The 56,881-nt window shown below is 64.6% G+C and carries 57 protein-coding genes, 1 tRNA gene and 1 pseudogene (2 of these 59 only partly in view); 25 read left to right on the plus strand and 34 right to left on the minus strand.

The window, feature by feature from the left end; translation table 11 throughout:
* Window positions 1-458, plus strand: the 3' portion of a protein-coding gene (locus tag LKE06_RS19515) for a TetR/AcrR family transcriptional regulator (protein WP_228000744.1). Its footprint begins 127 nt before the window's first position; only the last 458 of its 585 coding nucleotides appear in the window; the start codon falls outside the window, past its left edge; it ends in the stop codon at window positions 456-458.
* 34 nt (window positions 459-492) lie between these two features.
* Here LKE06_RS19515 and LKE06_RS19520 read toward each other — a convergent pair whose 3' ends face one another.
* A complete protein-coding gene (locus tag LKE06_RS19520; protein ID WP_228000745.1) occupies window positions 493-789 on the minus strand; it encodes a hypothetical protein in 297 nt (98 codons plus the stop codon).
* A 25-nt stretch (window positions 790-814) separates the two neighbouring features.
* Here LKE06_RS19520 and LKE06_RS19525 point away from each other — a divergent pair, with 25 nt between their 5' ends.
* From LKE06_RS19525 to LKE06_RS19545, 5 genes and pseudogenes are all read left to right on the plus strand, one after another.
* The gene (locus LKE06_RS19525; protein WP_228000746.1) at window positions 815-2,071 is read left to right on the plus strand and encodes a saccharopine dehydrogenase family protein; all 1,257 of its coding nucleotides are present in this window, start codon (window positions 815-817) and stop codon (window positions 2,069-2,071) included.
* A 154-nt stretch (window positions 2,072-2,225) separates the two neighbouring features.
* Window positions 2,226-2,327: pseudogene (locus LKE06_RS33270) on the plus strand (ATP dependent DNA ligase); the annotation flags it as partial.
* A gap of 264 nt (window positions 2,328-2,591) precedes the next feature.
* Window positions 2,592-2,870, plus strand: coding sequence for a hypothetical protein (locus LKE06_RS19535; RefSeq protein ID WP_228000748.1), 279 nt, complete (start codon window positions 2,592-2,594; stop codon window positions 2,868-2,870).
* 246 nt (window positions 2,871-3,116) lie between these two features.
* Window positions 3,117-3,515: a GFA family protein gene (locus LKE06_RS19540; protein WP_228000749.1), complete on the plus strand. Its 399-nt coding sequence runs from the start codon at window positions 3,117-3,119 to the stop codon at window positions 3,513-3,515.
* Window positions 3,516-3,804: 289 nt separating this feature from the next.
* A complete protein-coding gene (locus LKE06_RS19545) occupies window positions 3,805-4,194 on the plus strand; it encodes a hypothetical protein (RefSeq protein ID WP_228000750.1) in 390 nt (129 codons plus the stop codon).
* Between the two features lie 294 nt (window positions 4,195-4,488).
* Here LKE06_RS19545 and LKE06_RS19550 read toward each other — a convergent pair whose 3' ends face one another.
* The 4 genes from LKE06_RS19550 to LKE06_RS32945 form a co-directional block, all read right to left on the minus strand.
* Window positions 4,489-4,683: a hypothetical protein gene (locus LKE06_RS19550; RefSeq protein ID WP_228000751.1), complete on the minus strand. Its 195-nt coding sequence runs from the start codon at window positions 4,681-4,683 to the stop codon at window positions 4,489-4,491.
* Window positions 4,684-4,950: 267 nt separating this feature from the next.
* Window positions 4,951-5,658 (minus strand): DUF6461 domain-containing protein, encoded by a 708-nt coding sequence (locus tag LKE06_RS19555; protein WP_228000752.1) that lies wholly within the window; start codon window positions 5,656-5,658, stop codon window positions 4,951-4,953.
* A 399-nt stretch (window positions 5,659-6,057) separates the two neighbouring features.
* The gene (locus tag LKE06_RS19560) at window positions 6,058-7,731 is read right to left on the minus strand and encodes a tyrosine-type recombinase/integrase (protein WP_228000753.1); all 1,674 of its coding nucleotides are present in this window, start codon (window positions 7,729-7,731) and stop codon (window positions 6,058-6,060) included.
* A 277-nt stretch (window positions 7,732-8,008) separates the two neighbouring features.
* On the minus strand, window positions 8,009-9,214 hold the full coding sequence (locus LKE06_RS32945; protein WP_228000754.1) for a tyrosine-type recombinase/integrase: 1,206 nt from the start codon (window positions 9,212-9,214) through the stop codon (window positions 8,009-8,011).
* 733 nt (window positions 9,215-9,947) lie between these two features.
* Here LKE06_RS32945 and LKE06_RS19575 point away from each other — a divergent pair.
* The 6 genes from LKE06_RS19575 (at window position 9,948) to LKE06_RS19600 (ending at window position 15,364) form a co-directional block, all read left to right on the plus strand.
* Window positions 9,948-10,166: a ferredoxin gene (locus LKE06_RS19575; protein ID WP_228000755.1), complete on the plus strand. Its 219-nt coding sequence runs from the start codon at window positions 9,948-9,950 to the stop codon at window positions 10,164-10,166.
* The gene (locus LKE06_RS19580) at window positions 10,163-11,554 is read left to right on the plus strand and encodes an NAD(P)/FAD-dependent oxidoreductase (protein ID WP_228000756.1); all 1,392 of its coding nucleotides are present in this window, start codon (window positions 10,163-10,165) and stop codon (window positions 11,552-11,554) included. Before LKE06_RS19575 ends, LKE06_RS19580 begins: the two co-directional genes overlap by 4 nt.
* Before the next feature lie 30 nt (window positions 11,555-11,584).
* Window positions 11,585-12,856, plus strand: a complete 1,272-nt coding sequence (locus LKE06_RS19585) for a cytochrome P450 (RefSeq protein ID WP_228000757.1) — start codon at window positions 11,585-11,587, stop codon at window positions 12,854-12,856.
* A gap of 234 nt (window positions 12,857-13,090) precedes the next feature.
* A complete protein-coding gene (locus LKE06_RS19590; RefSeq protein WP_228000758.1) occupies window positions 13,091-14,032 on the plus strand; it encodes an alpha/beta hydrolase in 942 nt (313 codons plus the stop codon).
* Between the two features lie 32 nt (window positions 14,033-14,064).
* Window positions 14,065-14,523 (plus strand): GbsR/MarR family transcriptional regulator, encoded by a 459-nt coding sequence (locus LKE06_RS19595; protein ID WP_228000759.1) that lies wholly within the window; start codon window positions 14,065-14,067, stop codon window positions 14,521-14,523.
* Between the two features lie 10 nt (window positions 14,524-14,533).
* Window positions 14,534-15,364 carry a class I SAM-dependent methyltransferase gene (locus tag LKE06_RS19600; RefSeq protein ID WP_228000760.1) on the plus strand — a complete coding sequence of 277 codons (831 nt, stop codon included), beginning with the start codon at window positions 14,534-14,536 and terminating at the stop codon, window positions 15,362-15,364.
* A gap of 628 nt (window positions 15,365-15,992) precedes the next feature.
* Here the strand turns inward: LKE06_RS19600 and LKE06_RS19605 are convergent.
* From LKE06_RS19605 to LKE06_RS19615, 3 genes are all read right to left on the minus strand, one after another.
* Window positions 15,993-16,445 (minus strand): universal stress protein, encoded by a 453-nt coding sequence (locus tag LKE06_RS19605; RefSeq protein ID WP_228000761.1) that lies wholly within the window; start codon window positions 16,443-16,445, stop codon window positions 15,993-15,995.
* A gap of 325 nt (window positions 16,446-16,770) precedes the next feature.
* Window positions 16,771-17,187, minus strand: a complete 417-nt coding sequence (locus LKE06_RS19610) for a DoxX family protein (protein WP_228000762.1) — start codon at window positions 17,185-17,187, stop codon at window positions 16,771-16,773.
* A complete protein-coding gene (locus tag LKE06_RS19615) occupies window positions 17,175-18,038 on the minus strand; it encodes an AraC family transcriptional regulator (protein WP_228000763.1) in 864 nt (287 codons plus the stop codon). The genes LKE06_RS19610 and LKE06_RS19615 overlap by 13 nt, the downstream gene beginning before the upstream one ends.
* Window positions 18,039-18,090: 52 nt before the next feature.
* Here LKE06_RS19615 and LKE06_RS19620 point away from each other — a divergent pair, with 52 nt between their 5' ends.
* Window positions 18,091-18,561, plus strand: a complete 471-nt coding sequence (locus tag LKE06_RS19620; RefSeq protein WP_228000764.1) for a VOC family protein — start codon at window positions 18,091-18,093, stop codon at window positions 18,559-18,561.
* A 29-nt stretch (window positions 18,562-18,590) separates the two neighbouring features.
* On the opposite strand, the gene uvrB is transcribed toward LKE06_RS19620, so the two are convergent.
* Entirely contained in the window at window positions 18,591-20,762 is a 2,172-nt protein-coding gene (uvrB, locus tag LKE06_RS19625; protein WP_228000765.1) for an excinuclease ABC subunit UvrB, read from the minus strand.
* Between the two features lie 233 nt (window positions 20,763-20,995).
* Here uvrB and LKE06_RS19630 point away from each other — a divergent pair, with 233 nt between their 5' ends.
* Together LKE06_RS19630 and LKE06_RS19635 are read left to right on the plus strand one after the other, a co-directional pair.
* Entirely contained in the window at window positions 20,996-21,643 is a 648-nt protein-coding gene (locus tag LKE06_RS19630; protein ID WP_228000766.1) for a ribonuclease FAU-1 family protein, read from the plus strand.
* A 58-nt stretch (window positions 21,644-21,701) separates the two neighbouring features.
* Complete coding sequence (locus tag LKE06_RS19635) at window positions 21,702-22,226, plus strand: ribonuclease FAU-1 family protein (protein WP_228000767.1); 525 nt, start codon at window positions 21,702-21,704, stop codon at window positions 22,224-22,226.
* Window positions 22,227-22,247: 21 nt separating this feature from the next.
* Here the strand turns inward: LKE06_RS19635 and coaE are convergent, their stop codons facing one another.
* A complete protein-coding gene (coaE, locus tag LKE06_RS19640) occupies window positions 22,248-23,456 on the minus strand; it encodes a dephospho-CoA kinase (RefSeq protein WP_228000768.1) in 1,209 nt (402 codons plus the stop codon).
* A 304-nt stretch (window positions 23,457-23,760) separates the two neighbouring features.
* Between coaE and LKE06_RS19645 the strand changes: the two genes are divergently transcribed.
* On the plus strand, window positions 23,761-23,973 hold the full coding sequence (locus LKE06_RS19645; RefSeq protein ID WP_228000985.1) for a hypothetical protein: 213 nt from the start codon (window positions 23,761-23,763) through the stop codon (window positions 23,971-23,973).
* Between the two features lie 51 nt (window positions 23,974-24,024).
* On the opposite strand, the gene LKE06_RS19650 is transcribed toward LKE06_RS19645, so the two are convergent.
* From LKE06_RS19650 to rpsA, 3 genes are all read right to left on the minus strand, one after another.
* Window positions 24,025-25,563, minus strand: a complete 1,539-nt coding sequence (locus LKE06_RS19650; RefSeq protein ID WP_228000769.1) for a phospholipase C — start codon at window positions 25,561-25,563, stop codon at window positions 24,025-24,027.
* A gap of 358 nt (window positions 25,564-25,921) precedes the next feature.
* A complete protein-coding gene (locus LKE06_RS19655; RefSeq protein ID WP_228000770.1) occupies window positions 25,922-26,872 on the minus strand; it encodes an AEC family transporter in 951 nt (316 codons plus the stop codon).
* A 90-nt stretch (window positions 26,873-26,962) separates the two neighbouring features.
* Window positions 26,963-28,429 carry a 30S ribosomal protein S1 gene (gene rpsA, locus LKE06_RS19660; RefSeq protein ID WP_228000771.1) on the minus strand — a complete coding sequence of 489 codons (1,467 nt, stop codon included), beginning with the start codon at window positions 28,427-28,429 and terminating at the stop codon, window positions 26,963-26,965.
* Between the two features lie 280 nt (window positions 28,430-28,709).
* Between rpsA and LKE06_RS19665 the strand changes: the two genes are divergently transcribed.
* A complete protein-coding gene (locus tag LKE06_RS19665; RefSeq protein WP_228000772.1) occupies window positions 28,710-29,564 on the plus strand; it encodes a class I SAM-dependent methyltransferase in 855 nt (284 codons plus the stop codon).
* Between the two features lie 74 nt (window positions 29,565-29,638).
* On the opposite strand, the gene LKE06_RS19670 is transcribed toward LKE06_RS19665, so the two are convergent.
* From LKE06_RS19670 to LKE06_RS19685, 4 genes are all read right to left on the minus strand, one after another.
* On the minus strand, window positions 29,639-29,842 hold the full coding sequence (locus LKE06_RS19670) for a cold-shock protein (RefSeq protein WP_228000773.1): 204 nt from the start codon (window positions 29,840-29,842) through the stop codon (window positions 29,639-29,641).
* Between the two features lie 96 nt (window positions 29,843-29,938).
* Window positions 29,939-30,097 carry a type II toxin-antitoxin system antitoxin gene (locus LKE06_RS19675; RefSeq protein ID WP_228000774.1) on the minus strand — a complete coding sequence of 53 codons (159 nt, stop codon included), beginning with the start codon at window positions 30,095-30,097 and terminating at the stop codon, window positions 29,939-29,941.
* A gap of 9 nt (window positions 30,098-30,106) precedes the next feature.
* Window positions 30,107-30,991, minus strand: coding sequence for an SPFH domain-containing protein (locus LKE06_RS19680; RefSeq protein ID WP_228000775.1), 885 nt, complete (start codon window positions 30,989-30,991; stop codon window positions 30,107-30,109).
* 165 nt (window positions 30,992-31,156) lie between these two features.
* Window positions 31,157-32,524: an FAD-binding oxidoreductase gene (locus tag LKE06_RS19685; RefSeq protein ID WP_228000776.1), complete on the minus strand. Its 1,368-nt coding sequence runs from the start codon at window positions 32,522-32,524 to the stop codon at window positions 31,157-31,159.
* A 71-nt stretch (window positions 32,525-32,595) separates the two neighbouring features.
* Between LKE06_RS19685 and LKE06_RS19690 the strand changes: the two genes are divergently transcribed.
* Window positions 32,596-33,525 carry a LysR family transcriptional regulator gene (locus LKE06_RS19690; RefSeq protein WP_228000777.1) on the plus strand — a complete coding sequence of 310 codons (930 nt, stop codon included), beginning with the start codon at window positions 32,596-32,598 and terminating at the stop codon, window positions 33,523-33,525.
* Window positions 33,526-33,670: 145 nt separating this feature from the next.
* Here LKE06_RS19690 and LKE06_RS19695 read toward each other — a convergent pair whose 3' ends face one another.
* From LKE06_RS19695 to LKE06_RS19710, 4 genes are all read right to left on the minus strand, one after another.
* Window positions 33,671-34,468, minus strand: a complete 798-nt coding sequence (locus LKE06_RS19695; protein ID WP_305082808.1) for an amino acid ABC transporter ATP-binding protein — start codon at window positions 34,466-34,468, stop codon at window positions 33,671-33,673.
* Window positions 34,465-35,421, minus strand: coding sequence for an amino acid ABC transporter permease (locus tag LKE06_RS19700; RefSeq protein WP_228000778.1), 957 nt, complete (start codon window positions 35,419-35,421; stop codon window positions 34,465-34,467). Before LKE06_RS19700 ends, LKE06_RS19695 begins: the two co-directional genes overlap by 4 nt.
* Window positions 35,422-35,424: 3 nt before the next feature.
* The gene (locus LKE06_RS19705) at window positions 35,425-36,285 is read right to left on the minus strand and encodes an ABC transporter substrate-binding protein (RefSeq protein WP_228000961.1); all 861 of its coding nucleotides are present in this window, start codon (window positions 36,283-36,285) and stop codon (window positions 35,425-35,427) included.
* Window positions 36,286-36,563: 278 nt separating this feature from the next.
* The gene (locus LKE06_RS19710) at window positions 36,564-37,661 is read right to left on the minus strand and encodes an isocitrate/isopropylmalate dehydrogenase family protein (RefSeq protein WP_228000779.1); all 1,098 of its coding nucleotides are present in this window, start codon (window positions 37,659-37,661) and stop codon (window positions 36,564-36,566) included.
* A gap of 78 nt (window positions 37,662-37,739) precedes the next feature.
* Between LKE06_RS19710 and LKE06_RS19715 the strand changes: the two genes are divergently transcribed.
* On the plus strand, window positions 37,740-38,261 hold the full coding sequence (locus LKE06_RS19715; protein ID WP_228000780.1) for a 2'-5' RNA ligase family protein: 522 nt from the start codon (window positions 37,740-37,742) through the stop codon (window positions 38,259-38,261).
* A 50-nt stretch (window positions 38,262-38,311) separates the two neighbouring features.
* Window positions 38,312-38,686 (plus strand): thioredoxin, encoded by a 375-nt coding sequence (gene trxA, locus LKE06_RS19720; RefSeq protein WP_228000781.1) that lies wholly within the window; start codon window positions 38,312-38,314, stop codon window positions 38,684-38,686.
* 52 nt (window positions 38,687-38,738) lie between these two features.
* Here the strand turns inward: trxA and LKE06_RS19725 are convergent, their stop codons facing one another.
* Window positions 38,739-39,173 (minus strand): 2-isopropylmalate synthase, encoded by a 435-nt coding sequence (locus tag LKE06_RS19725; RefSeq protein WP_228000782.1) that lies wholly within the window; start codon window positions 39,171-39,173, stop codon window positions 38,739-38,741.
* Window positions 39,174-39,256: 83 nt separating this feature from the next.
* Entirely contained in the window at window positions 39,257-39,391 is a 135-nt protein-coding gene (locus LKE06_RS32645) for a hypothetical protein (RefSeq protein WP_255649453.1), read from the minus strand.
* Between the two features lie 393 nt (window positions 39,392-39,784).
* Between LKE06_RS32645 and LKE06_RS33465 the strand changes: the two genes are divergently transcribed.
* Entirely contained in the window at window positions 39,785-40,078 is a 294-nt protein-coding gene (locus tag LKE06_RS33465) for a DUF7373 family lipoprotein (protein ID WP_443678137.1), read from the plus strand.
* 266 nt (window positions 40,079-40,344) lie between these two features.
* Window positions 40,345-40,689: a DUF7373 family lipoprotein gene (locus LKE06_RS19730; RefSeq protein ID WP_228000783.1), complete on the plus strand. Its 345-nt coding sequence runs from the start codon at window positions 40,345-40,347 to the stop codon at window positions 40,687-40,689.
* A 10-nt stretch (window positions 40,690-40,699) separates the two neighbouring features.
* Here LKE06_RS19730 and polA read toward each other — a convergent pair whose 3' ends face one another.
* From polA to LKE06_RS19775, 9 genes are all read right to left on the minus strand, one after another.
* Window positions 40,700-43,444 (minus strand): DNA polymerase I, encoded by a 2,745-nt coding sequence (gene polA / locus LKE06_RS19735; protein WP_228000784.1) that lies wholly within the window; start codon window positions 43,442-43,444, stop codon window positions 40,700-40,702.
* A 78-nt stretch (window positions 43,445-43,522) separates the two neighbouring features.
* Entirely contained in the window at window positions 43,523-44,512 is a 990-nt protein-coding gene (locus LKE06_RS19740; RefSeq protein ID WP_228000785.1) for a neutral zinc metallopeptidase, read from the minus strand.
* Between the two features lie 120 nt (window positions 44,513-44,632).
* Window positions 44,633-46,309 carry a DUF885 domain-containing protein gene (locus LKE06_RS19745; RefSeq protein WP_228000786.1) on the minus strand — a complete coding sequence of 559 codons (1,677 nt, stop codon included), beginning with the start codon at window positions 46,307-46,309 and terminating at the stop codon, window positions 44,633-44,635.
* A gap of 26 nt (window positions 46,310-46,335) precedes the next feature.
* Window positions 46,336-47,097 (minus strand): ABC transporter ATP-binding protein, encoded by a 762-nt coding sequence (locus LKE06_RS19750; RefSeq protein ID WP_228000787.1) that lies wholly within the window; start codon window positions 47,095-47,097, stop codon window positions 46,336-46,338.
* A 4-nt stretch (window positions 47,098-47,101) separates the two neighbouring features.
* A complete protein-coding gene (locus LKE06_RS19755; RefSeq protein ID WP_228000788.1) occupies window positions 47,102-48,100 on the minus strand; it encodes an ABC transporter ATP-binding protein in 999 nt (332 codons plus the stop codon).
* Window positions 48,097-49,491 (minus strand): branched-chain amino acid ABC transporter permease, encoded by a 1,395-nt coding sequence (locus tag LKE06_RS19760; RefSeq protein WP_228000789.1) that lies wholly within the window; start codon window positions 49,489-49,491, stop codon window positions 48,097-48,099. The genes LKE06_RS19755 and LKE06_RS19760 overlap by 4 nt, the downstream gene beginning before the upstream one ends.
* Window positions 49,488-50,525: a branched-chain amino acid ABC transporter permease gene (locus LKE06_RS19765; protein ID WP_228000790.1), complete on the minus strand. Its 1,038-nt coding sequence runs from the start codon at window positions 50,523-50,525 to the stop codon at window positions 49,488-49,490. The genes LKE06_RS19760 and LKE06_RS19765 overlap by 4 nt, the downstream gene beginning before the upstream one ends.
* An 89-nt stretch (window positions 50,526-50,614) precedes the next feature.
* Entirely contained in the window at window positions 50,615-51,856 is a 1,242-nt protein-coding gene (locus tag LKE06_RS19770; protein WP_372477392.1) for a branched-chain amino acid ABC transporter substrate-binding protein, read from the minus strand.
* A 241-nt stretch (window positions 51,857-52,097) separates the two neighbouring features.
* Entirely contained in the window at window positions 52,098-52,715 is a 618-nt protein-coding gene (locus LKE06_RS19775) for an ANTAR domain-containing response regulator (RefSeq protein WP_228000791.1), read from the minus strand.
* 223 nt (window positions 52,716-52,938) lie between these two features.
* On the opposite strand from LKE06_RS19775, the gene LKE06_RS19780 reads away from it, so the two are divergent.
* The 3 genes from LKE06_RS19780 (at window position 52,939) to LKE06_RS19795 (ending at window position 54,843) form a co-directional block, all read left to right on the plus strand.
* Window positions 52,939-53,025 (plus strand) — tRNA-Leu (locus LKE06_RS19780).
* 690 nt (window positions 53,026-53,715) lie between these two features.
* Entirely contained in the window at window positions 53,716-54,336 is a 621-nt protein-coding gene (locus tag LKE06_RS19790) for an arsenate reductase/protein-tyrosine-phosphatase family protein (protein ID WP_228000792.1), read from the plus strand.
* Window positions 54,337-54,417: 81 nt separating this feature from the next.
* Window positions 54,418-54,843: a hypothetical protein gene (locus LKE06_RS19795; RefSeq protein ID WP_228000793.1), complete on the plus strand. Its 426-nt coding sequence runs from the start codon at window positions 54,418-54,420 to the stop codon at window positions 54,841-54,843.
* Window positions 54,844-54,864: 21 nt separating this feature from the next.
* Here LKE06_RS19795 and LKE06_RS19800 read toward each other — a convergent pair whose 3' ends face one another.
* Both LKE06_RS19800 and pyk read right to left on the minus strand, forming a co-directional pair.
* Entirely contained in the window at window positions 54,865-55,776 is a 912-nt protein-coding gene (locus LKE06_RS19800; protein WP_228000794.1) for an acyl-CoA thioesterase, read from the minus strand.
* Window positions 55,777-56,881, minus strand: partial view of a pyruvate kinase gene (gene pyk, locus LKE06_RS19805; RefSeq protein ID WP_228000795.1) — the 3' portion only. It continues 314 nt past the right edge of the window; only the last 1,105 of its 1,419 coding nucleotides appear in the window; its start codon lies off the right edge, out of view; its stop codon occupies window positions 55,777-55,779.

Here is a 56,881-nt window from a genome sequence, read left to right on the forward strand (position 1 = left end):
CGATCAACTACCACTTCGGCTCCAAGGAAGCGCTGCTCAACCTCGCGCTGTTCCAGCTCAACGGCGACTGGGGCGACATGATGTTCGGCGCGATCGCCGATGCGTCGATCGCGTCACCGGTCGAGCGGTGGCGGCGGGTCATCGACTCGGTCCGCGCCAACCCCGATCTGTGGTCGGTGAACTTCGAATCCGTCGCACTCGCCGCCGGCAACGAGGAGATCCGTAGCGCACTCGCCGACCGCGGCCACAAGGCCCGGATCGGACTGGCCCGCGCCTTCGCCGGCCTGGAGGAAGGCCGTGACAGCGACGCGGCGATCCACGCGGCCGGCTCGCACTATTACTCGCTACTGATCGGCGTCGCCTTGCAATGGCTCACCGATCCCGCCACCGCACCCTCCGCCGAGGAAATCGTCGACCCCGAGCCGCAGCGCCGGGCCGCCGTCTCAGAGCGCGAGTGATACTTTCCGCACCACCGCTACCGCCCCGAACCGGTTACTGCACCGTCTGCCTCACCCCACGCAGCAGCGGTGTCGTGACGATGAATCCGCAGCCCGGTCTCGGGGGACCCTCGTCTCGGTCGTTCTCGGCACGATCGCGGCGGCGACCACCGTCGTGCCCTACAGCATCGTCAAGACCGGGTGGTCCATGGCGGATGTTTCCCGCGATCGTCGCCGGCGGTTTGTCGATCGCGCTCATCGCTACCGCCTCGACGACCTTGCGCGCCACCCGTGATCGGCCGCCCGCCGCCCTCACGACGCCGTGACCCGAGCCACCCCGACCGGTGGCCACTCTCCACATCGAAAGCAGGTTCACTATGACCGAGAATCGCGAGCTGGACCTCGTACTGTTCGGCGCGACCGGTTTCGTCGGGCAGACAACAGCGCAGTATCTGACACAGGCCGCGCCCGAAGGCGCGCGTATCGCGCTGGCGGGGCGGTCGCCGAGAAAATTGAGTGCGCTGCGCGACCGGCTGGGACCAGCCGCAGTGCAGTGGGAACTCATCACAGCCGACGCAGATGACACCAGCGCGCTCGGTGCGCTCGCCGCCCGGACCACCGCCGTGCTCACCACTGTCGGCCCGTATCAGCGGTACGGGTTACCGTTGCTGGCCGCGTGTGCCGAGCAGGGCACCCACTACGCCGATCTCACCGGCGAGTCGATATTCACCCGCACCGCGATCGACCGCTACCACGAGCTGGCGGTCGCCACCGGTGCGAAGATCGTGACCTCGTGCGGATTCGATTCGATCCCCTCCGATCTGAGCGTTTACCTGCTGCATCGGGCCGCCGCCGCGGACAACGCCGGCGAGCTGGGGACGACGACCTTGATAGCGACCATGAAGGGCGGTGTCAGCGGTGGAACGGTGGATTCCGCGCGCGCGATGTGGGAGACGATCGCCGTGGACTCCGCCGCGCGCACGGCAATCACGGATCCGTACTCGCTGAGTCCCGACCGAGCGCGCGAACCCCGCGTCGGCCCGTCCGACCACGCCTTCGCACGCGCGAAGACCATCGCCCCGGATCTGGAAGGCTGGGTCACCACATTCGTTATGGCGCCGCACAATACGAAGATCGTCCGACGCAGCAACGGGCTGCTCGGGTGGGCTTACGGGCCGGACTTCCGCTACCGGGAGGTCCTGGACGCGGGCGCCTCGCCCACCGCCCCGCTGATCGCGGGCGCCACCGCGGCAGCCGTGGTAGCCGGTATGGGCGCGGTGGCGATGCTGTCCAGATCGAGCTCCGGACGCCGGTTGCTCGATCGCGTGCTGCCCGCACCGGGCACCGGACCGGACGAAAAGGCGCGCGCCACAGGATGGTTCCGTACCGCCACCTACACCCGGACTTCCGCGGGCACACAGTATCTCGCCACGTTCGCCGGGGACGGCGATCCCGGGTATCAAGCGACCGCGGTCATGCTCGCCGAAAGCGGCCTGTGCCTGGCTTTCGACAGGCACAGGATCCCCGATCGCGCCGGAGTTCTCACACCGGCCACCGCCATGGGCGACACGCTCGCCACACGGCTGCGCACGGCCGGGATGACAATCGAGACAGCGGCCATAACCAGCGGCTGAACCGCGGCGACGATACACCAGCGCTACGAGCACAGGCCTGTCGTGCGGGGGCGCTGACCTGCCCCAGTTCGACCAGACGGGCCGCCCTGGATGACCTCCAGGCCACGCTGCAACGCAAAACACCCACCGTCCAGGCCGATGCCCCGGACGCGATCTTCGTCCGGCCCGAGCAGGTGAGGTGTCCTTCACCGAGTGGACCAGCGACGGACGACTCCGGCACCCATCGTGGCGAGGGCTCAGACCGGACAAGTCGCCGCAGGGAAATTTCTCGGGAACCATATGGCCGAAATGCCTGTCAGGATGCTCTGTAATGTCGCGACCCGCGCAGCCGGAGCGGGCCGCGCGGGTCTTCGGAAGATCAACGGGCAGAGGTCATCTCACGTCGGCAACACACCATATTGCCGAGTTGAGTGCATTCTGACCTACTCGATGTGGACTGATGCCGGATCTGGTGTATCGCCGGGTTGTATCGCAGCTGGCGAGGGCTGCGGCATACTCTCCGCCCCAATACGCTTCGGCCATGCCCAAGATCAGATTCAACAACCCGCACACGGACAAGCTGTTCATGATTTGTCTCGAGCCATGGGCTGAGGAGTACTGGCTGCGCCCGGGAGATGCGTTCACCGTCGAGTTCGATGAAAGCGATCGCGCAGAACAGATGATCGGTGACGCCGACTTCGACGTGTCCTGGTACGACTTCGGAATCTTGGTGTGGACAGCATCGGGCAAAGACGTCACTGTGCTCGATCGGTCGGGGACCCGCCTCGACCACGGCCACCAGCAGCCCAACGCTGACTGAACTCCCGCAACCCGCCTGGCCGGGCTGCACGCTCATGCCGCAGGGCGGGCCTTCCGGAACGCGGTATCCGCCAATCAGCAGCGCGACAACCTGTTCCACTTCTGCCCGGCTATCGGAGTCCACGACTGGCAACTTCGCGGTCCCTCCACGGTGGCGAACGACAGCGTGACAGAGTGGCGGTGCCTGCCCGGAGCCGTTGACGGCGAGGAGCTTTCGGAGCCGTGGACCGAAACGCGTGGGTCTCGGATGAACGACGCATGGTGCTTAACGACAAGGAGCGATGTGAACGGCGGATGTCTTTGCGGCTATATTCGGTTTTCCGCGCCCGGCGACCCGGACTTCCCGCATCTGTGCTCTTGTGGGCACTGCCAGCGGCTTTCGGGTGCGCCGGTGATGTCGTGGGTGTCTTTTCCGGAAGAAAGTTTCGAGTGGATCGGTCCGGGTGGAGAGCCGACCTGGTTCGAGACGTTCCCGCAGATCTGCCGGGGTTTCTGTCCGAAGTGCGGTTCTTCGGTTGCGTCCAAGGGGGATGAAGCCGGCTTGGTGGGCGTCACGATCACAGCCCTGGATGATCACGGCAACATGGTGCCGGTCAAGCAGAGCTTTGCTCACAATGCAGTTTCGTGGCTGCCCCCGCTTGGATGACCTGGCGCTCCGTGCGGGACGGACACGCTTGTGCCCGTCCCGCGCGGCTGTCCCCTAGGCGCGTACTCGCCGCCCAACCAGGTCAGCTTCGATCTCGGCCAGCCGCGGCAACATCTTCGGATTGATGTTGAGCATCGGGCATCGGATGCAGGCTTCTCTGAACTAACTGACCATGCCCATCCCGGCGTCTCCCGAACGCACGCTCATGCCGATGAGCGGACGCCGGTCAAGGATCGGTTTGCGTAGCATTCTCGGCGATGATGGGAGTGGGATGTCGGAGGTTGTGAACTTGACGGCGGTTGATTCCGCGGGCGTGCTCTGGCCGGTCGTGCTTCGTCTGGGTGAGCCGTCGGTGGCGCGGGTGGAGTTGGTGGGTCACGGCGCGTTCGGGTCGGTTGATGATGACTACCTGAGCTGCCTGCTCGCTGTCCGCGAGTATCTGGAGGGGCGGGGCCAGCTGTTGTGCTGTCAGGGCGCTCGGCCGGACGTGTGGCCGTCGGGCATGTTGCGGCAGTTCGACAATGGTCGGCGGGCATACGTTCTCGACCATGATCGGCGAGGTGCGGAGCTCGAGGTGGTGGACATGTTCGCTCCGGCACCGGCCGAGATGGTCGTGAGCGTGTTGGAGCAGGGCAAGGCCGTGTTCGCGTTGAACGGCTTGCCTTGGCGAGGAGAGTAGCTGCTCCCTCGCCGCCGGAGGGTTGGCGAGAGCAGCAGAAACGTCCTGTCTTGCCGCTGGTCGCGCTGACCGGACCGGCCAGCGATTGGCGGTCAAAGACCTACTGGCCGTGGCCATCCGGGGCCGGCGGACAGATGCACAGTCCGAAGATCAACGGCCCGAGGCTATCTCGGGCCGTTGGCGTCCGCGTGGAACGTCCGAGAATGCCGAATAGCGCGTTACCCAGAGAAAGTGCAGCAGGTCGAAATCCCGCCCGATGCGGGCGGCGTGGCGATCCAAGACGAGTGACAATGTCTACCCGGTGAAGCGGGCCGCCCCCGGGAGAGTGACGCTCCCGAACCCCTCTATGACCACGGCGGACTGCCCTGTCCGGGCATCCTCGGCGAATTCCTGCCAAGTGGTCGGCACAGCAGAGTCGATGACAGGTTCCTCCAAGTTGACGTCGTACGCGTCTTCGTCCGCTGTCGGGTCCACCTGTTCATCAGCCAATTCGACCACTCCTTTTCGCTCATCAGTCGTTGACGGAACCGATGATAGAACACGTTTTCGATCCGTTTCAGGGTTGACAGTGGACCTCGGGCACCGGTGACGAGTCGGCCTCAGGCTCCGCACTGCCCGTGGCCTGTGCCGGGACCGTTCGAGAAAGACATCCGATAATGCCGCATAGCGCGCTCACCCGACGGTCGTTGAGGTGGATGTCGAGCGGACCGAGATGCGTTCTACGACTTCACCGGTCGTACCAGCAAGCGCACCGGGTCAAGCGGTGGTGTGGTCGGGAGGTGACCATCGGTAGGCGATAGGTCCGATGAGCAGGGGCTGGTCCAGCATGTCTGCCGTGAACGACACTCCAGTGACCTTCGCCGCCAGGGCGAAGGCTCTCGGCACGCCGGTGCTGACGCTGATGTGCCAGGCGTCGGAGTCGCGCTCGTCTTCATCGACGTCATAAATAGGGTCATCGTCGGTCATGTCCAGCTCCATGCCCAGCTCGCGCATGTAGTCGTTGAGCCGGTCGGGGGCGCAACCCCAACGGTCATGCGGGTACCACAGTCGGTGGCCGGTCACGATCGTCCCGTCGATCGCGTACTCGAGGCTGTGCTCGGCGTAGCCGTGGATGGTGATCGCCAGGACCTCACAGTCTCGCGATAGTTCCGCCAGCGCCGTGCGGTCAGTCATCCACCACCCGACCGGTTCGATGGCCATGCTCCATGCACCGGCCCGAAACACGCCCACGTGACCGCCTCCGTGCCCGCCGCCAGTCTTGCCGAGGAACTCGACCATCCTGTCGTTGAGCTCTTCGAAGTCCGACTCCTGGCCGGAGTCGTCGCCTTTGCTGAAGCGGCGCACCACCTCCGACGGGTCAAGGTTTCGGAAGAAGCCGACGCTGAAGACCTCACCCAGCGGGTCCGCTTGGCTCTCGGATGCGTTGAGCCACTGAAATGGGGCCAGGGGATCAGTTGTCGCCATATGGGTCATGGTGGCAGACCCCACCGACAACCATTCGATCGTCTGGAACGCCTGATCGACCCACTGTCCTCAGCGCGGACTTCCCGTGGCTCCGTTGACATCCGACAGGCTCACCGGGCCGGTCCGCGAGGGTCAGCAGATCACCGGACTTGCTACCACTGGCGACCATTCTTGCCGCGCGGGCGAGGTGGCCCTCGGCACCGAGCACGCCGGATCGACATCCGGGACCGCCCGAAAGCACTGAAATGCCGCGGAGCGCGCGATCCTGAGAGCCGCAGCGCTGGCCGACGAACGCACTGATCTGCCGAATATCGCGCGGTTCGAAACGGCCACAGTCTTTCGAGGCCGATCGAGGTGTGCCGAACCACGCCGAGGTTTTACTCGGCAATGGTCGGGATCTCACGGGGTAGAAGCTCGTCCGGAGATGGGCCCGAACATAGGGATGCCGAGCTCGGTTCCTGTCGCCGTTCGCCTGAGCGTGGCGTCTATCTGGGCGAGCTTGCCCTTGACGCCGGCGTAGCTGACTTGGAGACCCTCAACTTCGCCAAGCCAGCCTTCGCGTTTGGCTTCGATGATGCGGGCTTCGAGATTGTCGTGGATCTCTTCGAGCCTGGCCCGTTGGGCCGGGTCCGGTCTCAGGAGCGAACAACGAACACATGCGTGTTCATGAATGCACGGCGTGGAAAACGCTCGCGCACAGGTCCCGACCGACACCTTCCGCTTCTCGAAATGTGACAGGAACGCATCCCACTCTTCGTCGGTCGGCGTGCGGTACTCTTCGCCCGGCCGGACCGACCGGCGCCGCGCGATGAAAGCTCGGTGCGCCTCAATCGTTTCCGCAGGGTAGACGGCCTTGTAGCCCATGGTCGTATCTATGCTCTTGTGCCCGCAAATGACCTGCGCGATATGCGGTGGCAGGCCGTTCATGATGGCGTCGGTGACGAAGATCCTGCGGAAGTCGTGAGGGCTGACGGTCAGCGGGTCGCCGTTCGGGTCGGTGAGCCGGGTTGCGGCGAGGGCGTTGATGAGCAGCTTGCGGATCGCGGTCGGGGTGTAAGCCCGGCGTTCGTTGCCGATTCCGCGCTGGAACAGCACTGGCATGGGAGGGTTCCAGATTCTCTCCCTGACGTCGTAGGAAACGATCAGCGGGATGGATCCGTCCGAGTTGCGTAAGCGCTGCACGATGGTACTGAGTATGTCGGCCAGCTCGGGGCTGACCAGGAGCAGGCGCTCGGTGTCGGTCTTGGATGGTGCAATCTGCAGCAGCGGGACGAGTTCGCCTGTGCCGGGCAGCCGATATTCGGTGATGCTGTGGTGAGACAGTTCGAGTAGTTCCTCGCAGCGGATGCCGGTCAGGCGCAGGACCTCGATGGTGGCGAACGCCCAGAACGCTTCCTCTTCTTCGTAGGACAGGTTGCGCCGCTTGCCAGTCGTGACCTCCTCGGCCCAGACGAATCGCCCGATCGCGTTGGGAACAAAAGCTTTTCGCAGTTTCCCGTGCGTCCCGTCGATGATCGCCCCGGGTTCTGCCGTTTGTGCTGCGGCCAGTAGCCCGGCCGCTGCGAGACGTCGGTCGTTGACGGTGGCCACGAGGACAGGCAGGACCGGCAGCCGTTCGCGGGTCCGCTGGTCCATTCGAGCCTTGCGGTGCTTGCGCTCCTTGGCCTTCTGAATTTCGGCGTTGGTGATCGGGCAGGGCGCGACCCATGGTCCCCAGCGGGCCGGGTCCTCGACGGCCCAGTGCGCGATGTCGAGGTAGAGGGCCCGCACTCGCATCAGTTCGTCTTTCAGGTTCAGCCGCGGCACCGGCACTTTGATCCGCTCGCCAGTGCTGCTGATCGTGGTGCGTTCGACAGTGGCGAGGCTGCCTTTCCAGTCGCGCATCACCTCCGTCGGGATCTGCAGGGTGTCGATGCCGGGAGACATTGCCTCGATGCGGGCCCAGAACAGGCCAGCCAGCGTCCTCGAGACCGCGTCGATGCTGGCGAAGTCCAGAGACGGCTGTCGTTCACGCAGGTAGCCGATGAGCAGATCGCGGATCGGTCGGCACTGGATGCGATAGCGGTCGACCAACTGAAATCGCGGGCCTCGGCTCGGGTCGCGCGGTCCCAGCCGACATCGACCGCCTGTAGAAACCGCCACCACCGCAGCAGGTCCATCCCATACGAACGCAACGTTGTCGCCGACCGCCCCGCCGCGAGCAACTCTCGCAAGAACACTGCCACCGGCTCGACGACAACCCCGTTGCCCGCGTGATCGAATCCGAGGAGAACAGCCCTCCGGCCCCGGCGCTGGATATGTCAGTGGGCGACGGCGACGGGAGGTCGCGGGAATGACGGCGATCGATTCTTCAGACACCGAATACCGCCTTGAAATCGGCCGGGTCGTAGCCGACCGGAATCGAGGCTTCCGGTTTCGGCCGTGCGAAGTGCGATTGCATGGTGTCGAACATGTCCTCGACTCGAACCACCGTGTAGATGCCCAACGTTGCCAAGCTCGCGTGGCGCGGGATCCGTTGGACCTCAGTGTCTTTCATGTTCGGGTCGTTGACCATCCGGATTGCGGCGGTGTGCCGCAGATCGTGCCAGGTCCAGTTCGTGCCCAGCCGGTCGTTAGCCCGCTGCAAGATGCGCCTCAGCGCCGAATAGGTCAGAGGCCGTGACTCTCCGCGCAACGTCCGAAACACCGGTTGACCAGGCTCCGGCAGGCCAGCTTGTTCCAAGTACGCGGCCAAATAGGAGAAAGCCTTCGGGTCGGCCGGGATGTCTTCCCGGGCCCGGCTGCCCTTCGAGATCACCCAGACCCGAAGACCACCCCAGTCGACGTCGTCCATCCCGACACCGAGCAGCTCGCTTGCCCGCGCGGCGCTCGAGACATAGAACATCAGCAACGCTCGGTCCCGGTCGTTTCGCATCGCATCGAACAACTCGTCCCAAAGAGCATCTGGGATCGATCTCGGCTGAGCCTTCGGCACCCGCTGACGCAGACGTGCCCGGCGCACAATAGGTTTCGGCGCCAGCGGGTTCAGATGGGCGAGGGCCTGACGACGTTCGGAAGACTCCGGAACCGGATTGATCACGGGCCCGCGGCCGAAGTGAGCGTGGTAGGCATACAGACCCCAGATCACCGACAGGCAGTGGTTGATCGTCCGCGGCGCGTACCCCTTTTTCAACATCTGCTTCCCAGTTCGGGGGTTGACCGTCCCCGCCGTCGCCGCGCCTGGCCGGCGGCGGTGGCGTTGTGGGTTCGAGGCGCTGCGCAGCCAGCCGACCATCAGCGACACTTCCGCCTCGGTCGCACGGTTCCACTCGATCTCGAGCAGCCACAACATCCTGAACCAGCGCAACAAGTCGTAGCCGTAGCTCTTGCAGGTCAGAGGGCTGACATCGCTCAGCGCGAGGTCTTGTAGGTATTGGACCACCGGCTGCACTGGCGCCCCGTGCTGGTCCAGCAACACGTAGGGAGGGGATTGTCCCGGGCCGGCAACCACCGAGCCGATCTGAGGGAGTCTGACCAAACCATTCATCAGGGAACTGCGAAGTTCGTTCTCTGCCACACCAACTCCTTCGTTAAGGACAAGGACTTGGTGCAGTCAACAGGTCAAAGATCATCAGCTGCCGAGAGCAGAGGTCGGCAAATCACCGAACGTTCGCGTCGTGGACGTCGACGCACACTTCCGCATCTACGACGTTGCATATCCCGCTCGACACCGCCGACGCACCGGCAATCGAGCCATCACTAAGGTCGACGCCGTTGACACTTATAAGGACGTACGCGCAGTAAGCACAGGGTGTCGGCTTCCGTGGGAACCGGGTGTCCTGGCCGCGCCGCGCAAAGACCGGATTTGGCGACACACCGTGTACGCCGGGATTTTCGATACACGCAAGGTGCGCGAGGTTCTCCAGGAGCGCTGCGCACACCCGAATCCGAGCATGATCTCGATGGCCGGGTCAAAGGCTCGAGCGCGCTAGCCGACGGCTGCGTGCCGTCGTCGGATCTTGCCTGTATTCCGGATTGAACCGAGGTGTCGGGATCGGTGTGGGCGGCCGTCGCAGTGGCTCGGTAGACGAGAGGCTCGATATAGCGGGTGGTTTTCGGCGGGCGAACGACCACACCATCGACGCCATGCTGGGAAGATATTCAGTGAGGTGCCCACCCGGCATTCGCAATTCGGGGCGTGATCATCTTCCGGGAGACCACGTCAACCTTGCGGGCGTACGAGCTTTCCAGCCCGCAGCGGTTCAGCGGGAATGGCCACATCGGAACAGGTCCGAATGAGGAGCTGCGGGATGCGCATTGTGGTTGATTTGAATCGGTGTCAGGGGTACGCGCAGTGCGTTCCGCTGGCGCCGGATGTGCTCGAACTGCTGGGTGAGGAGGCGCTGGCCTACGACCCCAACCCTGATGACTCGCAGCGCCAGCGGGTGTTGCGGGCGGCGGCGGCGTGCCCGGTACAGGCGATCCTGGTGGAGACCTACACCCCTGAACAGCAGGAGCCCGCGCCATGAGCACCGCGCTCCTGGTCGCCGACCTGGTCACGAAGTTTCGGGCCGAGGGCCGCATCGTAATCGTGGGGGCGTCGCTGGCCGGGCTTCGCGCCGCGGAGGCTTTGCGGGAAAGGCGTTTCCGCGGGCCTTTGACCCTCATCGGTGATGAGCCACACGAGCCCTACGACCGCCCACCACTGTCCAAGCAGGTCCTCGCGGGATGGGTTCGCGCCGATCACACCAAGCTTCCCCGCATACGGGCCATCGATGCCGACTGGCGCCTGGGTGTGGCCGCGACCGGGTTGGACCGGGTGAACCGGCGGGTGTTGCTGGCCACTGGGGACACGGTGCCCTACGATCGGCTGCTCATCGCCACCGGCGTTCGGGCACGACCATGGTTCAACTCGGCTGAAGGCGCTCTGCAGGGAGTCTTCACGCTACGCACCTGCGATGACGCGGCCCGGCTGCAGGCGGCGCTGCAGGCGGGCCCCAAGCGGGTTCTCGTCGTCGGCTCGGGGTTTGTCGGCTCGGAGATCGCCTCGGTGTGCCGCGGGCTGGGGCTGCCGGTAACCGTCGCCGAGCGCGGAAGCGGGCCGCTGGTGGGACCGCTGGGCGGGGTAATCGGCGACATCGCCGCCCGGATGCAGCGCGACGCCGGTGTCGACCTGCGCACCGGCGTGTCGGTGGAATCGCTCGACGGCGACGCCGACGGGCATGTGCGCCGCGCCCGGCTGTCGGATGGGGTCACGCTTGATGCCGATGTGGTGGTGGCGTCATTGGGGTCGATCCGCAACATCGAGTGGCTGCAGGGCGCCGGGTTGGCCACCGGTTTCTGGGGAGTTGGTTGCGATGCGGGCTGTCGCGCGTTCGATATCAACGGAGTGGTGACCGACAACATCTTTGTGGCCGGGGATGTCGCGCGCCAGCCACATGTGCTGTATGAGTATCAGTTCATCTCGATGGAGCATTGGGACAACGCCGCGTTCGGGGCGCAGGTCGCCGCGAACAACATGATCAGCCTGGAGACCGACCGGCGACCGCATCTGCCGCTGCCGTCGTTCTGGTCGGGCCAATTCGGGGTGAACATCAAGGGTGTGGGGGTGTGCTCGTTCGGCGATGAGATCGTGTTCACCCAGGGTTCGCCTGATGACTATCGCTTTGCCGCTGCCTACGGCCGCCGCGGCCGCATCGTCGGTGCGGTGACGTTCGATCACGGCAAGTGGCTGGAGTACTACGCGGCGATGATCGAGCGCTCGGCGCCGTTCCCACCGCCACCGCCGGGCTATGACCAGGCCGCCGACACGACCCCGATGCCGGCCCGTTTCCCCGACCCGCGAGTGCCGACCGAGATTCCCGACGTGGTGCTGACGGGCCACGACCCCACCTCACGGGGCGCCGAGTTCCACTGAACGCCGAGTTCCACTGAACAAGGAGCCAGCATGACTGCAGCATCAGCCTGGGCGGAGGCGATGAAATACGAGCACCGCGCCGACCCGTACCCGTTCTTCGACGAGCTGCGCCAGACCCCGGTCGCGCAGGTGACCGACAACCTGTACGTGGTCACCGGCTATCAGGAACTGCTGGCGCTGGCCCACGACCCCCGGGTCAGCTCCGATATGAGCCGCAGCCCGCTGGGTGCTGCCCTGGCAGCTGGCGCCGACTCGGAGCCCAGCACCGAGGACATGCACGCCGACGGTCGCCGGCCGAGCATCATCGTGTCCGATCCCCCCGATCACGATCGGGCGCGTCGGCAGGTGATGCGCCACTTCGGCCCACCGCATTCACCCGATGTCATCCCCGGCATGGAGCCCGACATCGTGCGGCTGTGCAACCAGCTGCTCGACGACATCAAGGCCAGTGGCCAGACCCGGTTGGATGTGGTCGACGATTACGCCTACCCAGTGCCGGTGACGGTGATCTGCAAGATCCTCGGAATCCCACTCGCAGACGAGCCCACATTCCATGCCTGGATCTACGACTTTTTGACCGGCACTGATCTGGGCCCGGATGCGGACACTGAGCAGAGCAAGGCCCGCGCTGAGAAGGCCCGCGCAAGCCGTGACGCGCTCACGCGATATCTGGCCGGCTTGATCGAGCAGCTCCAGCGCGAGCCCAGCGAGGGATTGTTGTCCAAATTGATCCACGACAACGGCCCCGACGGTCCGATGCCTCCCAAGCAGGCGTTGTCCAACGCGATGCTGCTGCTTGTCGCCGGTCATGACTCGACGGTCAACACCATTGCCAACTATGTGATGACGCTGCTGCGTAACCCCGGGTCCTACGACCAGTTGCGCAGCCGGCCGGAGCTGCTCCCTCGCGCGATCGAAGAGGTACAGCGGCTGCAGGCGGCGGTGCAGTTCTTCCCCAGCCGCAGCACCACCGCCGATATCGACATCGCCGGCACAGTTATCCCGAAAGGGGCGGCGGTGCACCTGGTCTACGCCGCCGCCAACCGCGACCCGAACAGGTTCCCAAACCCGAACCGCTTCGATATCCAACGCCCCGACAACAAGCACTTCGGCTGGGGCAGCGGCATCCACACCTGCTTGGGCGGTCCGCTCGCACGACTGGAAGTCAACCTGGCACTGGAGATCTTCCAGTGCCGCGTCGCCACACCCCGCCTAGTCGTCGATCCACCACCGTATCGGCGAAGCCAGATCTTCCGCGGCCCCCGACACCTGCTCATCGACTTCGACCGCATCACCGACTGAGCACAGGCATCACAGCATTCCAACTCGTCGAATGACCGGGCCAGCTGCGTGAGGTTGCCGGTACCTGAACCCCGCCCGAGCCAGATGCTGGGCGAAATAGCCACCACTGGCTACCGACTGCATGTCTCGTCCGTTGTCACAACGGCCGAGCCGAGTCCTCGATCTCGACCACCCTATTGACATTGCTAGTTATTTCAGTCGAGACTGAAATAACTAGCAACGAGTGGAGTTTCGATGGATCTCGAGATAGAGCCGGTGACGTTCAACAGCCTCGGCACCGCATGCGCGGGCGATCTGTATCTGCCCACGGTGGACGGCCCGGTCCCCGGTCTGGTGCTGGGGCATTCCGGGGTGATGGTGAAAGAGGCATTGCGGGTGTTCGCACCGTATTTCGTGCGGGCCGGATTCGCAGTGCTGGCGATCGACTACCGCACGGTCGGCGCCAGCACGGGGCAGCCTCGCGGCCAGGATTACCCGCACCGGCAAGCGGAAGATTTTCGCAGCGCGGTGTCATATCTGCGGACCCGTCCGGAGGTCGCCCCGGATCGGATCGGGATCTGGGGTGTCAGCGTCGGCGGTTCGGTCGCGGTGCAGGCCGCGGTGCTGGATCGCCGGGTGAAATGTGTTGTGGCGCAAAGCCCGAGCGTGTGGAACGGGTGGCGGTACCTGGAGCGACTGCTGGGACGTGCAGGTGTGCACACACTGCGGGACCGGTTGGACCAGGACTGGCAGCGCCGCTACGAAGGCCATGACAGCGCCCGGGTGCCACACCTGACGCTGCAGGGTGAAAACGTCGAGGGCACACCGGATCTGGCCGCCGAAATGTTTCCGAACTACCGTAACGAGAAGACCTTGGACTCCGCCGAACATCTGCTGACGTTCGCACCGGAGCAGCTCATCGACCGTTTGGCCCCCACCCCGCTGCTGATGATCGCCAACGGTGGCTGGGACCCGTACCACATACTCGAGGAAGCGCAGAGCGCCTTCGCCAAGGCCGGCGAGCCGAAACGGCTCGAGGTCCTGCCCTACGACGTGCTCGGCCTCTACACCGGTCCCGGGCTCGAGGAAGCCATAGCGCTGGCCGTCGAGTGGTTCGACCGGTACCTGCGCCGAACCCGCATCGTCACGCCCACCCCGGCGCCGACCCGAGAATCGGTGCGTGGCATGACACAGTGATCGAGCCGCACACAGCTCGAGGAGGAGACGACATGCCGGACCGGGACCGCCAGGACGCCACGCTGGAATGGGTAGAGCGAGTCGCCACCTTCTGCATCGAGGAATGGGGCCTGACCCCGATCACCGGCCGCATCCTCGGCCTGCTGATGATCTGCGATCCGCCCGAGCAGTCCGCCGGCCAGATCGCCGAGGCGATCCACGCCAGCCGCGCCTCGCTGACCTCCAACATGCGCCTGCTCACCACCATAGGCTTGGTCCGCAAGGCGCGGATCCCCGGCGACCGCACCGCCTACTACCGCATCGAAGACGACGCCTGGCAGAAGGTCATCCACCGCAAGATCGCCAGCCTCGGCGCCTTCGGTGACATTGCCGAAGACGGACTCGCTCTTGTCGACGACACCAATTCCGCCCGCACCGAACGCATCCGCGCCGCCCAGCAAGCCCTGACATGGCTGCGCGACATCACCGACCGTCACCGCATGGACAGCTGAAGGAACGACCGTGCTCCGAACCCGCCCCGAACTCGACCCGATTCAGGAAACCCTGCTTCTCACCCTCCAAGCCCGAGCCCTCGACGCCACCATGGCCACCCCGATCCTCGGCGATGCCCGCCAAGCCGAGCTCGCCGAGCGGCTCGACTACGACTTCACCAAGCTGAAACTCAAACCCAGCCTCATCTGCGGAACTGCCCTGCGCGCAAAGAAACTCGACGACGCGGTGCGTCGGTTCACCACCGCGCACCCGACCGCTGTGGTACTCGATCTCGGCTGTGGCCTGGACACCCGCATGCTCCGATGCGAGCCACCGGCCGGTGTCGACTGGTACGACGTCGACTACCCCGAGGTCATCGATCTGCGCTCACGACTGCTGCCGCAAGACTCCTACCTGCTGGGCACCGATCTCACCAAACCGGGCTGGACCAGCGCACTCCCACCAGACCGCCCGACCATGATCATTGCCGAGGGGCTGCTGCCGTTCCTGCCCGGCGACTCGTTCCAGACCATGATCCGCGAAGCGACCACGCACTTCCCGACCGGCGAACTAGCCCTCAACGGCTACACCCGCTTCGCTGCCTGGGCCATGAAGTACCACCCGTCGATCAAAGCCTTGGGCATCCGCGCCGCCCAAGGCTTCGACGACCCGCACGGGCCCGAGACCTGGAACGCCCACCTGACACTGATCGACGAACAACTACTCACCCGCGCCCCTGAAATCACCCTCTTCCCCCAACCACTACGAGCCCTCACCCGCGCCACCTCCCGCAGCGCAGCACTGTCCCGACAAGCCAACCGGATACTCCGCTACGCCTTCCAGCACCATCCCGCCCTCTAACACAACCCAACCACTCGGATCGAATTCTCTGCGCGGCTCGTCAGGCGTGGCCAATTCAGCGACGCCAGCGCGGTAGCCCGTGAGCACCTCTCTGACGTGTCCGGCTCTTTCGAGAGCCACGCTTCTTTCCGAATCGGACAATTCCTCGAGCACAACGGCTGCGACGTCATGGCAGTCGTTGGCCGCTGGACCGGGACCGTTCAGAACTACGTGCGCGACACCTGAATGCCGACGGTTGTCATTCTGTGCCACTCCTAGTCAACACGCGGGCAGAAGTGAGGGGCCGATCGACATCGACGTGGAAGTGCTGCGTCCACAGCAGATGGAACACTGCTGAACGGACCAGAGGGGCGGGCCAGTTCGGGACCAGCATCGAGGCTCGATTCAATGGAACGCCATCGACTACGCCCGCTCTCAACCGCACCATCCGCTACGGTCTGCCTGATCCCGTGCAACGGTGGCTGGCCGAAGCCGGGTGGCGAACTGCGCCAAAGCTGCTCTGCCTCGATCACTCCTGATCGGCGCCGATTCGCAGTTCAGAGCACCTTCGAGACAGCACCGCGACCGGCCGGGCTGGATCAAGATGAATCGATCGCGGCAGCTTTGTCTCGTATCCCGATCGGCCCCCTCAGCGCACGGTGTGCACGATCAGCACGTCCGAACGCGACTTGCGGGCGACGTCGGCGGGCACCGAGCCCAGCAGGCGACCGGCCAGGGTGTTCAAGCCACGGTTGCCGACAACGAGCAGGTCGGCCTCTACCTCCTTGACCAGTGCGAGCAGAGACTCGACCGGCTCGCCGACAATGGAGCGCTCGACGATGTTCGTCGCACCGGCGGCGGTGGCCTTGTCGCGCGCGATGTGCAGGATTTCGTTGGTCGGCGCGGAACCACGCACCTGGTATGCCTCGTCCTTGAGGACATCGGCCGCGGCCGCGACATCACGATCGTCGGTCGGGTAGTAAGCGCAGGCCATGATCAGCGTCGCGTCCGCGGCGGCGGCCAATGCGGCTGCCTTCTCCACGGCGACATACGACGAATCCGAGCCATCAGTACCGACGACAATGGTCCGGTAGGCGGTCATGCTCTCCTCCAACTTTGCGATGGTCAGGTGCCTGCGTCCGGTCCTATCCTGAGCATGTCGAGCACCGGCGCGGCGACTGCGCTCGACCCTAGCGGCAAATCAGTCGGAAATATCCGAAATCGCAACACATCACACCAGGGTGTTAGGTCTTTCGGAAAGCGAAGTTGTGCGGGCAAATGTCCCGGCGACCTTTCCCACCAGCGCGTATTCAATTCCGCCACGCGGACGCTGTGACTCATCACAACGATCGCGAACGTTCTTGCGCCCCTGGGAGATTCATCACATTGCCGGTTGCCGAACGATCGCGAGTAGCGACCGAGGATGCTCAGCCGAGATGGAAAAGCGGACCGGTGATCGTCAATCCGAGTTCTTCGACGTGCGCGAAGAACGCGAACAACATCAACGACGCACCGGCGAGTGCGAGATCCTTGTTGAAGTGGATCATTTCGCCTTGCTTGGCCTCTTCGTCGGTTTCGGCCCAGAACCGATGCATGAGGAAGGTAGTCGGTAACAGCACAATCACCAGCAGCAGCGCGCCGAGGTCCGCCCACACACCGAGCAGCACGCTCAGCGCGCCGACCAGCATCAGCGCGCCCGAAGCCAGCACGCCCACCCGCGGTTGCGGGACGCCACGGCTATGCGCGTATCCCGCCATCGCATCGGTCTGTGTGAAATGCCCGAACGCCGAGCCGAGGAACAGCACGGCGAAAAGCACCCGCCCGATCAAAATCAAGACGTCCATGTCTGCTCCCGTAAGACTTTCGACGTAACTTCGTTTCGCGAGCGTATCGAATTCTTCAAATATTCCATCGGCGCCATTCCGACTTCTGCGGCGAATTCGCGGGAGAAATGTGCTTGGTCGAAGTAACCCAGCGTCGCGGCGAGGGCGGCGAGATCGTCGATGTGCCCGCGCGCCAACAGGTCGGCACCGTCTTGCAAACGGTAACGGCGCAGCACCCATTTCGGCCCGGCCCCGACATATCTGCGGAACATCCGCTGCAGCGTGCGTATCGGCACGCCGAATCGTTCGGTGACCTGATCGACCCGGGTCAGTTCCTGGTCGTGTTGCATTGCCTCCACAATGCGCGATACCAAGCAATAGTTCGGGTCCTCGGCGATCCGGTGTCCCGCGAAGAATTCCTCGACCATCACGCGACGCTGTTGATCCGACGACGCGGCGAGCATCCGTTCGGTGAGTTCTCCGGTCCCGGGTATCACCTCGGCCAGCGATACCGCTGTATCACGAAACGAGCCGACATCGAGGCCGGTGAACGCACCGAAGCCGCCCGCCCGAAAGCGGATGCCGAAGGTCTCCCCCACATCGGTGAGTTCGCGGACGGATTTCGTGGTGCACACGCCGTTGACGAAGCCACCGGAACGGGTCGAGGTCCTTTCGAAGGTGACATTCACACATGGATACGACAACACTTCGGCGAAATAGGGGGCACGGCCCCGCAGATCCCAGCGCACCGACCAATACCAATCGACGAACCGGCCCATCTCGAGTCCGGCGGGCAACCTCGCGAGCGAGCGGTGACGGGCCTGCTCATCGGGGTGCAGGATGCCCTTGGTGTCCTCAGAGTGCCCCGGCACGGTGTCGCCTTTCTACAAGACCCATTCCACGGGATCGACCAGTGTTGTCGGCATGAGCGAAACCGTGAACCCGATCGCCGAGGGCTACCACTCCATCACCTGCTTTATCGCGGTGCCCGACGGCAATAAAGCAATCGACTTCTACACCAATGTTTTCGAGGCCGAGGTGCTCAGCCGCAACGACCTGCCCGACGGGCAGCCCGCGCACGCCGAACTGAAGATCGGCGATTCCACGCTGCAACTCGGCATGCCCCTGCCGGACAACAGTGTGCTCGCCCCGAACGGCGAATGGGTGCACACCACATTGGTGCATTACTGCCCCGATGTGGACGCGGTCATCGAGCGCGCCACCACGCACGGCGCCCGTAGCGTCGAGCAGCCGCAGACCTTCGTTACCGGCGACCGGTACGGCGTCGTGATGGATCCGTTCGGTCACCGCTGGGCGGTTATGACCAAGGTGGAGAACGTCTCTCGCGAAGAGGCCGAGCGCCGCGTCAACGACTGGATGGCGACGCAGAGCTGAGACCCGCTCCGCGCGACCGCCGCCGGGGCTCAACTCAACCCGGCGGCGTCCATGCCGCGCAGTTCCTTCTTGAGGTCGGCAATTTCGTCACGCAGCCGCCCGGCCAATTCGAATTGCAATTCCCGGGCGGCGTTCATCATCTGTGCGGTCATTTCCTTGACGAGATCCGCGAGTTCGGCGCGCGGCATTGACTTGACGTCGCGCCCCTCGTAGACCCCGGCACTGACGGCTCGGCCCGGCTCACCCTGGGCCCGGCGCCCCCGGCTCACATTACGCCCGGAGCCGCCGACAGCGACCTCGCTGTCGTCGGCCTCCTGATACACCTGATCGAGGATGTCGGCGATCTTCTTGCGCAGCGGCTGCGGGTCGATGCCCATCTCTTCGTTGTAGGCGATCTGTTTGGCGCGGCGTCGCTCGGTCTCGGAGATGGCGAACTGCATCGAGTCGGTGATCTTGTCGGCGTACATGTGCACCTCGCCCGACACATTGCGCGCCGCGCGGCCGATGGTCTGGATCAGCGCTGTGGTGCTACGCAGGAATCCCTCCTTATCGGCATCGAGGATCGCCACCAGCGACACCTCCGGCAGGTCGAGGCCTTCGCGCAGTAGGTTGATGCCGACGAGCACGTCGTATTCGCCCAGGCGCAGCTGCCGCAGCAGTTCCACGCGGCGCAGCGTGTCGATCTCAGAGTGCAGGTAGCGCACCCGGATGCCGAGGCCGAGCAGGTAGTCGGTGAGATCCTCGGACATCTTCTTGGTGAGCGTGGTGACCAGTACCCGCTCATCACGTTCGGTCCGCTGGCGGATCTCGTGGATCAGGTCGTCGATCTGGCCTTTGGTCGGCTTGACCACAACCTTCGGATCCACCAGACCGGTCGGCCGGATGACCTGCTCCACCACCTCGCCGCCGGCCTGGCCCAGCTCGTACGGGCCGGGTGTGGCCGAAAGGTACACCGTCTGCCCGATCCGGTCGGCGAATTCCTCCCAGGTCAGCGGCCGATTGTCGACCGCTGAGGGCAGCCGGAAACCGTACTCGACCAGGTTGCGCTTGCGGGACATGTCACCCTCGTACATGCCACCGATCTGTGGGACCGTGTTGTGCGACTCGTCGATGACGAGCAGGAAGTCCTCGGGGAAGTAGTCGATCAGGGTGGCGGGCGCTGACCCGGCCGGACGGCCGTCGATATGCCGTGAGTAGTTCTCGATGCCCGAGCAGAACCCGACCTGCCGGATCATCTCGAGGTCGTATTGGGTGCGCATCCGCAACCGCTGTGCCTCGAGGAGTTTGCCCTGCCGGTCCAGCTCGGCCAGCCGGGTCTCGAGTTCCTTCTCGATAGCACCGACGGCGCGCTCCATCCGCTCCGGACCCGCCACGTAGTGGGTGGCCGGGAAGATTCGCACCACGTCGACCTGCCGGACCACATCGCCGGTCAGCGGGTGCAGGTAATACAGAGCCTCGATTTCGTCGCCGAAGAATTCGATGCGAACCGCGAGTTCCTCATAGGAGGGAATGATCTCGACGGTGTCGCCGCGTACCCGGAACGAGCCGCGGGTGAAGGACATGTCGTTGCGGGTGTACTGGACATCGACCAGCAGCCGCAGGAACTTGTCCCGATCGAGTTCGGTCCCGACCTCGAGCTGCACCGACCGGTCGAGGTAGGACTGCGGAGTACCGAGACCGTAGATGCACGATACCGACGCGACCACCACAACATCGCGGCGCGAGAGCAGGCTCGAGGTAGCCGAGTGGCGCAATCGCTCGACGTCGTCGTTGATCGAGCTGTCCTTCTCGATATAGGTATCGGTCTGCGCGATGTACGCCTCGGGCTGGTAGTAGTCGTAGTACGAGACGAAGTACTCAACCGAGTTGTGGGGCAACATCTCTCGCAGCTCGTTGGCCAACTGCGCGGCCAGGGTCTTGTTCGGTGCCATCACGAGCGTCGGGCGCTGCAGCCGCTCGATCAGCCACGCGGTGGTCGCCGACTTACCGGTGCCGGTCGCGCCGAGCAGCACCACGTCACGTTCGCCGGTCTTGATCCGGCGTTCGAGTTCGGCGATGGCCGCCGGCTGATCTCCAGCCGGTTTGTGCTCACTGACCACCTCGAACCGCCCATCGGCGCGCTCGATCTCGCCGACCGGGCGGAACTCCGAATGTGCGAGTGGTGCCTCGCCCTCGGCGGGGATCTCCGTTGCGAAAGCCATGGTCACCAGAGTATGCGTAGGCACCGACAGATTCGCGGCCCAGCGGCGTCACGGCCGTCACTCAGCGACGATCCGGCAACCTCTCCGGAATAGGTAAAGCCTCGGTACGGTTTTCGTAAACTGCCCGAAATGTCCGTTGCCACAACGATATTGATCACATTTGCCATTCCGGCGGATAGTTTGCCACGGGTGTAGCCTGATCTAGTTATCGGTACCGGGTAAAGGAAGTCGCCATGAGCGCTCTGATTCCATTGCTCGTCGCAGTCCCCGCGGCGACCGGCATTGCCGGTTATGTCGCCAGGGATGTGCGCGGGCTCCTGCCGGGTCAATTGGCCACCAGGCTCGCAACATCGCCGACCGGTCGGATACCGGTGTCCACTCCGCACAGACCGAGAGTCGAGTACTTCAACCTCGCCGAACTGACCAACACCGACGCCAAGGGCTTTGTCCGTTCGGTCGAGCGCTACCACGTCGAACCGTGGGGCCTATACATGGCGCGGGCGGTGAACGGACCCCGGTCACCCTTTGTGGAATCATGGCTATTGCCCGAATTGTCCATTCGCGCGACGGTCGACCACCGCACCCCTGGACATCGCCGGGAACAGAATTACTGCCTGGATATCGGCGAATTCACCAAACTGGAGCCCAAACGCTGGCAGGCGGTCGACAACTACCTCGATATCGAGGTGCGCAGCGGCCGCACCGCCGAACTGCGCGGCGTCGAGGAGCTACTCGCCGCCCACGCGGCCGGTTTGGTCGACACAGCCCGCGCCCAGCACGCCTTCGAGCGGGCGACCGCCGCGATGGACGGTCTGGCCGCACATGATCATGATGTCGAACGCTGGCTGGCCTCGAAGAACATCGCCCTGACCTGGATGTAGCCGAATGCGAGCGCCGCCGGACTCGACGTAGCGCCCGGCGGCGGTAGATTCTATGTGCATGACACAGGCACCAGCAGTGGATGTACACCGCCCGAAGGTGGAGTACTTCGATGTCGCGGCGCTCACCAACACCGACCCCAAGGGTTTCGTGCGGCCGGTGGAGCAATTCCGCGCCGAACCGTGGGGCCTGTACATGGCGCGCGTCTCCGACCATCCGCAATTCCATTACATCGAGTCGTGGCTGCTGCCGAAGCTGTCCATCCGGGTGACGGTGTTTCACTATCACCCCGAACATCGGCGAGATCAGGACTACTACGTCGATCTCGGTGAGTTCACGCAGGTCGGGCCGACCATGTGGAAATCGGTGGACCACTATCTCGATATCGTGGTCCGCACCGGCCGCGACACCGAACTGCTTGATGTGGACGAACTACTCGCCGCGCACACCGTGGGCCTGCTCGGCTTCGCCGACACGCAATCCGCGATCGAGCACGCCGCCACCACCATCGAGGGCATCGCCGCCAACGGCCATTCCCTGGAAGCCTGGCTCGCCACCCTCGGCATCACCCTCACCTGGCAATAACGCGCAAGGCGCTGGCGACGCTCAGTCGCCGGCGGCGCGCCACGCGAGCGCGCGCTCATACGCGGCGTCGAACCATGGTTCCTTGACGTCGAGATAGGCCAGCATGGCGTCCTCGCCGATCAGCCCTGCCGCTTTCGCCGCGCCCGCGCGTTTCACCTCGGTGTACTCCACGCGGGCCGTCGCGTCGGCGCGCAGCCAATCCCGGAAGGTGAGCGCGAACTGCTGCCCTGGCGAACCCGCCACGCGCACATGCACATTGGCAACACGGCCCGGATCGGCGGCGCCGTGCAGCCGCTTGGCCCACAATACGACGTTCGTGCCGTCGGGGTCCGCATCGGTCGGTTTCGGGTTGTCGTGTGTGACGCGCGCGATCACCGGGAAACCCGCCGCACCGAGTGCCGCACGCAGCCCATCGGCGGCGGCGATATCGGCGACGGTGATCTGTAGGTCGATCACGTCCTTGGCGGGAAGCTCCGGGACCGCGGTCGAGCCGATGTGATCGATGCGCGACGCGAGAGCACCGCAAGCTCCCCACAGCCGGGCAATGAGCCGCTGAGCCTGCGCCGGCCAGTCCGGATCCGGGTCGACTATCGATATGTTCGGTCGGTGCGCTGAGGTGACGGTACGCAGATTGTGCTCGAACGGCAACAGGCGCTCCTCCCAGAGCCGGTGCACCACCGGAACAATGTCATCGGGCGCGCCGCTGTTGTCGAGCAGCACATCGGCGACCGCGCGCCGCTGCTCGTCGGTCGCCTGCGCTGAAATTCGCGCTCGCGCATCGGATTCGAGAACGCCGCGAAATTCCACCAGACGCCGAATTCGAATTCCTTCTGGAACGTCGACAATCAGCACCAGATTCATCAGCGGTGCGAGCCCATTTTCGACCAGCAACGGAATATCCTGCACAATAATCGAATCCGACGCCGCCCCAGCGATGAGTTCTGCCGTCCGCTGGCCGACAAGTGGGTGTGTAATCGAATTCAATGTCGCTCGCGACTCGTCGTCTCCGAATGCCTTCGCCGCCAGCGCGGGCCGGTCCAGGCTACCGTCCGCCGCCAGGATGTCCGCGCCGAACGCGTCGACCAACGCGGCCAAGCCCTCGGCGCCGGGCGCGACGACCTCCCTGGCGACCAGGTCGGAATCGATGATCACCGCCCCACGGTCGGCGAGAATCCGCGCCACCGTCGACTTGCCCGCTCCCATGCCTCCGGTGAGGCCGATCCGCAACATTTCTCCAGTCTCGCATCTGCGCGGCGCGGATCGAGGCCCCACCCGACAACCCCGGAGTGCGCACAGCCCAATCGCAGCGGATTACCCAGTCGCACCGCATATTCCACCATCCTCGCCGCCATTTGCCCGATCCGTGACGCGGCCGAGACCATCTCGCAACATTTCCGGCCAATCCCCGTTCCAGGACGACAACTTTCCGACACGCCGAAGCAATTGGACACGCAAAATACTTCAACTCGCCCTTTCCTTCGGCTAATCTTCGCCGAGGCGATCCAGGCCAGAACCAGCAAGCAAAGGAACACAATTGGGCACCAGAAACAACCAGACGGGTCGCCACCGCCTGGGCATGGCGGGTGGGATGCACTGCATCCAGATTCCCGCCGTTGCGGCCGCGCTCGCCGAGCATCGCCGCTCGTGGTTCACCGCGTTGATCAACCCCGCCCGGCACAGCTTCGCAGCGATGCGAAAACGCTCTGCCGCGGCCGCCACGTACTGGGTACCTGCGACCGCCAGCTGAATCCGATTTCCGAAGTGGCCCGGCCTGGGAACAGGCCGGGCCACTTCCCTGTCATACGATGCCGCTCGGCTTCCGCCGTGTCCCCGGCTGCTGGCGTGGCATATCATTCGGCGGTACCGGATACGGGACACCGGCGGTTGCCGTTCCCAACGCGACATTCGGGCCGCATTGCGCGATCGCGGCATCCATTTTCGGTTTCGGATCCGTCAGAATCGGTTTCGCCGAATTCGGGGTCGAACCGAAATCGAAAGCAGAGGTCATATCGCCGGTGACGCTGCGCCGCCACGGGGTCAGGTTCGGCACGTCTACTCCGAACCGCGTTTCCAGCAGGCGCAGTTGCGAGGTGTGATCGAAGGTGTCCGAGGCGACGAGACCGCCGCGGCTATAGGGCGAAATGACCAATCCCGGAACGCGATAGCCGAGTCCGATCGGACCGGTGATGCCGCTCGACGACTTCACCCGATCCAGCGGCACGGTGAGGAACTCCCCGGGAGTCCCCGCCGGGGCGGTCGGCGGCGTCACATGGTCGAAGAAGCCGCCGTTCTCGTCGTAGCTGATGATCAGCGCCGTCTTCTCCCACACCCTCGGATTCGAGGTAAGGATATCGAGCAGTTGGACAATGCCGAAGGCGCCGAAGGCGGCGGGCAGCGCGGGATGTTCGCAGTTGATCAGCGAGGGGATGATCCAGGACACGGCGGGCAGCGTGTCGTTGGCGACATCGGCCTGAAAGTCGTTGGGGTACACCGGGGCAAGGCCGCGGCGAGCCAATTCGGAGTTCGGATCCGACGATTGTGTGAAGCAGCCGAGCATCCCGTCGAGGATCACCGATGACAACGGGCCGACGTCGCGGTTGTTGTAGACCTTCCAGCTGACACCGGCCTCGGAGAGGTTTTCAGGGTAGGTCCGCCAGCTGTATACGTGCTGCGGGATGAGGGTGGGAGTCTCGACGAGTGGGCCACCGGCAAGGCCGTCCGGGTCGATGGAGGCACTGATCCAGTACAACCGGTTGGGGTCGGTGGGCCCGAGGACCGAGCTGTGGTAATTGTCGCAGAGCGTGAACGCTTCGGCGAGCTCATGGTGGATCGGAATATCCTCGCGCAGGTAGTAACCCATTGCCGCGGGCGCGTTGGCCGGACCCACGCTGGCCACCGACATGGGCATCCACTGATCGTTGCCGCCGCCGTTCCATGCACGGTGCATGCCACCCCAGGTGTGGTCGGGGTCGTTGATGCACTCGCCATCGAGGGTGGCGCCACGGGTGGTATCGAGGCGGAATGGATTCACATAGCCGTCCGGGGTCGGCCCGATGCCGGGAGTCCACCCGTACTGCTGCCAGGCCGCAGAGGTCTCGTCGAATCCGCGTACGCCCGACATGGTGCCGAAATAGTGGTCGAACGAGCGGTTTTCCTGCATCAGCAAAACGAAATGCTCGATATCGCCGAGTCCTCCCATCCCGGCCGGATCGGCGGCATAGGCGCGCTCGATGATCGGATTGGCCCAGGACGCCAGCGCCCCCGCGGCGCCCGCTGCCGCCGCCTTTGCCAGGAACTGCCTGCGGTTGAGACCACTGAACGGACCCGCTGCACACATGCTGGAACACGGCCTTTCTGCCGAACTGGATCGAACAGGTGTTGACGGTCGCGCCGACCCTACCGCGAAGTTGATCAAACGTCCGACTGGGCGGCGGCGGTCGCGAACGGCCGCAGCTTACCGGCAATCGGCCAAGCCTCGACGATCGGGCCGACCCGGCACGCCGCAATGGCAAGCAATTTTCTGACAGTCACTTGCATGCAGATCGCGCGGCTACCTGGACTGACCACCTCTATCCTGCGACATGTAGATTCCTCGTGTACTTTCTCGCTCGGCGGCAGCGCTCATCCCAGTACGCGACCAGTTATTTCAGTATCGCGTGACATCAGCCACAGACCGGACATACGGCCGGACCCGGTCACCGCGCGACGAAAAGCCATACCGGCACCAGCATCAGCGCCACCAGCGAACTCTTCGCAACGACCGCCGCAGCCAGGTCGATATCGGTGTCGTAGCGCTGAGCGAAGATGAACAGGTTCTGCGGGGCCGGCATGGCGGCGATCAGCACCAGATAGGTGAGCCACGGCCCGCGAATCCCGAACAGATACTTGGAGATCACGAACGCCATTACCGGCAGCGCAACACATTTGAAGATGATCAGCGCGTACTCGTCGCGCCTGGTTGCGCGCAGCCGCAGACCTGACGCGCCCAGATGAAGGCCGAGTGCGAACAACGCCACCGGCGCTGCGGCGTTTCCACTGAACGCCAGCGCGTCACGGGCCCAGTCCGGCACCGGCACGTTCGCCACATTCGCGCCGACGCCGAGGTAACACGCGATGACGATCGGTGTGCCCAGGGCGGCCAGCACTCCGCGCATCATGGCCGCACTGGGCGTGCCACCCGAATCATCCTGCGCAGCACCATATTCCATGATGGCGATGATGATCACTGTGAGCACACAGACCTGGAGCAGAATCGTCGGAAAGATCGGGGCGGCATCGCCGAACAGGAGCACGAAGACCGGGATGGCGAAGTAGGTGGTGTTGACCTGCACCCCGGCCATGATCCGCAGTGCGGTGCCCCGGGCGTCGGCGCCGATGACCCGGCGCGCACCGACGCCCACGATCACCATCCCCAGCAGCGCCGTCACCAGATAGGCGGCAATCGCCGTCGGGTCGAATACCTGCCCCAAATCGCTCGCGTAGAGCGACCCGAACAGATAGCACGGGATCGCGAACAGAAACGCGAAGTCGGAGAATGCCTTCGAACTGTCCGACCCGATGACCTTGCGCCGGGCGAACACCACGCCACTGCCGAACACCAGCACAACGGGCGCCAATTTCACAGCCGTGGCCGCGACATTGCTCACTTCGGAAGCCTAGGGCAACTCGGCGCCCGAAAAGCCCGAAGGCCCCGGTCCGCATTGGACCGGGGCCTTCGAGAGGTTTGCTTACCTGAATCAGGCGTTGCCGGAGAGCTTCTCCCGCAGAGCCGCGAGCTGGGCGTCGCTGGCGAGCGAACCGCCACCGGACTCGGCTGGCGCGGAGGTAGCCTGCGAACCGCTCTCGGAGGAGTAGTTCGACGAACCGCCACCGTTCGCGGCCTCGGCCGCGGCGTCGGCCGCCATCTTCTCCATCTGGGCGGTGTGCATCTTGTGACGACGCTCCGCCTCGGCGTAACGGCCTTCCCACTCTTCGCGCTGCTTGTCGAAACCTTCGATCCAGTCGTTGGTCTCGGAGTCGAAGCCCTCGGGGAAGATGTAGTTGCCCTGCTCGTCGTAGCTGTCGGCCATGCCGTACTTCGACGGGTCGAACTCTGCGTGGTAGTCCTCGTTGGCCTGCTTGAGGCTCAGCGAGATCCGGCGACGCTCCAGGTCGATGTCGATGACCTTGACCATCGCGTCGTCGCCGACCGCGACGACCTGGTCCGGGACCTCCACGTGGCGCTCGGCCAGCTCGGAGATGTGCACCAGGCCCTCGATGCCCTCTTCGACACGCACGAACGCACCGAACGGAACCAGCTTGGTGACCTTGCCCGGCACGATCTGGCCGATCGCGTGGGTGCGGGCGAACTGGCGCCACGGGTCTTCCTGAGTCGCCTTGAGCGACAGCGAAACCCGCTCGCGGTCCAGGTCGACGTCGAGCACCTCGACGGTGACCTCGTTGCCGACCTCGACAACCTCGGACGGGTGATCGATGTGCTTCCAGGACAGCTCGGAGACGTGCACCAGGCCGTCGACGCCGCCCAGGTCCACGAAGGCACCGAAGTTGACGATCGAGGAGACCACACCCTTGCGGACCTGGCCCTTCTGCAGCTGGTGCAGGAACTCGCTGCGGACCTCGGACTGGGTCTGCTCGAGCCATGCGCGACGCGACAGGACCACGTTGTTGCGGTTCTTGTCGAGCTCGATGATCTTGGCCTCGATCTCCTTGCCGACGTACGGCTGGAGGTCACGGACACGACGCATCTCGACGAGCGAGGCGGGCAGGAAGCCACGCAGGCCGATGTCGAGGATCAGGCCGCCCTTGACGACCTCGATGACGGTGCCCTTGACGGCCTCGTCCTTCTCCTTGAGCTCCTCGATGGTGCCCCAAGCGCGCTCGTACTGAGCCCGCTTCTTCGACAGGATCAGGCGGCCTTCCTTGTCCTCCTTGGTGAGAACGAGGGCCTCGACCTCATCACCCACGGAAACGACCTCATTGGGGTCGACATCGTGCTTGATGGAGAGCTCGCGGGAAGGGATGACGCCTTCGGTCTTGTAACCGATGTCGAGCAGGACCTCGTCGCGGTCGACCTTGACGATGGTTCCTTCGACGATGTCGCCGTCGTTGAAGTACTTGATCGTGGCGTCGATGGCGGCGAGGAAATCCTCGGCGGAGCCGATGTCGTTGACGGCTACCTGCGGCGAGGTGACGGTGGTGGGCATATGTCGGTTTGCTCCGGACGGATTGTGGTCGGTTGCGGACATTGGAACTTTCGGTACTGTTGCGAACTCACCGCGATGACGCGAGGTGACGGACGTGATGAACGTACCGCACGGCAGATCGGTGAAACTCAACGCGGGCGCTGTCATTACCGCACCGGTTGCTTCTGTCCCCAACAGGACGTCGGCACAGTACTACACAGGACACTCGCGCGTTCAGCGTACGCGACCCTGGTCCGGCCGGGCAAACCGGTCTGAACGCCACGCCGGATAAGCTGACAGCGTGTCGGAAGATCGCCATGCGCAAGCAAACACACTGCTAGGAACGGCCGGGACCGCGCGCGCCCGGATCGGATCGGCAGCGAGCCAGCAGGCCAGCAGGCGCTGGTGGGACGCCGACGCGACCCAATATCACGAAACCCACGCCGAGTTCCTCGGCGTCGACTCTCCCGACGGCGAGTTCGTCTGGTGTCCGGAGGGCCTGCACGAGGGCGATATGCATTTCCTCGGTGACATCGCGGGCAAACAGATCCTCGAGATCGGCTGCGGATCCGCGCCCTGTTCGCGCTGGCTGGCCGGCCAGGGCGCCTACCCGGTCGGCCTCGACCTGTCCAAGGGCATGCTCGAACGCGGTCTGGCCGCCATGGCGCGTGGCGGACCACAGGTCCCGCTGGTCCAGGCGGGGGCAGAGTCGCTGCCCTTCGCCGACGCCTGTTTCGACCTGGCCTGCTCGGCCTTCGGGGCGATTCCCTTCGTCGCCGACTCCGCGCGGGTGATGCGCGAGGTCGCCCGCGTATTGCGCCCCGGCGGCCGATGGGTGTTCTCGGTGAACCACCCCATGCGCTGGATTTTCCCTGATGACCCCGGCGAGGCCGGCCTGACCGCCTCGATCCCCTATTTCGACCGCACCCCCTATGTCGAGGTCGACGGCGACGGCGAGGCCACCTACGTCGAGCACCACCGCACCGTCGGCGACCGCGTTCGCGAGATCGTTGCCGCCGGGCTGATCCTCGAAGACATCATCGAACCCGACTGGCCGGAATGGCTCGACCGCGAATGGGGCCAGTGGAGTCCGTTGCGCGGCGAATTATTCCCTGGCACCGCCATTTTCGTCACCAGCAAACCCACAGCAGGATAGGCCCCACTCACCCGAAAACGTGTGCGCCGCCGGTGATTACGAATCCACCGGCGACGCACAGGCTTCGCTGGACCTCAGAGCGGTCGCACGTTCTCCGCCTGCGGGCCCTTTTGGCCCTGCGTAACGTCGAACTCGACGCGCTGGTCGTCATTCAGGCTCCGAAAGCCGGTGTCGGCGATCGCGCTGAAGTGGACGAAAACGTCCGGCCCTCCGTCATCCGGAGCGATGAAGCCGAATCCCTTGTCCGCGTTGAACCATTTGACAGTGCCCTGCATCATCACTCCTGCCGTTGGAATCTTTGACCGAACGTCCTGATACTGCCTGGTCCACCGGCAAATTCCCAGTATTTGACGCGGTGGGGGGCGCGAGGGGTTTCAGTCGGCCTTCGGTTTCCGTCCCGCCTCGTCGAGCGCACGTCGCAGGGCGTACTCGATTTGGGCATTGATACTGCGCAAATCGTCGGCCGCCCATTTGGCGATGGCATCGTGCACTGCCGGGTCGAGGCGAAGCAGGAGCTTCTTGCGCTCAGCCATCAGCGCGCCTCACGAGTAGAGCGAACCGGTGTTGACCACGGGCTGGATGGCGCGGTCGCCGCACAGCACCACCAGCAGATTGGACACCATCGTTGCCTTGCGCTCCTCGTCGAGTTCGACCGTGCCCTGTTCGGCGAGACGGTCCAGCGCAAGCCCAACCATGCCCACCGCACCCTCGACGATATGGGTCCGGGCGGCCACCACCTGGGCGGCCTGTTGACGAACGAGCATGGCCTGCGCGATCTCCGGCGCGTAGGCCAGATGGGTGATCCTGGCCTCCAGCACCTCGATCCCCGCCATTTCGGTGCGTTCACGCAGTTCGTCGGTGAGCTCTCCGGCTACCTCGCCACCGTCACGCAGGCTGGTGCGCCCGGCGTCATGAGCGTCATAGGGGTGACTGGTCGCCAGGTGGCGGACCGCCGCCTCGGACTGAGTCGCCACGTACTCCTCGTAGTCGTCGACAGCGAAGGCGGCTTTGAAACTGTCGACCACGCGATAGACGACCACCGCGGCGATCTCGACCGGATTGCCGTCGGCGTCATTGACCTTCAGCTTCTGGGTCTCGAAGTTGCGCACCCGCAACGAAATGCTGCGACGATCCGCCAGCGGCACCACCGAGAAGAATCCCGGTTCACTGACGGACCCGATGTAGCGGCCGAAGAACTGCACCACCTTCGCCTCGTTCGGATTGACCACGGTCAGCCCGGTCAACAGCAGGAACAGCACCACGATCACGAATATCGCGGCGATCGCGCCGATCAGCGCGGCGGCGCTGTCGTGATTTTTGGAATAGACGAACCCCAGCGCGGCCAGGCCGCCGAAGGCAATCACCAGCAGCAACAAGACCAGCAGCACCAGAAAGCCGTTGACGCGGAATGCGGACCTGAACTTCATAACACCCTCCAGTATCAAAGTGATATCACTACAGTATCACCTTGTTCGGAGCAGACGCACCGATGCCGCGTCACGGCCCGGCGCCCCGCTGAAGGATCACGGCGCCCAGCGAAATCTCACTGCCCCAACCGGGCCGGCCGGCGGTACTGACACGATGAGCGGGCCTCAGTTCGCGGGAACGATGTTCCTGTTCAGACGGAATATGTTGCGCGAGTCGTACTTCGCCTTCAGCGCGGCCAAGCGCGCGTAGGTATCGGCCGCGTATCCCGCCCGGGTCTGCGCTTCATCCGCGGCAGCACCGGCACCGTAGATGAAATTGAGGCTGTGCCCGATCGTCCACGGGGCCAATGCCTCTCGCACCATCGCGAGGTCCGCGGGCACTGCGGCACCGGACTCAGGCATTGCGATGACGCGCACTACGAACTTCGCATCCCGATGGTCGAGCGCGATATCGGCAGCACCGCGCTTGCTCAGCGCGCCGCCAAGCTGCCGAATGTCGAGGACCGCCTGGACCGGAGCACCCGGCCCCGCGACCTTCAGCAGTGCCGCCAGGGTGTCGGCCGACAGTTCGCGCAGCATCGCATTGGTGGCGGCGTAAGCGTGCGGAAAATCGGGATCGCTGTGGATGGTGTGGCTTTCGGTGTAGGGCATCTCGCGCAGATCATCCTTCAGCCGTCCACCGACCGCGCGCAGCGGCGCGACCAGCCGCTCCCCCTCCTCGGTGGCGCCATTGAACGCGATGCGGAACGACGCGACATAGCGACCACGCAACTGCGCGGGGACCTGCGGGATATCCGGGAATTCCATGATGGCGACCGCCGAGGTCAGCTCGTCGGGTACCGTCGCGCTCCACTGCCGCCATATCTCGAGCGCCCGCTGGACCAACGGCGTATCGAAGATCAGCTGCCCGCCGTACACCGCGGTCACCGGCACCAGTTCCAGCTCCAACGCGGTCACCACACCGAAGTTGCCACCGGTGCCGAGTGTGGCGCCGAACAGCTCGTCGCCGGGCGCCAGACGCCGGACCCGGCCATCCGCGGTGACGAGCTCGATAGCACGGACATATTCGGCGGCATAGCCGAATTGCCGGGCCAGCAGGCTCACTCCGCCTCCGAGCAGGTAGCCGACCACACCCACCGATGGCGAGGACCCGTTCAGCGGCGCCAATCCATGCGCCGCGGCGGCCTCGACCAGCGCGCCCGCCCGGACACCCGCGCCGATTCTCGCGGTGCGAGCATCCGGATCGATCTCGATGTCGGTGATCCGCCGGGTGCTGATCAGCACACCGCCCTCGGCGGCGACCGACAGCCCGTGCCCGGTGGCCTGCACCGCGACCGAAAGTCCTTGGCGCGCCGCGTATTCCACCGCGCTGCGCACGTCTTCAGCATGCCGTGCGGCGACGACCAGAGCGGGCCGGTGGGTGTAGGCGGTCTGGAATCCGGCGATCTCCTCGTCGTACCCCATTTCGCCGGGCAGGAAGACGGGGCCGGCAATGGTGTCGATATCGATGATCCGCGATGCGTTGTTTTCCATGACTCCGATGATTTCGGTAATCCAATAAGAAGTAAAACAAATAGTTCTTCTCGAAGCTAGAATCAATAGTTATGGAAATGCGGCAACTCCGATACTTCGTCACCGTGGTGGAGGAAGCCAACTTCACCCGCGCGGCGGCCCGGCTGCACCTGGCACAGCCCGGGCTCAGCGCGCAAATCCGCCAACTCGAACGTGAATTGGGTCAGCAACTACTCGACCGCGGCGGCCGCACGGTGACCCTGACCGAAGTAGGCGCCGCGGTGATCTCACACGCACGAGCCGCACTCGCGGCAGCCGAACAGGTCACTCGGACCGTGGACGAATTCACTGGTTTACTACGCGGACACGTCCGCATCGGGCTCATCTCCGGTGCGGCTACCGAGGAAGTCGATATCGCCACCGTGCTCGCCGACTTCCACGAAGACCACCCCCAGGTCGGCATCGGCATGACCGAGGACACCTCCGAGCGCATGCTCGCTGCGCTGAGCCGCGGCGAACTCGATATCGCACTGGTCGGATTGACCGGCGCCCCAATGGATTCCGGCATCGGAACCGAAGTCGTACTGGAGACAGCCGTTGTCGCCGCGGTCGCCGCCGACGACAACACCCACGGCACCGAGATCGCCCTGGATATGCTGCGGGATCAATCGCTGATCTGCCTGCCGCCCGGCGCCGGGTTGCGTGGCGTTTTCGAACAGGCCTGTGCGACAGCCGGATTCACTCCGAATATCGCCTTCGAGGCGGCCGCTCCGCCATTGCTGCTCCGCTTGGCCGCGCGCGGCCTCGGTATCGCGGTGGTACCGCAATTGACCGACGACGAGGCCGCCGCCTTCGGTGTTCGCACGCTCGAGATCGTGCGGCCCGCATTGCGCGGCCGCCTCGCGCTGGCGTGGCGCACCGACCACCCCAGCAGTCCCGCTACCAAGGTTCTTCTCGGCCAACTCCGTATCGCCCTTGCCGCCGAACATGTCGGCGCGACCACTCGAATCGCGCCGATCTAACTACCGACTACCGCATGGTCACGCAGAGAATGCCGCACCCACGATTACCAGTCGGCACGCCTCGATATATCCGCGAACCGTATTAACCCGACGCGCATAAGGATTCGGCCCGGTCACCGCGCGTGACCGGGCCGACGTCGGCGCATTACAGCAGGCGGGAAAGAAACGCCTTGGTGCGTTCGCGGTGCGGGTTCGCCAGCATCTCACGGGGGTTACCGGCTTCGACGACGACCCCACCGTCCATGAACACCAATTGATCGGCAACCTCACGCGCGAAACCCATTTCGTGGGTGACGACCACCATCGTCATACCGTCGGCGGCCAGCTCGCGCATGACTCCGAGCACCTCGCCGACCAGCTCCGGGTCCAGCGCCGAGGTCGGCTCGTCGAACAGCATCAGCTTCGGGTCCATGGCCAGCGCCCTGGCGATCGCCACACGTTGTTGCTGACCGCCCGAGAGCTGCGCGGGGTAGGCATTGGCCTTGTCCCCCATACCGACTCGGTCGAGCAGTTCGTGTGCACGGGTGAGCGCGTCGGCCCTGGGCAGCTTCTTCACCTGGGTGGGTGCCTCGATAATGTTCTCCAGCGCCGTCCGATGCGGGAACAGGTTGAAGTGCTGAAACACCATGCCGATGTCGCGACGCTGTTTCGCCGCGTCGCGCGGGTTCAACTCGTAGAGCTTGCCCTCCTTCTCGCGGTAGCCAATGAGGTCGCCGTCGACATATAGCCGACCCGCGTTCACCCGCTCGAGGTGATTGATGCAGCGCAGGAATGTCGACTTGCCTGATCCCGAAGGCCCGATCAGGCACAGCACGTCGCCGCGCCCGACCTCCAGCGAAATACCCTTGAGCACCTGCAGCGCACCGAAACTCTTGCATACCCGGTCCGCGACGACCATCGGTTGCACAGCGGTGGTGTCGTATTTCTTGTCGAGGGTGGTCATTTCGCCTTCACCACCGTCTGCGCGTCGGCCAACTCCTGCAACTGCTTGCCGGTCAGCTGTCGTGACGCGCCACGCGAGTAGTAACGCTCCAGATAGAACTGCCCGACCATGAGCACGCTGGTGACCGCGAGATACCAGGTGGCCGTGACCAGCAGCAGCGGAATCGGCTGGAAATTCACGCCGTAGATATCGCGCGCCCGCCCGTAGAGGTCGGTGCTGAGCGGGATCGCGGTGACCAGCGACGTGGTTTTCAGCATGCCGATGAGTTCGTTGCCGGTCGGCGGGATGATCACCCGCATGGCCTGCGGCAACACGGTCCTGCGCATGGTCTGCGACCATGACATACCGAGCGCCGTCGATGCCTCGCGCTGTCCCTCACCGACGGAATTGATTCCGGCGCGGACGATTTCGGCCATATAAGCGGCCTCATTCAAGCCGAGACCGATCACCGCGAAGGTGAAAGCGGCCTGTAGGCCCTGCACATCGAGCCGCACGAACTCCGGCCCGAAGGGCACGCCGAGCTGAATCGACTTGTACAGCGACGGGAACAGGCCCCAGAACACCAACTGCACGAAAATCGGTGTGCCGCGGAAGATCCAGAGATATACCCAGGCCGACGCGCGCAGCACCGGGTTGGGTGACAACCGCATCACCGCGAGCAGGGTGCCCAGCACCACGGCAATGGCCATGGCCAACACCGTCAGTTCCAGGGTGACCACCGCGCCGGAGGCAATCCGGCTGTCGAACAGGTACTTCCCATAGGTGCCCCACCCATAGGCGGGGTTGGTGGCCGCACCGTAGACGAACAGCCCGACCAGCACGAAAATCAGCGCCGCCGCGATCCAGCGCCCCGGCCTGCGCAGCGGTACCGCCTTGATCGGTTCCGGCTCCTGCGAGCCCCCGCCGCCGGGTTCGGCGGCGGTCGACTCCGACGGCGTCTCCGAGAAGGTCATGGCTCAGCCCACGGCGCCGTTGATAACCGACTTGGTGATCGCGCCTTCCTGAACACCCCAGTTCTGGGTGATCTCCAAGTATTTGCCGTTGTCGATGAGGTGCTGGACGGCTGCCTGCAGCGCCTTGCCGAGTTCAGAGCCCTTGGGGACGGCCCAGCCGTAGGGAGCGGAGTCGAAAACCGCGCCGGCCGTTTCGATCTTGCCGTCGCCCTTCTTGATCGCGTAAGCGGTCACCGGCGAGTCCGCCGACATGGCGTCGACCTGGCCGATTATCAGCGCGTTGGTCGCGGCGCTCTGCTCATCGAAGGGCTGCTTGACGATGCCGGGCTTGCCTTCCGCCTCGCATTTCTTGCTCCTGGCCGGGATCTCGTCGGTGTCCTCCACCGTGGTGGCCTGGACCGCGACCTTCTTTCCGCAGGCGTTCTCCGGGTCGATCGGCTTGCCCTTTTGCTGCGCCCACTGGATTCCGGCGTTGAAATAGGTGGTGAAGTCGACGCTCTGTTCGCGTTCCTTGGAGTCGGTGATCGAGGACATGCCGACGTCGTAGGTGCCCGCCTGAATCGCGGGAATGATCTTTTCGAACGACGACTCGACGTACTCGGCCTTGATACCGAGAGTGGTGGCCACCGCGTCCATCAGGTCGACATCGAAACCGATGATCTTGCCGCTCGGATCCTTGTACTCGTTGGGCTGGTACGGAATATTGACGCCGACCACAAGCTTCCCCGACTGCTTGATCTTGTCCGGGAGCTGCGCGGCGGCCGCGTCGAACTTGTCGACAGTCACCTTCGCCACTTCCGGCGAGTTGTCCTCGGAATTACTACAACCCGAAATCACCAGCACACCGCCGGCGACCATACACATGGCCCGCAGGGCGCGCCTGCCAACAACCGATCGAACAGACACAGCAGCCCTCCACACTTCGGATTCGTGAAACCCGGGTGTTACCACCCGTTTGGCAATCTAAGCGACCGAGACCGTTCGCGCTGGACAGTAACGGAAGATTAATCCGTTCTGTGCCGAACACTCCGAACGCAACACGCCGACTATAGGCTGAGTTTGCCCTACTCACCGCTTACCCCCCGCGCGAGCTGATCGGTGAACCTCTACGATGCCAACGATCACCTTCACCACATCGTCGACTAACGACGGTGGACTCTGGCGCAGACTTGCTCGGTGAACTCGCTGGTCGATGCGAGACCGCCGAGATCGGCGGTTGCGATACCCGCCTCGAAGGTGGCAGCGACGGCGTGCTCGATGCGGGTGCCCGCAGTCGATATCGTCCGGTTGTTGCCGCGAGCCCCCAACCAGCGCAACAGCATTGCCGCCGACAATTGCAGCGCCGCAGGGTTCGCGCGGTTGCGCCCGGCCAGAGTCGGCGCGGCGCCGTGCACCGCCTGCGCCATCGCCCTGGTCAGAGAACAATTCAACGAAGCGGCCAAGCCGAGCGATCCGCTCAACTCCCCCGCCAGGTCGGAGAGGATGTCACCGAACAGGTTCTCGGTGACGAGCACATCGAAATCGCCGGGCGCGCGGACCAGATGCGCGGCGGTCGCGTCGACGTGCTCGTCGGTGACCTCCACGCCCGGATAGTCGCGAGCGACTTCGTAGCAGACATCGCGGAACAGACCCATGGTCATCGGCAGCACATTGGCCTTGTGCACGACGGTCACGCGCTTACGCCGCGCGACGGCCAGCCGGAACGCCTCATGCGCGATCTGTTCGCAGGCTCGGCGGGTCACCACGGCGACCGCCATCGCGACGTCCTCGGTGGGCCGGAACTCACCGGACCCGGCGAACATATTGCGGTCGGCGTAGAAGCCTTCGCTGTTTTCCCGAACGATCACCAGGTCGATGTCCGGTGCGACCGCGCGGACCCCGGCGAAAGCCCGCGCCGGGCGGATATTCGCGGACAATCCGAACCGTTTGCGGATGGCGCCACCCGGCGCGACCGTGGCGCGGAACTCGGCCGGATAGGAGGCGTTGTCGTGCGGTCCGAGAATCCAGGCGTCGAGCCCGTCCAGCGCCCGCAGCGTCGCTGCGGGCAGCGGGTCACCGAACTCCTCGATCCCGCGGTGCCCCATCGACAGCGGCACCCATTCCACCGGCGCCGCACCCGCGGCGGCCATGGCCTCGTCAACGACAATCCGCGTCGCCCGCACGACCTCGGGTCCGATCCCGTCGCCATCGATCAGCCCCAGACGGACCAGCGAAATATCGCGTTTCGTCGGATTGCTCACCGGCTCATCTTCCTGCCGCCGATGCGCTGCGACTGAATCGCCCCGCCGCAGACCTCGGCGCGCTACTTTCTGGGGACCATGGTGCAGTCGGTCGAATTACTGTTGGACGACGCCGCCGATGCGGAGATCCGGCGGCAGTGGCAGTTGCTCGCGGACGCTGGAATTCCCAGCCCAGCCGCGAGTACGGCCGAAACGACGCGCCCGCACATCACCGTCGCGGTCGCCAGGCAAATCTGGCCTCGCATCGATAAGGCGCTGGACCGACAGGCTTTCCAACCCATCCCGGTGCGCCTCGGCGGGCTGCTGATATTCGGTGTCCACCGTCCGATCCTGGTGCGGGCCGTCGTCCCGTCCGAGCAACTTCTGGCCGTGCATCGACGAATCTTCGATACAGTGGCACCGTGCCCGGGGGTTCCGTTGAGCCTGCACCCCGGCGAATGGACCCCGCACGTCACGCTGGCCCGGCTGGTTGCACATCAGCAACTCGCCGAGGCCGTGTACGCGGTCGCGAGAGAGCGTGATTTTCCGGCGACGGTTGTGGGTATACGGCGTTGGGACCGCGACCGACGCCAGGAGTGGCCCGTGGCCCGTGGAAGATAAACCAGCAGCCGGACGTTAAAGCTGGCAACAAAACGACACGAGAGGACGTCATGGCCACCCAGACGCTGACCCAGCAGAACTTCGACGAAGTAGTCACCGGAAGCGACGTGGTACTCGTCGACTTCTGGGCCGAGTGGTGCGGACCGTGCAAGAGCTTCGCGCCGACCTTCGAAGCCTCCTCGAATCAGCACCCTGATGTCGTGCACGGCAAGGTCGACACCGAGGCCGAGCAAGGCCTGGCCGCCGCCGCGAACATTCGTTCCATCCCGACGATCATGGCGTTCCGCGAGGGCGTGCTGGTGTTCGCACAGCCCGGTGCGCTGCCACCCGCCGCATTGGCGGATCTGGTCACCCAGGTGAAGGCCCTCGATATGGACGAGGTCCGCAAGCAGCTCGCCGAGCAGGCGGAGCAGACCGCTCCGTAAGAACCCCACTGCGACGGACCGTTCACACAACGGTGAAAGGTCCGTCGCGTTTTCAGGCTCCGAGCCGGTTGACACCCGCGATCATGGCGCGAATCGTGGATTCGGCACCGCCGTCGGCCATGGCCGCTCCCCACCCGCGTCTGCCGTTGACCTCGCACTGCACGAAGGTGGCGGTGCCGTCATCGGTGCGCCGCTGATGGAACTGCAGGATCTCGAACGGATAACCCTCGTCGTAGAGCGCCGAGGTCATGGCCGCGACCGGGCTGCCAGTGGTGCCGATCGTCCGAAGATGGTCGGTGAACTCCAGCGTCGCGGCATGCGCCGAGCCACCATTACCGGCCGGCGACCAGCCGCTGAGCCGAATGGGACCGGTGCGCTCGCAGTATCGGTCGAAAAATTGCGCGGGGGTCAGGCCGCCACACTCGGACCGCAGGGCCTTGGGTGCGGCGGCGATGAATGTACGTGTGTCGATAGTAAGGATCGTCATTGCAATCAGGTCTTCCCGAAGAGAATCGGCAGAGGGGACCAGCACTAACAATCAACAGCCCGCAGCGAGGGGGCCGGTCTGAATCAGACCCCGCTACGGCGGGTTACTACGAGGAGAAGTCGCCGAGCAGCCACCATCGCGGTAAACGGGATGAGCGCGGCGCTATCGCGGTCAGCGATGTTCAGCGCGGTGCTCTGGCGGTCGACGGGATTCGGCACGCGGTACAGCGTAAGGACATCGGGGCGCAATAGCAACCTTATTCATCCGCCGCGCGATTCTACTGGCGAGTATCATCGCCGCAGCTCACAGGCCCGCGGCACACCCGCGGCGGTGGCAGCCACGTTCGACATGGGGCAAGATCACCGGCCTGGCGTAACACTCCCGCGAGATCAACAAGGACACAGGGGGTTTCATGCGGCGCGCCTCGATCCGATATCGAACCGGCGCCCTCATGCAGGCCGTCGCGCTGACATGCGTCGCGTCCGCTTGCGCCGCGCCGACGCACGGGCGGTCGGTACCCGGTATGACTCCGGTGAACCTCGAAGGACTCAACACCGGACCGTTCGAGGCCGCGCCCAAGGTTTACCGGCCCAAGGTCAGCACCAGCACGGATATATTCGCCATCGAGTCGCGGCGCATGCTCGGTCGCACACAACGACGGAACCATCTACCGCACCAGAGACCTCGAGTCGGCGTTCCGGCTGCAAACCGCCCTTACCACGCTGGGTAAGGACGACGACGAGACGGCAGGTCCGCCCGGAATCGTCGATACGCACTGCATCAAACTCGACGAACCGGAGCCGATTCGCGACTCCAAATTCATGTGCGCCATGGTGTATGGGCGCTATGTCGCAGTCATCGGCGCGCGGGCAGGCTTCGGCGATACCGGTGCGGAGGATGGATGACCAAGGGCGAGTATTTGATCTGGACCTTCACCAAGCAACTCGCTTGCCATGCCGCCCGACGATACGACGCCGCTGGTCGATTTCACCAAGCGTGTGCTCAACAAACAGGTGCAGATGCTGCGCGACTATCACCCGGCAGCGCCCGACAAACGATCGGATATAGCCGTCGATGTCGACGGAATACTGGGCCGGCCCCTGCCGAGCAAGCCCGATCCGCTGTCAGCACCTGGCATCTACTCGCCGCACGCCGCGCTGCACATCGAGGATTGGCCCGACCTCACCGGCCGCACTTCACCGATGCCGAGGTCGATCTGTACGCGCAGGATGATTCGGGCATCTACCGGACCACCGACGCCGAGGCCGGCACCCGCCTGATCGCCGCGTTCATCGATCAGGCCACCGACAGTTTCGGAACCATCGATCCGCCGCCTGGACTGCCCGACGCGAAATGCCTGAAACGACTGGACGATCCGGTGGTCAATGACCTGGCCCCCGACTACCAGTGCTACATCCACTTCGGCCGGTACGTCGCACACATCGGGTCGGATCAACCGCAGGACCTCTATCAGCGGGCGGCGGCGCAATACAAACTGCTCGCCAACGGGCACTGACCGACGAGGGTCAGTGCGCCGCCGCGTCCCAGCTGCGGCCGGTGCCGACCGAAACATCCAGCGGTACCGACAGCTCGATCGCCGACGACATCTGTTCGCGCGCGAGGGCTTCCAGCGTCTGTCCCTCCCCCTCGGCGACCTCGAACACCAGCTCGTCGTGGATCTGCAGCAGCATCCGTGAGCGCAGCCCCTCGGCGGCGATGGCCTTGCGCACGTTGATCATCGCGACCTTGATGATGTCGGCGGCGGTGCCCTGGATGGGCGCGTTCAGCGCCATCCGCTCGGCGGCCTCGCGGCGCTGCCGGTTGCTGGAGTCCAGGTCGGGCAGGTAGCGGCGGCGGCCGAAAAGTGTCTGCGTGTAGCCGACCTTGCGGGCCTGTTCGACGACCTCGTAGAGGTAGTCGCGGATGCCGCCGAAGCGATCGAAGTAGACGTCCATCTGCTCCTTCGCCTCCTGCGTGCTGATCTTCAGCTGCACGGAAAGGCCGTAGGGGCTCAGGCCATAGGCAAGGCCGTAGGACATCGCCTTGATGCGACGGCGCAACTCGGGACTCACCTCCGACAGCGGGATATCGAATGCCTTGGAGGCGACGAAAGTGTGCAGGTCCTCACCGGAATTGAAGGCTTCGATCAGGCCCTCGTCGGCCGAGAGGTGCGCCATGATGCGCATTTCGATCTGGCTGTAATCCGCGGTCATCAACTCCGCGAAACCGGAGCCGACCACGAAGGTGTCGCGGATCCGGCGGCCGGTGTCGGTGCGGATCGGAATGTTCTGCAGGTTCGGTTCGGTGGAGGAGAGTCGGCCGGTGGCGGCGATGGTCTGGTTGAAAGTGGTGTGGATGCGACCGTCGTCGGCGACGGACTTGAGCAAGCCATCGACGGTGACCTTGAGCCGGGTGGCGTCGCGGTGCGCGAGCAGGTGTTCCAGGAACGGATGCTCGGTCTTCTCGAACAGCGATTCCAGCGCGTCAGCATCGGTGGTGTAGCCGGTCTTGGTGCGCTTGGTCTTGGGCATATCGAGTTCATCGAACAGCACCACCTGCAGTTGCTTCGGTGAACCGAGGTTGATCTGCTTGCCGATCACCTCATAGGCCGCGTTGGCCGCCTCGGTCACCTTGTCCGCGAACTGACGCTGCAAGGTCTCCAGTTGCTCGACGTCGACGGCGATGCCCGCGTCTTCCAGCGTGGCGAGCACACCGAGCAGCGGCAACTCCATATCTTCGAGCAGTGGGACGGACTCGATCTGCTGGAGTTCGGTATCCAGCGCATCGGCCAGGTCCGCTACCGCCCGGGCACGCAGCATTTCGGCCCGCGCGACCTCGGCGTCGACGGTGTCCTCGTCATCGAGCAGCGAAAGTTGCGGCGCCTCATCGGTTTCGGCGCGAAGTTCACGGCGCAGGTAGCGCAGTGACAGATCGTCGAGGTTGAAGCTGCGCTGGCCGGGGCGCACGAGATACGCCGCCAGCGCGGTGTCACTGGTCAGTCCGGCCAGGGTCCAGCCGCGACCGCGTAACGCGTGCATCGCCGCCTTTGCCTCGTGTAGCGCCTTCGGCACCGCCGAATCGGCCAGCCAGGTGCCGAGCGCGGCCTCGTCCTCAGGGGTCAGCACAGTGACATCGACGTAGCCACTCTCGCCGTCACCCGCCGCGATCGCCAACGCGCGCACGTCCCCGTTGCCGGGCGTACCGCTGCCGACCACGGAAACACCGTGGCGGACACCAGCTTTCGCATGCTCGATCAACCACTCCGCGACGGCGCCCACGGCAAGAGCGCCGCCGCTTATCTCGAAGCCCGCCTCGGCCTCCGGCTCCGGCGGCGCCAGCGTCTCGAACAGCCGGTCACGCAGTACCCGGAATTCGAGATCGTCGAAGAGCTGGTGGATCTTATTGCGATCCCAGGGCTGCTTGGCCAGCTGTTCGGGCGTGTAGGGCAGCGATACGTCGCGCACCATTTCGGTGAGCTGGCGGTTGAGCACCACGCTGCTCAGGTTGGCTCGTAGTGCGTCGCCGACCTTGCCCTTCACCTCGTCCACCTTGTCTACGAGGGTGGCCAGGTCGCCGTATTCGCGAATCCATTTGGCGGCGGTCTTCTCCCCGACGCCGGGGATCCCGGGCAGATTATCGCTGGGATCGCCGCGCAACGCCGCGTAGTCCGGGTACTGGGCGGGCGTTAGACCGTACTTTGCGAGCACTTCGTCGGGGGTGAACCGGGTCAGATCGGAGACGCCCTTGCGCGGGTACAGCACCGTGACGTTGTCGTTGACCAGCTGGATCGAATCTCGGTCACCGGTGACGATCAGCACCCGGAAACCCTCGGCGACCGCCTGGGTGGTGAGGGTGGCGATCAGGTCATCGGCCTCGAAGCCGTCGATCGCCATGACCGGAATGCCCATCGCGCCGAGCACGTCCTTGGTCAGCTCGACCTGCCCGCGGAACTCGTCCGGTGTGGCGCTGCGGTTGGCCTTGTACTCCGGATATGCCTCGGTACGGAATGTTTTACGCGACACGTCGAACGCGGCGGCAATATGCGTCGGCTGCTCATCACGCAGCAGATTGATCAGCATCGCGGTGAATCCGTAGACCGCGTTGGTGGTCTGCCCGGTGACCGTCTTGAAGTTCTCCGCGGGCAGCGCGAAGAACGCCCGATAGGCGACCGAGTGCCCATCCAGCAATAGCAGCGTCGGCTGCGGACCGGCGGGATCGGAAGCTGCTGCTGGCACGGCGCTCGAACGCTGATCAGTGGTCGCTGGGGTCACGCACAAGAGTCTAGGGACGCGCACCGACAACTCGAAGCGGCGGCTCCCACGAGCAGCGACGCGCCGAGGCCGCCACACTCATTCCACCGTCGCCGCCGCGCTGTACCAGGTATTGCACTCCCAGGTATCGCCCTTTTCCGAACCCCAGGTGAACCAATTGAGCACGCTCCGATCGATGCCGTGCAGCCGGGGATCACCGGGGCTATCGCCCGCGACGCCGCTGCGGCGGGAGGCTTCGTCCCAGGTCTGCTGATCCAGATCGCCGCGGCCGTAGTTGGTGCCGAGGAACATACCCGCGAAGCACCACGCCTGCAGATCCATCCGCCTGCTCTGTTCCTGCCCCGCGGCGCTGTCCCAGCCCACCGCCGTCCGTTTGTCGGTGTACGCGCGCATGATTCCGATGAGGGCTTGGACGTGGTGGCCGTATTCGCGGGTCAGCATGGCCAGTTGCGCGCCGCGACTCGAACCGGCGGTCCGCGATCGCAACGCGTCGAACGGCATGACGATCGTCTCGTCCGCCGCGCAATACAGGGCCGCCGGGGCACGGCGAAGTTCACCGGCGCAGGCGGTGTCCGCAGCCACCGCCTTTGCCGGAGCCGCCAAACGCGGTGTATGGAACGGTAATCCGACGCTGCGTAGCGTCGATCCCCACGAATCGTCGAGACATCCGATCGCGCGCTGGTATAAGGCCCGCGCCGATTCCGCGTCATCGTGCCAGGCCGGCAACTTGCACTCGCCCCGGCCAACGCCGCTGTGTTGCGCGAACAGTGGATGATCGGCCAGCGCGAAAACCGGACGCGAACCCATCGACTGCGGCACCCCGGCCAGCGGTGCCGCCGCAATGGGCGGCGCGCCGTCACCGGCGGGCCCGGTCGCGCCCGTCATCGGCCCGTACGGGACGGAACCGGCGGCCGCCGCGTACGCGGAAACACCCGCCGCCGAAGGCTTCTCCCCACCGTCGGTACCGCAACCGGCAATGGCAAGCACGCCGACCACACCACACGCCACCCCCGCGAGTAGCCCCCGACTACCCCGCCACGGTACGAATCGAAAGGAAGTCGCCTTCATGATCCCCCCTACCGAATTCGATCACCGCATCTCATGCAACCCGACCCGGGTCGACCCCGCAACCCGGGCAGGCCGATACGCACGAAATTCCCGGTGCCGCCCCGCTCCGCCGGACGCACATCACAACGTGGCGACAAGTTCCCGAAGCACAGGCAGGCTCACCGACCCGGCGCCGAGCACCACATCATGGAATGCCTTGATATCGAACCGGTCCGCGAGCCGTCGCGCGGCCAGGCGACGCTGGCGGCGGATTTCCAACTGGCCCACCTTGTAGCCGACGGCCTGGCCCGGGATAGCGATATACCGGTCGACCTCGACCTCGATCTCCGCCAGCCCGACGGGCGCGTTGGCCACCATGAAATCGATAGCCTGTTGGCGGCTCCAGCCTTTGGCGTGGATTCCGGTGTCGACGACCAGGCGGCAGGATCGCAAGGAGTCACCGGCAAGCATCCCGATCCGCCCCAAATCGTCCTCGTACAAGCCCATTTCGTCAGCCAGCCGTTCGCTGTAGAGCGCCCAGCCTTCGACGAACGCGGTATTGGCGAAGGAGTGCCGCTGAAACCGCGGCAGCTGATCGAGTTCATCGGCGATGGTCAGTTGCAGATGATGACCGGGTATGGCCTCATGGAAGGCCACCGATGCCGTCTCGTATCGGCTGCGCCCCTCGGCATCATGCAGATTCACGAAATACGTACCCGGCCTCGAACCATCTGCTGCGGGTGGGGCGTAGTAGGCACCGGCCGAGTCGGCGGCGAGCGCCTCGGGCAGTTGCACGATGTCACAGGATTGTCTTGGCAGCCTGCCGAACCAGTTCCCCATCTCCGCGCTCGCCACGGTCAACGCGCGGCGGGCGTCGGCCATGATCTCCGCGCCGTCGGCGTAGCGCAGGCCGGGATCCTCACGCAGCCTGGTGAAGATCTGGCCGGCGTCGGTCGTGGCGAACAGCCGCGCGCCGATCTCGGCGTATTCCGCACCCAGCAGCGCCAATTCGGACAGTCCAAGCTGATGGATCTCCTCAGCGCCGAGATCGGGCAGTGTCGTGTGCTGACGCAGCAGTCGCCGGTAGATATCCGCACCGTCCGCACCGAGCCAGCACAAACCGCACTCCTCGTCCGATCGGCTCGCGGGCAGCAGTTCGTCGGCGAGCACATCCCGATAGCGTTGGAACGCGGGCCGAATCACCTCGCGGGCAACCTCGGCGAGTTCGGCCCGCCACACCGCCTCGCCATCCCAATCCGGCGGGCCGGCGAAGGTAACGAAAGGATCGTTACCGATATCGCTGTCCAGATAGCTGTCGAGCTGGTTGAGCGAACGCTCGATAGTGATCCGCGCGGGGGCGCGGCCCGCGGCGAGACCGGCCCGAAAGCGTTGCGCCGCTTGGGCCATCATGTCGCCGAACTGCCGGAAACGCACCAGAAGAGCCCTGGCCTGCGCCGGGCACGGCGCGTTCAGCTGTGGCGCGACCATGAGTAGCGCGGCGTGAATACCGTCCATTTGATCGGACGCCATTTCCGTCGGCCGCCACGCCAATCGATCCACCGCCCCGGCTAATTCGGTGTGCAGCAGACTGCGCGTGATCCGGTCCTGCGGACTCAATCGATCGATGTCGAGGGCGGCCACCTTGCCGAGCAATGTGCGCCACTGCGCGAGCAACCGCCCTTCGGCCTCGACGCTGAGGTCCTCGATGCGATCGTCGAAACGACGATCACCCAGTACCGTGGCCATACTCGGCATGGCCGCCAGCACACTGTCCCAGTACTGGTCGGCCAGGCCCGTCAGTTCGTCATGCCCATCCATGACGATCAATCATGCCGAATGCCGACCTATCCGACACCGAGATACGCCGACTTCACGGCCGGATCGGTGAGCAGTTCGCGCCCACTTCCCGTCTTGGTGACCGCACCGGTCTCCAAAATATAGGCCCGATCGCTGCGGGCCAATGCCTGCTGCGCGTTCTGCTCCACGAGCAACACCGTGGTGCCCTGCTTGTTGATCTGCGAGATGATCCGGAAGATCTGCTGAATCACCATGGGCGCCAACCCCATCGACGGTTCGTCCAGCAGCAGCAGCCGTGGACGTGCCATCAGCGCGCGACCGATCGCCAGCATCTGCTGCTCACCGCCCGAGAGCGTGCCACCGACCTGCTTACGCCGCTCGGCCAACCTCGGAAACAGCCCGAACACCCACTCCAGCGTGGAGTCGTATTCCGACTTCGGGTCGAACGGTCTTGCGTAGGAACCCATATCGAGGTTCTCCTGGACCGTCATGCCCGGAAAGACGCCGCGCCCCTCCGGTGCCTGAATCAGCCCGTGCTTCACTCGCTCGTGCGCCTTCATGTGGGTGATGTCGCGACCCTCGAACATGATTCGGCCACGTGTTAGCGGCAGCAACCCTGATAGGGCTCGCATGGTCGTGGTCTTACCCGCGCCGTTCGCGCCGAGCAATGTGACCAGCTCACCGGATGCCACCTGCAATGAAATCCCGTGCAGCGCCTGAATTCTGCCGTAGTTGACGACCATGTCCTCGACCTCGAGCAATGGCCCCGAGGGTTCGTCGTGGCTTTCCGATTTGGTTTCCGCTGCCATGTCCCTACCCGTCCGTCCCGTGTGCGCCATCGGCTGCCTCCGCGTCGGTGCCGTCGTCGGGCACACCGAGGTAGGCATTGATCACATCCGGGTTCTCACGGATGTCACCGGGCAGTCCGTCGGCGATCTTGCGGCCGAATTCGAGCACCACGATCCGGTCGGTCACTCCCATCACCAGTCGCATATCGTGCTCGATCAGCAGGACGGTGAAACCGTCGTCGCGGATCTTGCGGATCAGATCCATCAGTGCGGACTTCTCGCTGGGATTGAATCCGGCAGCGGGCTCATCCAGGCACAACAGCTTCGGCTCGGTAGCCAGCGCGCGGGCGATCTCCAGCCTGCGCTGGTCACCATAGGACAGGTTGCGCGCCTTCTCGACCGCTCGTGGCGCGATGCCGACGAATTCCAGCAGAGCCATACCGCGTTCGATGGCCGCGTGTTCCTCGCGGCGATGCCGTGGCGTGCGGAAGACTGCGCCCGGCACCGACGTCTTGTGCCTGGCGTCGGTGCCGACGACGACGTTTTCCAGCGCGGTCATCTCGGCGAAGAGCCGAATGTTCTGGAAGGTGCGCGCGATACCGAGACGGGTGATGGCATTGCGCTTGGTCTTCGTCAGCGGCTTGCCATCGAAATACACGACCCCCGATGACGGCCGGTATACCCCGGTGATCGCATTGAAGCAGGTGGTTTTGCCCGCGCCATTGGGTCCGATCAGGCCGAGGATCTCACCGCGGCGGATCTCGAAACTTACGTCATCCAATGCGGTCAGACCGCCGAATTTGACGGTCAGCCCGTCGGTGCGCAGTAGCGCTTCGCCGACCGGGGTCTCGATTTCGCGGCTCGGCGCGACTACCTCCGCGACCGCGTCGGCATCGCCGAGTTCCGGCAGCACGGCCGTCACGTCGACGACGCCCGCGCTCGGCGCCGCCTCTGGTTCGGCGGCGATCTCCGCTGCCATGTCCTCGTTGTCGAACAGCGCGTCACCCGCGCCCGGCCCGGTCATGCGCGTTCCCCGATCGCCTGGTTGCCGAACGGTTTACGCACGGCCCGATATACCTGCCGCCCGTAGGCGAGCAACTTCTGCCGCGCCGGGAACAACCCCTGCGGCCTGAAGATCATCAACACGATGAGCGTGATACCGAAGAACAGGTATTTGAAGTCGCCGAGCGACTGCGCACCCTGCTCATGGAATTTCAGTACATTCCCGAGCAGCACCAGCAACCCGATGATCACTACGACAATGCCGGCGAGATATCCCCGGCGAACTTGCCGCCGTTGATCGCGAGCCCAGCGCTTCCACCCGAGCACCATCGCTACGATGGCCGCGATCGTGACCGCGAGCATCACGTAGCCGAGCGCACTCTGCTGCACCAACTGCACCGACAGCAACCGGTTCGGCAGGTACACAATGATGAACGCGCCGACGATCACGCCGAGCTTGTTGCCCTGACCACCGATGACGACCGCGCACAGGAACAGCATCGAGTTGATGATGTTGAACCCGCTCGGATTCACGAACTGCACCTGACCCGCGTACAGCGCACCCGAAAGCCCACCGACCGCAGCGCCGATCATGAACGCCCACAGCTTGAACTTGAAGGTGGGCACGCCCATGATCTCGGCCGCGTCCTCGTCCTCCCGGATCGCCACCCAGGCCCGCCCGACCCGGCTACGCTCCAGGTTCCCGACGATCAACAGCACGATGATGACCAACACCATGCCGACCCAGAACCACCACACACCGGAGTTGGCCTTGTCGAAGATGTTGGAGGAGTTGGCATCTCCGACATTCCCGGCGGAGAACACCCCGTTGGGCCGCTCCTCGGACTCTCCGACGCGCGGATAGGCGATACCGGACAGGCCGAGGCTGCCGTTGGTGATGTCGCCGAGATTGTCAGCGAGCAACCGGACGATCTCGCCGAATCCCAGCGTCACGATGGCCAGGTAATCGCCGCGCAGCCGCAGCGTCGGCGAGCCGAGAATCAGGCCGGACACCGCAGTGACCGCCGCAGCCAGCGGCAGACAGGCCAACCAGGCCCAGTCATCGCTGAGCCAGCCGCCGTCGGTCTGGTTCCACGGACTGTTGGGACTGGTCAACAAACCAACCGTATACGCGCCGACGGCGTAGAAGCCGACATATCCGAGATCGAGCAGACCCGCCTGCCCGACAACAACATTCAGGCCGATCGCGATCAGCGCGTACATCGCGAACTGCGCCATCACCCCGCCGAAACTGGTTCCCGGAGTATCCAGGAACGGCGGCGGGTACAGCGGCAGCAGCGCGAGCAGGATGATGGCGGGCACGCCGACCCCCCACTGCGCCGGTCGCGACAACCCGCTCCACCAGGTTCGCAGCGCGTCACCGACGCCGTGCTTGGTTACCTCGTCAGTCATGCGCGCGCCTTTCCGAGGCTTTCACCCAGAATGCCAGTCGGGCGAATCATGAGCACCAGCACCAGCACAACGAACGCGACCACGTCACGCCATTCGGTACCGAAGAGGATCTGACCGTAATTCTCCGCCAACCCGAGCAACAGTCCCCCGAGCAGCGCGCCACGCAGGTTGCCGATGCCGCCGAGCACTGCGGCGCTGAATGCCTTGATACCCAGAATGAATCCGCCCGAGTAGATGATCCCGTTCGGAATCTTGAGCGTGTAGAGCAAGGCTGCCGCGCCGGCGAGCACACCGCCGATGAGAAAGGTCAGCATGATGACCCGCTCGCGTGACACACCCATCAGCGTCGCGGTATCCGGGTCCTGCGCCACGGCCCTGATGCCGCGGCCGAACTTGGTCCGGTTGATCAGAATCTCCGTCAGCGCGGCCAAAATGATTGCGGCGACGATGATTATGATGGTCACGTTGGTGACGTCGGCGCCGCCGAAGCTGAACTGTACGGTCGGTTCGACCAACATGATCGGCTTCTGGGCATTGGTGCCACCGAGCTCGGGCCAAATCTTCGGCACCACGAAATGCATGATCTCCTGGATCACGAACGAAGCGCCGATGGCGGTAATGAGAAAAATCAGTGGTTTGGCGCCGCGCTTGCGTAGCGGCCGATATGCCACCCGCTCCAATCCGACTGCGGCACCGCCGGATACCGCCATTCCGAAGATCATCGCCAGACCCAGATAGGTGACGGTCAGGATGACTCCCTGGGAGTAAACATCGCCGCTCGGTGAGAATCCGAGCAACATGAGCCCGACATACTGACCGAACATGCCGAGCATGAATATTTCTGAATGGGCGAAATTGATCAACCTCAATACGCCGTAGACCAGGGTGTAGCCGACAGCGACCAGCGCGTAGATTGCACCGTAAGACAATCCGTCGACGGTCAGCCGCCAGAAATCATCGATCACTCCCTGGTAATTGAAGTCGATCGAACCGCCGGCGAATTGTGCAGCGCCGGCCAATACTGTTGATGTCATTCGTAATTCGCCCTCATTCAACGGCCCTCACGAAACAGCACGTATGGGGATTCGCGCGAACTCCCATACGTGCTGCGCGTCGTGCCGGGTTACTTGACCGTGTAGATCCAGATCAGCGCGTTGGACAATTCCCCATTGGGGTTCCACTTGTACTGACGCGCGAGGCCGGCACCGTCGTAGGACCGCACGTACTCGAGCAGATCGGGTCGAGTCACCTTGCCGCTATCAATGCCCTTACCGAGGATGGTGGCCAGGTCGTATGCCTCGACCGAGTACACGCCCGACGCCTGACCGTTGAGCGCCTCGTAATCCTTGGCGAACGTCTCCGGAGCCGGGCCACACGGGCAGGTCAGCGTGGCACCCTTGGCCGAGCTGCCCGCCTGCGAAAGGAACTGCGGATCGTTGACGCCGTCGGGACCGACGAAGACGGCCTTGACACCGCCGGACTTCAATTGCTGCGCCAGCGGAGCGCCCTCGGCGTAGTAGCCGGAGTAGAAGACCGCGTCCGGGTTGGCGCTCGCGACCTTGGTGACGGTGGCGGAGAAGTCTTTGTCACCGGTCTTGATGCTGGCCGCGCACGCGGGATCGGCTGCGGCGCCGAGGCCTTCGGTAATGCTCTTGGCCAGGCCGGTGCCGTAATCGCTGTTGTCCTGAATGACGCAGACCTTCTTATAGCCCGCGGTGCCGACCAGGTACTTCGCGACCGACGGCCCCTGCACGTCGTCGTTGGCCAGACCACGGAAGAACGTCGTCCAGCCGTTTTGGGTGAGCGTGGCGTTGGTGGCCGAGGAAGTCAACGAGACCAGGCCGGCATCGCTGAGGATCTTGCCGGTCGCCTTGGACTCACCGGAGAACGCCGGGCCGACCAAGCCGATGATCGACTTGTCGTTGACAATCTGCGGGATGACCTGGGTGGCCTTCTGCGGGTCACCCTCGGTGTCGAACTGCTTGAGCTCGATCTTGCAGCCGGGATTCGCCTTATTGTGCTGATCGACCGAGAGCTTCACACCGTTGGCGATGTTGATGCCAAGTGCGGCATTGGGGCCGGTCAACGCTCCGGCGAAGGCGATGGTGGTGCCCGGCGCACAGGTCGCCTTGCCGTCACCCGCCGGATCGGCGGCCTTGGCCGGATCGGTCGTCGGCACCTGCTTGCCATCGATATCCACCTGCGCGACCGGCTGGATGGACAGCCCGCCCGCATCACCACTCGCGCCGGTAGAACCGGAGTCATTGGTCGATTTGTCACTGCATCCCGTCAACACGAGTGCGGCGGCGGCACCGATAACCAATACACCTCGCGTCGAACGACTGCGCCATGTCGAACTAAGCACGTCTCACCTCTACGTCCTGTGCTCCCCCGGCTCGCCGAGGAGGCCGACCACGTCAGCCCGTCCAGAACATAGCGTCGCTACGTTAGATCCGCATCACATTCGCGTCATGCGGAGTACTTTGTTTCGAATTCTTCTGCGCGAATATGTTTCCGCGAAGTAAATTTTCGCGCCCGCGACCGCCCCAGGGCCACTCGGACACCGGCCACGCCACTTCGGTCCCACCACAACTATCGGGTCGAGATCACTTCGGAGTGAGGTTCTCCAGCACTACCTCGGCTACCGCCTTCATGCTGGTCCGGCGATCCATGGCGGTGCGCTGAATCCATTTGAACGCTTGCGGTTCGGACAAACCCTGCGTCTGCATCAGAACGCCCTTGGCCCGCTCGACCAGCTTGCGTGTCTCGAGCCGGTCGGACAGATTCGCCACCTCGCTCTCTAGCGCGGTGATCTCATGGAAGCGACTTGCGGCCAGCTCGATGGCGGGTACCAGGTCGGACTTGGTGAACGGTTTCACCAGATACGCCATCGCACCCGCGTCGCGCGCCCGCTCGACCAGGTCGCGCTGACTGAACGCGGTCAGAATCACCACGGGCGCAACACGTTTCGAAGCGATCTCGGCCGCGGCGTCGATTCCGTCGCGGCGCGGCATCTTCACATCCATGATGACCAGATCCGGCCGGTGCTCCACCGCGAGATCCACCGCCTGCTGTCCGTCGCCGGCCTCGCCGACAACCTGATAGCCCTCTTCGGTCAGCATCTCCACCAGATCCATGCGGATGAGCGCCTCGTCCTCGGCGACGACGACTCGCTTCGCCCCGGCGTCACGCTTCGTGCCGGCGCCCCCTGCTGTACTGCTCATAGGTAGACCCCTCTGGTTCCGATACTTATCCCGACACGCTGGACGGCGACCGTGGCCCACGTGCCGGTCCGTCTGCCCACCGTCGCGGGAGTCGGGTGATGTAGAGAGTACCTTTCACGTCTGCGTACAACGCATATACCCTGCGCAAAGCCCCTGTTCGCCAGGCACGCGGCATCCCGTTCGCGTCGCACCGTACCGACCCGCTATAGTTTCCTCCCGGTGCGCCGATTTGGCGGAACTGGCAGACGCGACGGTCTCAAAAACCGTTGTCCGAAAGGACGTGTGGGTTCGAGTCCCACAATCGGCACCAAGATCGACCGCGGCCCGGGCTCATCGCGAGCTCGGGCTGCGGTCGCGTCGGGGCAACCCTGCCCCCGGCCGGGGGCATCGAACCGATCGCTTACCCGGCTCGTAATTCCGCGTAAGGTGAGCGTGCGGCACGCACCCGGCTTTGCCGGAGGTTGCGATATGCGGGTGAACAGAACCACGGTCGATCTGTCCGGGTAGCCCGATCTGGTTGTTGCGTGTCTGGGGATGCGCGTACACCGAGTGCGCGGCACCGGATTCCGGCATGAGGCGTACTTCCTGCGGGGTGGAATGGACGCGAGGTACGACGATATGGCCGCCCCGACGGGACTGACCCGATTCGCGCCCGTGGTCGGCGTGGGTGGATGTTCTCCACTCGCGGCCGGGTATACGATCAGCCTGCCAAAATTGCGCCGGTAGTCGATGAATCCACTTACTACGGAACAGAATTCGAGTGAACGCCCGCATTGTTCGATGTGTGATTGAAATAGTTCACATGGAGTAAATCTCGAATGCGCCAGACCTCGACGTCAGATCGGCCGCCGGCGGAAGAGCCGCTACCGCGCATCGCAAACCGATTACTTCGGTGTGGTTCGTGTACAGCAGACAACGCAGAGGTGAATAAGTTCTTGTCGGGGTGTGATTCGTGTTCTTCTCACTTCCGAATCGTTATCTGCCGTCTTACCGTGTCGTTATGCACGTCCTGTTCGTCTGCAACGGCAATGTATGCCGTTCGGTGATCGCCGAGCGGCTCACACATGCCCTCGCTGTCGAACATAAACTCGTCGGCCTCACCGCAGAAAGCTCGGGAACTCGCGCACTGGTCGGCTTTCCCGTGGAACCATTAGCGGCACAGACCATTTCGGGTCTCGGTGCGGACGCCAGCAATTTCCGCGCCCGGCGGCTCGCGCCCGAGATGATCGACAAAGCCGACCTGATATTGGCCATGACCGAGCAGATCCGCGACCAAGCGGCCGAAATGGGATTCGGTGCGGGACCGCGAACCTTCACCCTGCTGGAGGCGCACCGGATCGCGAAGGTGACCGGTGCCGAGACGATCGCCGATCTGCACCGGTCGCGCCACGACCTGTCGATCGTCGGCCGGGAGAACATCGCCGACCCGGTCGGGCTGTCGGAGGCCGCCTTCTGTGAAGTCGGCGACCGAATCGCCGAGGCCCTGGTGCCATTGATGCTGGCATTGAGCCCGCGTGAGCACGCCCGCCCCCACGAGAGCGAACGCAACGGTCTCGTGCTGGCACCGGGCGCCGAGCGCGCACCACTGTCTGCTTTTCTGGCGGCGCAGCGGATCCGGTGAGGCACCGGGGCGTGGCGAGGGTTTACACTGCCCGCGAACAACATCCGCCGTTGATGGTTCGACACACGACAGGAATCAGACATGCCGAAACGAATTTCGGATGTTTCGCTCCATGTTTATGTGACACCGGAAACCCTGGAGCGCATCGTCGATACGGTCCGCACCATCGTGGACGACCACCTGGAAGACCGCGACGTGTTCGCGTGGCGCTTCACGCTGCCCGTCGACGCTGACGCGCCCGACCACAGCCGGCTCGAAACTCAGTGGCGTGTCGAGCATCCCGGCCAGGAGCCGGACGGCCGCCGCACCTTCGAGATCGCACTGAGCCTCGTCGGTGCCCCGCGTGATCTCACCGCACAGGGCATAACGGCACTGGAACGCCGTCTCATGCTGGAAACCTCCAGCAGCTCAACCGATCTCGACATCCCGCGCACGATCCGCGTGCAGCGACGCGACAGCTTCGACTTCGAGAACGAACGCGAGTGGTTCCGCCTCCCCGGATATTAGGTGCAGTCCGGGGAGTCCGTCTCACCGCCGGGACGGGAAGTGCCGGATAATACCTTCCTGCACCGTGGTGGCGAGCAATTCGCCTGTACGAGAAAAGAACCGGCCCGTGGCCAGCCCACGCGATCCCGCCGCCACCGGCGATTCGGTGGCGTACAGCGTCCACTCGTCGAACCGCAGCGGGCGATGAAACCAGATCGAGTGGTTGATGGTCGCCGCCACGATTCGGTCCAGGCCCCAGGACAGGCCGTGCGTGGTGATGATCGAATCCAGCACCGTGGTGTCGGACGAATAGCCGAGCGTCGCAACGTGAATCAGCGGATCGTCGGGCAGCCTGCCGTCGGTGCGCATCCATACCCGGTTGTGGTTGAGCCGCTCGCCGGTGCCCTTCATGATCCAGGCCGGGTCGTTGGTGTAGCGCATGTCGATCGGGTGCGGCGCCTTGACGAACATCTCCAGCTTGTCCTCCAAGCCTTCGAAGCTCTCCTCGATGCGCGGCAGCGACTCCGGATCCGGTACCTCCGGCTGCGCGTGCGCGTGCTCGAGTCCCTTGCCCCAGTCCTGGAATGCCGCGAGCATGACGAACAGCTCCTGGTCGTCCTGCATCGCGGTAACCGTGCGATTGGCCAGCGAGCGCCCGTCACGATGGCGGTCGACCCGGTACTCGATCGGCTTCTTCACATCGCCGCCGCGCACGAAATGCGCGTTGACGGCATGCAAAGGACGGTCGCCGTCGACCGTCCTGCCCGCTGCCACGATCGCCTGCGATACGAGCTGTCCGCCGAACGTACGGCTCCACACCTTCTCCGGATGCTGGCCGACGAAGACGTCCACATCCACCTGCTCCAGATCGAGCAGCCCGAGCAGCACCTGCAGGTCGGCATCCCCCGTCGGTGTCTCATCGACGCCGACGGCACCACCTGACGCGGAACTCAATTAATGGTCCTCCTCACCGATGCGGTGCACGTGGACAAGATTGGTGGAACCGACGGTACCGGGCGGGGAGCCCGCGACGATCACCACCAGGTCTCCCTTCTGATATCGCTCCATCGACAGCAGTGCTACATCGACCTGGTGAATCATCGCGTCGGTACTGTCCACCGTCGGCACGATGAACGTTTCGGTGCCCCATGTCAGCGACAGCTGGCTGCGGACCTCCGGCAGCGGTGTGAAGGCAAGCAGCGGCAGCGGAGTGTGCAGCCTGGCCAGGCGACGGACCGTGTCACCGGACTGGGTGAACGCCACGAGCGCCTTGGCATTGAGCCGCTCGCCGATATCGCGGGCCGCGTAGGAGATGACGCCACGCTTGGTACGCGGCACATGGGTCAGCGGCGGCACCCGCGTCGACTCGGTCTCCACCGCGTGCACGATGCGTGCCATGGTGCGCACCGTTTCGATGGGGTACGCGCCCACCGACGTCTCGCCCGAGAGCATCACCGCGTCGGCGCCGTCTAGCACCGCGTTCGCCACGTCGGACGCCTCGGCCCGGGTCGGGCGCGAGTTCTCGATCATCGACTCCAGCATCTGGGTCGCCACGATGACAGGCTTCGCGTTCTCCCTTGCCATTTGGATGGCCCGCTTCTGCACGATCGGCACCTGCTCGAGCGGCAGCTCCACGCCCAGGTCACCACGGGCGACCATCACGGCGTCGAAGGCGAGCACGATGGCCTCGAGATTGTCGATGGCTTCGGGCTTCTCCAGCTTGCCGATCACCGGCACCCGGCGGCCGACGCGATCCATCACGTCGTGCACGAGTTCCACATCCGAAGCCGAGCGCACGAACGACAGCGCGATGAAGTCCACGCCGAGCTTCAACGCGAACTCGAGATCCTCGATGTCCTTTTCCGACAACGCGGGTACCGAAACGTCCATGCCCGGCAGCGAGACACCCTTGTTGTTGCTGACCGGGCCTCCCTCGGTCACCCGGCAGATGACATCGTTGCCCTCCACACCGGTCACGGTGAGCCCGATCTTGCCGTCGTCGACCAGCAGCCGATCCCCCGGCTTGGCATCGGAGGCGAGTTCCTTGTAGGTGGTCGAG

Source organism: Nocardia australiensis (genome assembly GCF_020733705.1).
Lineage (GTDB): Bacteria > Actinomycetota > Actinomycetes > Mycobacteriales > Mycobacteriaceae > Nocardia > Nocardia australiensis.

Excerpts from the sequence above, each read along its gene's own strand:
- LKE06_RS19525 (WP_228000746.1), top strand. The coding sequence starts at position 815 with ATGACCGAGAATCGCGAGCTGGACCTCGTACTGTTCGGCGCGACCGGT.
- LKE06_RS19535 (WP_228000748.1), top strand. The coding sequence starts at position 2,592 with ATGCCCAAGATCAGATTCAACAACCCGCACACGGACAAGCTGTTCATG.
- LKE06_RS19540 (WP_228000749.1), top strand. The coding sequence starts at position 3,117 with ATGAACGACGCATGGTGCTTAACGACAAGGAGCGATGTGAACGGCGGA.
- LKE06_RS19555 (WP_228000752.1), bottom strand. The coding sequence starts at position 5,658 with ATGGCGACAACTGATCCCCTGGCCCCATTTCAGTGGCTCAACGCATCC.
- LKE06_RS19575 (WP_228000755.1), top strand. The coding sequence starts at position 9,948 with ATGCGCATTGTGGTTGATTTGAATCGGTGTCAGGGGTACGCGCAGTGC.
- LKE06_RS19580 (WP_228000756.1), top strand. The coding sequence starts at position 10,163 with ATGAGCACCGCGCTCCTGGTCGCCGACCTGGTCACGAAGTTTCGGGCC.
- LKE06_RS19585 (WP_228000757.1), top strand. The coding sequence starts at position 11,585 with ATGACTGCAGCATCAGCCTGGGCGGAGGCGATGAAATACGAGCACCGC.
- LKE06_RS19590 (WP_228000758.1), top strand. The coding sequence starts at position 13,091 with ATGGATCTCGAGATAGAGCCGGTGACGTTCAACAGCCTCGGCACCGCA.
- LKE06_RS19595 (WP_228000759.1), top strand. The coding sequence starts at position 14,065 with ATGCCGGACCGGGACCGCCAGGACGCCACGCTGGAATGGGTAGAGCGA.
- LKE06_RS19605 (WP_228000761.1), bottom strand. The coding sequence starts at position 16,445 with ATGACCGCCTACCGGACCATTGTCGTCGGTACTGATGGCTCGGATTCG.
- LKE06_RS19610 (WP_228000762.1), bottom strand. The coding sequence starts at position 17,187 with ATGGACGTCTTGATTTTGATCGGGCGGGTGCTTTTCGCCGTGCTGTTC.
- LKE06_RS19620 (WP_228000764.1), top strand. The coding sequence starts at position 18,091 with ATGAGCGAAACCGTGAACCCGATCGCCGAGGGCTACCACTCCATCACC.
- uvrB (WP_228000765.1), bottom strand. The coding sequence starts at position 20,762 with ATGGCTTTCGCAACGGAGATCCCCGCCGAGGGCGAGGCACCACTCGCA.
- LKE06_RS19630 (WP_228000766.1), top strand. The coding sequence starts at position 20,996 with ATGAGCGCTCTGATTCCATTGCTCGTCGCAGTCCCCGCGGCGACCGGC.
- LKE06_RS19635 (WP_228000767.1), top strand. The coding sequence starts at position 21,702 with ATGACACAGGCACCAGCAGTGGATGTACACCGCCCGAAGGTGGAGTAC.
- coaE (WP_228000768.1), bottom strand. The coding sequence starts at position 23,456 with ATGTTGCGGATCGGCCTCACCGGAGGCATGGGAGCGGGCAAGTCGACG.
- LKE06_RS19650 (WP_228000769.1), bottom strand. The coding sequence starts at position 25,563 with ATGTGTGCAGCGGGTCCGTTCAGTGGTCTCAACCGCAGGCAGTTCCTG.
- rpsA (WP_228000771.1), bottom strand. The coding sequence starts at position 28,429 with ATGCCCACCACCGTCACCTCGCCGCAGGTAGCCGTCAACGACATCGGC.
- LKE06_RS19670 (WP_228000773.1), bottom strand. The coding sequence starts at position 29,842 with ATGATGCAGGGCACTGTCAAATGGTTCAACGCGGACAAGGGATTCGGC.
- LKE06_RS19675 (WP_228000774.1), bottom strand. The coding sequence starts at position 30,097 with ATGGCTGAGCGCAAGAAGCTCCTGCTTCGCCTCGACCCGGCAGTGCAC.
- LKE06_RS19680 (WP_228000775.1), bottom strand. The coding sequence starts at position 30,991 with ATGAAGTTCAGGTCCGCATTCCGCGTCAACGGCTTTCTGGTGCTGCTG.
- LKE06_RS19685 (WP_228000776.1), bottom strand. The coding sequence starts at position 32,524 with ATGGAAAACAACGCATCGCGGATCATCGATATCGACACCATTGCCGGC.
- LKE06_RS19690 (WP_228000777.1), top strand. The coding sequence starts at position 32,596 with ATGGAAATGCGGCAACTCCGATACTTCGTCACCGTGGTGGAGGAAGCC.
- LKE06_RS19695 (WP_305082808.1), bottom strand. The coding sequence starts at position 34,468 with ATGACCACCCTCGACAAGAAATACGACACCACCGCTGTGCAACCGATG.
- LKE06_RS19700 (WP_228000778.1), bottom strand. The coding sequence starts at position 35,421 with ATGACCTTCTCGGAGACGCCGTCGGAGTCGACCGCCGCCGAACCCGGC.
- LKE06_RS19705 (WP_228000961.1), bottom strand. The coding sequence starts at position 36,285 with ATGTGTATGGTCGCCGGCGGTGTGCTGGTGATTTCGGGTTGTAGTAAT.
- LKE06_RS19715 (WP_228000780.1), top strand. The coding sequence starts at position 37,740 with ATGGTGCAGTCGGTCGAATTACTGTTGGACGACGCCGCCGATGCGGAG.
- trxA (WP_228000781.1), top strand. The coding sequence starts at position 38,312 with ATGGCCACCCAGACGCTGACCCAGCAGAACTTCGACGAAGTAGTCACC.
- LKE06_RS19725 (WP_228000782.1), bottom strand. The coding sequence starts at position 39,173 with ATGACGATCCTTACTATCGACACACGTACATTCATCGCCGCCGCACCC.
- LKE06_RS19740 (WP_228000785.1), bottom strand. The coding sequence starts at position 44,512 with ATGAAGGCGACTTCCTTTCGATTCGTACCGTGGCGGGGTAGTCGGGGG.
- LKE06_RS19745 (WP_228000786.1), bottom strand. The coding sequence starts at position 46,309 with ATGGATGGGCATGACGAACTGACGGGCCTGGCCGACCAGTACTGGGAC.
- LKE06_RS19750 (WP_228000787.1), bottom strand. The coding sequence starts at position 47,097 with ATGGCAGCGGAAACCAAATCGGAAAGCCACGACGAACCCTCGGGGCCA.
- LKE06_RS19755 (WP_228000788.1), bottom strand. The coding sequence starts at position 48,100 with ATGACCGGGCCGGGCGCGGGTGACGCGCTGTTCGACAACGAGGACATG.
- LKE06_RS19760 (WP_228000789.1), bottom strand. The coding sequence starts at position 49,491 with ATGACTGACGAGGTAACCAAGCACGGCGTCGGTGACGCGCTGCGAACC.
- LKE06_RS19765 (WP_228000790.1), bottom strand. The coding sequence starts at position 50,525 with ATGACATCAACAGTATTGGCCGGCGCTGCACAATTCGCCGGCGGTTCG.
- LKE06_RS19775 (WP_228000791.1), bottom strand. The coding sequence starts at position 52,715 with ATGAGCAGTACAGCAGGGGGCGCCGGCACGAAGCGTGACGCCGGGGCG.
- LKE06_RS19790 (WP_228000792.1), top strand. The coding sequence starts at position 53,716 with ATGCACGTCCTGTTCGTCTGCAACGGCAATGTATGCCGTTCGGTGATC.
- LKE06_RS19795 (WP_228000793.1), top strand. The coding sequence starts at position 54,418 with ATGCCGAAACGAATTTCGGATGTTTCGCTCCATGTTTATGTGACACCG.